We start from the raw sequence: 56,186 nt of genomic DNA, 5'->3' as shown, positions 1-56,186 counted from the left end.
CTGCCGATCCAGTCGGCGGTGGGGCGGTGGCCCGTGGTGAGGAGGGCCGTCGTGTCGCGCGTCACCTCCTCGTCGGTGAGGGCGCGCGGGTCGGCGAGGAGGCGGGAGACGAGGTCGGGGCCGCGGCCGTCGCCGGAGCCTGGCGGTGGCGCGGTGGCGCGGCGGCGGGTGACGAGCGCGGCCACGGCCGCCGTCAGGTCGGCGCGGGCCGTGCTGCCTTCGTCGCCCTCGCCGCCCTCGTCGGGTGGCGCGCCGAGCGCGGCGGCGACCAGGTGCGCCTCTGCGTCGGGGAAGCCACAGAGCCCGGTCAGGACGCGGGCGGTCAGCGGCTCCGCGAAGTCGGCGGTCAGGTCGGCGCGGCCCCGGGCGCAGAAGGTGTCCACCAGGGCGTCGGCGGCGCGTTCCGCGGCGCGGCGCAGGCCGAGCGGCTCGGTGGCCTCCAGGGCGTCCCCGAGCGCGCCCGCGCGGCGCTCGTGGGCGTCGCCGTCGAGCGCGGCGAGGGACGGCGGCCCGCCGTGCCCCGCCGTCCCCGGGTCGCGCGCGAAGATCTCGGGATGGCCCGCGACGTGGTGCGCCTCGCGGTAGCCGATGACCAGCCAGGCGGGCCGCCCGCCGGTCAGCGTCACCGGCACGACCGGCCCGTGCCGGTCGCGCAGGCGCCGGTACAGGGCGGCGGGATCGCCCGCGAACCGCGTGCCGTCCAGGGGCACGGCGCCGGGGGTGGCGTGGGGTGGGGTGTCGGGCGTCATACGGCGGTCTCCCGGCCGGACAGGTGGTGCACGAGGGTGAGGAGGACGGCCTTGCACGAGGCGCGGGACCTGGCGTCGCAGTCCATGAGCGGCACGTCCTCCCGCAGGTCGAGCGCCTCGCGTATCCGGGCGTGGCTGTGGCGCGGCCCGCCGAAGTCGTTGTGCGCGACGACGAACGGCGTGCCCTGCGCCTCCAGCCGGTCGATGGCGTACCAGGAGTCGGCGAGCCGCCGCGTGTCCACCAGGACGACCGCGCCCAGCGCGCCCGTGAACAGCCGGTCCCACAGGAAGCGGAAGCGCTCCTGCCCCGGCGCGCCGAAGAGGTAGAGGACGGTCCGCTCGTCCAGCGCGATCCGCCCGAAGTCGAACGCGACGGTCGTCCCGCCCTTGCCGCGCACGCCGGTGAGGTCGTCCACGTCCTGCCCGGCGCGCGTCATGATCTCCTCCGTGTCCAGCGGCCTGATGTCGCTGACGGAGCGGACGAGCGTCGTCTTGCCCGCGCCGAGGCCACCGGCGACCAGGATCTTCAGGCCGGTGTCCACGGAGGGCCCCAGGGGTGGGGGGCCGGGGAGCGGGTCAGAGATTACGGAGTCCAACGAGTACCTGCTCCAGGAGTCGGGGGTCGGCCTGCCCGGCGGACGAGGCCCGGGCGCGGCGGACGGACACGCCGCCGGAGACGAGCAGTTCGCCGAGCATCATCCGCACGAGCGTGACGGGCAGGCCCAGTTCTGCCGCGAGCTCGACCACGGCGGCCGGGCGGCGGCAGCGGCGCAGGATGCGCGCGTGCTCCGACTGCATGCCGGGGACCGGTTCCGCCTCGCTGACGACGAGGGTGACCAGGTCGAACGAGGCGGCGGCGGCGCGGGCGGCGCGCCCGCGCGTCCCGACGAGGGTGTACAGACGCGCGGGGTCGTCGTCGTCCCGGCCCGCCGGGCTCATGCTCTGTCGCCGCCCGGGCCCGTGGCCGGGTCCGCGCCCTCGCGGGGCGCGGCGCTCAGGTACTCGCCGAGCTGCTCGACCAGCTCCGTCATGTTGTGGCCGATCAGCCCGGCGTCCGCGTCGTCGTCGGCGACGAGCGCGAGGTGTGCCCCCGAGCCCGCCTCGACGATGAACAGCAGGCCGCCGTAGAACTCGGTCATCGACTGCCTGACGCCGCCGGTGCCGTCGCCGAACTCGATGGACGCGCCGTGCGCCAGGGACTGCATCCCCGCCGCGATCGCGGCCAGTTGGTCGGCCGAGTCCTCGGACAGCTCGGGCGTACGGCTCAGCTTCAGCCCGTCGCGTGACAGCACGAGGGCGTGGCGTGCGCCGGGGGTGCGGCTGACGAGGCCGGTCAGCAGCCAGGCGAGGCGGTCGTCGGCGGTGCCGGGGCCGTGGTCCGTCCGTGCCTGGGGGGCACCCGGGGAAAGGGCGGTCATGGGGTGTCGTCCTCCAGGGGCGGGGTGGTGCGGTCGGTGTCCTGCGTTCCGCCCTGGACGGCGCGCCGGAACGCGCCGAAGCGTGCCGCCGATTCGGCGGGGGAGTGCGGCCGGGCGGCGCCGTTCCCGCTGCTGTGGGTGCTGCCTTCGCCGTCGTCCGTGCGGTGGGCCGCCGCGCGGGCCGCGCGGTCGCCGGTGAGCGTGCCGCCCCGGCGGCGCTGCGGCAGGCCGCCTGGGCCTGTCGCGGGCCGTTCGGCCGGTGCCGCCTCCGGGCCCGGGGCCGGGGGGAGTTCTGCGGGCTTCGGCGCGGCGGCGAGGCGGCGGGTGCGGACCGTCCTGCCCGTCTCCAACGCGGCGGCGCCCTGCGGACCTTCCGGCCGGTGCGCGGTGATCAGTTCCTGCGGCACGAGGAGCAGCGCGCCGGTCCCGCCGCGCGCCGAGGGGCGGAACGAGACGGACAGCCCGTGCTTGCTCGCCAGCACGCCGACGACGGCGAGGCCGAGCCGCGTGCCGGAGAGCGTCGTCAGGTCGATGGCGTCGCTGGCGACGGCCCGTTCGGCGCGCCGCAGGGCCGCCTCGCTCATGACGAGGCCGCTGTCCTCGACGGTGACGACGACCCCGGTCGGCACCTGCTCGGTGTAGACGTGGACCTCGGCGGTGGGCGGCGAGAAGTTGGCCGCGTTGTCGAGCAGTTCGGCGAGGGCGTGCATGACGGCCTCGGCGGCGTGCCCGGCGACGGCGACGTCGAGCGCCGAGTGCAGCCGCACGCGCTGGTAGCCGCCGATGCGGCCCATCGCGCCGCGCAGCACGCTCTCCATGCCGATGGGTTTCGGCCAGCGCCGGCCCGAGCGCGCCCCGGTGAGGACGGCGATGCTGTCGGCGAGCCGCCCGGCCTGGGCCGTGCGGTGGTCGAGGAGCAGCAGGTCCTCCAGCACGGCGTCCTCGGTGTGCCGGTGCTCCATCTCGCGCAGGCTGGCGAGCGTGCTGGTGGCGAGGGCCTGCATCCGCCCTGCGGCGTTGGCGCAGGCGGCGGTCGCCGCGGCCTTGCTCGCCTCGCTGCGCCCGATCTCGGTGGCGAGGACGCGCATGACCTGCCGTGACGCCTCGTCGGCCGGTTCCGGGAAGGACGCGAGGACGGTCTCGGGCGACGCGCCGCCGCGCAGCCTGGCCACCATCTCGGGCACGGTCCCGCCGACGAACGCCTCCGCCTCGCGGTCGGCCTCCACGAGCGCGCGGCGCAGGGCCCGGTGGGCGCCGCCCGCGCGGACGGCCAGGGTGACGGCGGTGACCAGCGCCGCCCCGGCGACGCCCGCGCCGACGGCGAGCGGGGCCCTGAAGGATGCGGGGGCCGCGAGGACGGCGGCGAACCAGCCGCCCGCGGCGACAGCGGTGGAGAGCGCGAGGGCGAGGAGGGTGTGCCTGAGGGGAGGACGCGCCGTCCAGCGGCGCGCCGGGGGGATGTGCGCTGTCATGAACGAATCCCTGGGGCCGGGAGACGGGTGGTGCAAGTGGCCCACACTATAGGCGGCTTGGGGTCACAACAGGGCAACTCTTCTTTCGGAAAATGAACGTTTTCCTCCGCCCCTCGTCGTTCGCGATCGGACACGCCGCGCGGCGCGCCGCTCCGCAGGGTGCACGCTGGGGGCATGGAGCCGATTCTGCACACAACGGAGCTGGCGGCGGCGCTGCGTTCGGCCGTGCGCGGCACGGTCGATTTCGGCACGGCGGCGCGCGCCCTGACGACGATGGACGCCTCGAACTACCGGCGCGTGCCGGTCGGCGTCGTCGCCCCGCGTGACGCGGACGACGTGGCCGCCGCGCTGGCCGTCTGCCGGGAGCACGGCGCGCCCGTCGTCCCGCGCGGCGGCGGCACGAGCATCGCCGGACAGGCCACGGGCACCGGCGTCGTCCTCGACTTCACGCGCCACATGAACCGCGTCCTGCACGTCGATCCCGACGCGCGCACGGCGGTGGTGCAGCCCGGTGCGGTCTGCGACACGCTGCGCGCCGCCGCCGCACCGCACGGCCTCACGTTCGGCCCCGACCCGTCCACCCACAGCCGCTGCACGCTCGGCGGCATGATCGGCAACAACGCCTGCGGCTCCCACTCCGTCGCCTGGGGCACGACGGCCGACAACGTGCGCGCCCTCGACGTCCTCACGTACCGGGGCGCGCCCGCCCGCCTCGAACGCGGCGGCGCGGGCGTGCCCGAGGGGCTGCGGCGCGGCGTGGACGAGCTGGTCTCCGCGCGGCTGGCGCTGCTGCGCACCGGCTATCCCGACCTGCCGCGCCGCATCTCCGGCTACGCCTTGGACGAGTTGCTGCCGGAGAAAGGACGGGACTGGGCGCGCGCCTTCACCGGCAGCGAGGGCACGCTCGGTGTCCTCACGGAGGCGACGGTCCGGCTGGTCGAGGCGCCACGGGCGCGGGCGCTCGCCGTCCTCGGCTTCCCCGACGAGTCGGCCGCCGCCGAGGCCGCCCCCGGGCTGCTCGCCCACGGGCCGCTGACCGTCGAGGGCATGGCGGCCGACCTCGTGCCGTCCCCCGCCGCGCGGGCCGCGCTGCCGCCCGGCGGGGCGTGGCTGTTCGTCGAGGCGGGCGGCGACAGCCCGGCCGAGGCGGAGCAGCGGGCCCGCGCGCTCGGCCGCGCGGCCGGGGACGCGACCACCGGGCTGCGCGTCGTCACCGCTCACGCGGAGCAACGGCTGCTGTGGCGCGTGCGCGAGGACGCGTCGGGCACGGCGACGCGCATGCCGGACGGCGGGGAGGCGTGGCCCGGCTGGGAGGACTGCGCGGTGCCGCCGCAGCGACTCGGCGCGTACCTGCGGGAGTTCCGCGGGCTGCTGCGCGACCACGGCCTGCGGGGCGCGCCGTACGGGCACTTCGGGGACGGCTGCGTTCACATTCGCATCGACTTCGACCTCCTCACGGCGGACGGCATCGCGCGGTTCCGCGAGTTCGGCGGCGAGCTGGCCGATCTCGTCGTCGCGCACGGCGGATCGCTGTCAGGCGAGCACGGCGACGGCCTCGCGCGCGCCGCGCTGCTGCCCCGGATGTACGGGGCCGAACTGGTCGGCGTCTTCGGCGACTTCAAGGACCTGTGGGACCCGGACGGCGCCCTCAACCCCGGCGTCCTGGCGCGCCCTGCGGCGATCGACGCGCACCTGCGGTTCGCCGGGATGCCGCGGCGTCCTGAACCCGTCGCGTTCGCCTACCCGCAGGACGGCGGCGACTTCTCCGCGGCGGTGCGCCGCTGCGTCGGCGTCGCCAAGTGCCGCGAGACGACGCCGGGTTCCGGCGTGATGTGCCCCTCGTACCGGGCCACGGGCGAGGAGACGCACTCGACGCGCGGCCGGGCCCGGCTGCTGCACGAGATGCTGATCGGCGAGGTCGTGACCGACGGGTGGCGCTCCGACGAGGTCCGCGAGGCGCTGGACCTGTGCCTGTCCTGCAAGGGCTGCCGCAGCGACTGCCCGGTCGGCGTGGACATGGCCACGTACAAGGCCGAGTTCCTGCACCACCACTACGCCGGGCGCCGCAGGCCCGCCGCCCACTACGCGCTGGGCAGGCTGCCCGAGTGGCTGCGGCTCGTCGCCGCGCTGCGCGCCGCGCCCGCCGCGAACGCCGCCGCGCGCGTCCGTCCGCTGGCGGCCCTGGCCAAACGCCTGGCGGGCGTCGCACCCGAGCGGGCCGTCCCGCCGCTCGCCGCGCGGCCGTTCACCCGGCGGTGGCGCGGCGCCCCGGGGCGCGCCGCGACCGGGCGGCCCGTCGTGCTCTTCCCCGACACCTTCACCAACCACCTGTCGCCCGAGGCGGGCGACGCGGCGGCCGACGTGCTGACGGACGCCGGGCTGCGCCCCGTCGTCCCGCCGCGCACGGTCTGCTGCGGCCTCACGTACGTCACGACGGGGCAGCTCGACCGCGCCCGCGCCGTCATGCGCCGCACCCTCGACCACCTCGCGCCCGCGCTCGACGCCGGGCTTCCCGTGACCGTCCTGGAGCCGCCCTGCGCCGCCGCGCTGCGCACCGACCTGCCCGAGCTGCTGCCGGACGACCCCCGGGCCAGGCGGCTCGCGGACGGCGTGCGGACGTTCGCCGAGACGCTGGAGGAGTACGCCCCCGACTGGCAGCCGCCGCATGTCGGGCGGCCCGTCGTGGGCCAGACCCACTGCCACCAGCACGCCGTCCTCGGCGACGCCGCCGACCGGCGGCTGCGGGAACGCGCGGGCCTCACCGGCGACCTGGCGGCGGGCTGCTGCGGCCTCGCGGGCAACTTCGGCTTCGAGCGCGGCCACCACGCCGTGTCCGTCGCCTGCGCCGAGGAGACGCTGCTGCCCGCCGTACGGTCGGCGCCGCCGGGGGCTGTGCTGCTCGCGGACGGCTACTCGTGCCGCACCCAGCTCGACCAGCTCGGCGGCGGCCGGGCGCGGCACCTGGCCGAGGTGCTGGCCGCCGCGCTGCGGACGGCGGGCGACGCCCCGGGGTGAGCCCCACGCGGCGGTACGGGACGGCACGGCGGTGAACTCCCGCCGTGCCGTTTGCCGTTCAGCCAGCTGAACGAGGACCCGGCCGGGCGGCCGTGCCCGGACCCTTGACGCTCCTGGGGCGCACTCCTACAGTTGCGTTCCGTCCGTTCAAGATAATGTTCCCCGTTCAGATAGATGAATGGGCGGGGGCGAGTGAGTGCCGTCAGACGATGTGGATGAACCGCCCTATGCGCATACGTGACCTCACCATCACCCCCGTCGCCTTCCGCGACCCGCCGCTCCTCAACGCCTCGGGCGTGCACGAGCCGTGGGCCCTGCGGGCGATCGTCGAGATCGTCACCGACGAGGGCGTCACCGGGCTCGGCGAGACCTACGGCGACCTGGCCCAGCTCGAACGGCTCCACGCCGTCGCCCCCCTGCTCACCGGCATCGACGTCCACGCGCACCACGCCCTGTACGCCGCCGTCGCCGCGGGCCTCGGCGGCGACGTCGTCTCCGACCGCCACGGCCTCATCGGCGCCTCCACCCCCCGCAAGACCGTGGACTCCGTCTTCTCCCCCTTCGAGGTCGCCTGCCTCGACATCCGCGGCAAGGCCGCCGGACTGCGCGTCGCCGACCTCCTCGGCGGGCCCGTACGCGACGCCGTCCCCTACAGCGCCTACCTCTTCTACAAGTGGGCCGCCCACCCCGGCGCCACCCCCGACCGCTTCGGCGCGGCCCTCGACCCCGCCGGGATCGTCGCCCAGGCCCGGCTGTTCATCGAGGAGTACGGCTTCGGCTCGATCAAGCTGAAGGGCGGCGTCCTGCCGCCCGACCAGGAGATCGACGCCGTCCTCGCCCTGCACGACGCCTTCCCCGGCGTCCCCCTGCGCCTCGACCCCAACGCCGCCTGGACGCCCGAGACCTCGGTCCGCGTCGGCACGGCGCTCGCCGGTGTCCTCGAATACCTGGAGGACCCCACCCCCGGCATCGAGGGCATGGCACAGGTCGCCCCCCAGGTGCCCATGCCGCTCGCCACCAACATGTGCGTCGTCACGCACGAACACCTGCCGCCCGCCGTGGCCCAGGGCGCCATCGGCGTCCTCCTGACCGACCACCACTACTGGGGCGGCCTGCTGCGCTCCTCCCATGTCGCCTCGCTGTGCGACACGTTCGGCATCGAACTGTCCATGCACTCCAACACCCACCTGGGCATCAGCCTCGCCGCCATGACCCAACTCGCCGCCGCCACACCGGGGCTCACGCACGCCTGCGACACCCACACCCCGTGGCAGGACGGCCAGGACGTCGTCGCCCCCGGCGCCCTGCGCTTCGTGGACGGCGCCGTCCCCCTGCCGGAAGGGCCGGGCCTCGGCGTCGAGTTGGACCGCGACGCCCTCGCCAGGATGCACCGGCAGTACCTCGACTGCGGCGTCCGCCACCGCGACGACACCGCGTACATGCGGACCTTCGCCCCCGACTTCGTTCCCAAGCGAGCCCATTGGTAAGTCCCTTCCCTTCTCAAGGAGCCGCGGATGTCCGCGTTGGACTGGATCGTGGTCGCCGGTTACTTCCTCGTGGTCGTAGCCATCGGCTGGTGGTCGAAGAACCGCATTCACAGCGTCGCCGACTTCTTCACGGCGCGCGGACAGATCCCGTGGTGGCTGTCCGGCATCTCGCACCACATGTCCGGCTACAGCGCGGTGATGTTCGTGGCGTTCGCCGCCGTCGCCTACAACGACGGCGTCACCGTCTACTTCTGGTGGCCGCTGACGATCGGCCTCGGCGTCGGCGTCGGCGCGTTCCTCTTCGCGGCCCGCTGGAACCGGCTGCGCGCCAAGCACGGCGTCGCCTCCCCGCTCGAATACCTCACGCAGCGCTACAACCTGCCGACCCAGCAGGTCCTCGCCTACAGCGGCGCGGCCCTCAAGGTCGTGGACATCGCCGCCAAGTGGGTCGCCATCTCGGTGCTGCTCCAGGGCTTCGCGGACATCCCCCTGGAGACCGGCATCCTCTTCACCGGCGTCGCCACCATGGCGTACATGACGGTCGGCGGGCTGTGGGCGGACGTCCTCACCGACATGGGCCAGTTCGTCATCCAGGCGGTCGCGGGCGTCGCCATGCTGGTCGCGGTCATGATCGAGCTGGGCTTCGACTTCCCCTTCACCATGTGGGGCGACCTGCCCGACGGGCACGGCGACCCGGTCAACGGCTCGGTCACCACCTGGCTCATCCTCGCGTTCCTGCTGGTCAAGACCTTCGAGTACAACGGCGGCATGTGGAACCTGGCGCAGCGCTACATGGCCGCGCCCTCCGGCTCCGAGGCGAAGCGCGCGGCGGCGCTGTCCAGCGCGCTGTGGCTCGTGTGGCCGCTGATCCTCTTCCTGCCGATGATCGCCGCGCCCCTGATCGTGCCCGGGCTCGGCAACGGCGAGGAGTCGTACATCGCGCTCGCCCAGGAACTGCTGCCCGCCGGGCTCATCGGGCTGATGCTCGCGGGCTTCTTCTCCCACACCATGGCCATGGTCGCGTCCGACTCGAACGTCATCACCGCCGTCATCACGCGCGACATCGCGCCGGTGCTGGTGCCGCGCGTACGGCGTATGACGGACGCGGCGCAGCTGCTGTTCGCGCGGATCACGACCGTGCTGTTCGTGTCCGTCAGCATGACCCTGGCCATCGCGACGGGCGGCGAGGGATTCGTCCTCGAAACCACCGTCGAACTCGTCGCGGCGACGATGGGACCGATCTCCATCCCCCTGATGCTCGGGCTGCTGCCCTGGTTCCGCCGGATCGGGCCCACGGCGGCCATCACGTCCTGGGCCGGTGGGCTGCTCGTCTGGTACCTGGTGCGCTACGTCGCCGAGGACTCGACGCAGGCGGCGATCGTCGGGCTGCCGCTGCTCACCTCGCTCGTCCTCTACCTCGGCGTGGGGCTGCTGCGGCCCGAGCGGACCGCGGAGCGCGACGCGCTGCTCGACTCGCTGAACACCGACCCGGTCGAGGACGCGGGCGGCGCGGCGACCGTCCCGCCGCAGGGGCGGACGCCGGGCGTCACCGCGGGCTGAGCGCCGCCGCCCGCCGCCCCACGTCCACCCGTCCGCCCCCGCCGTCCACGCGGGGGCGGACGGGCCCCGCACTCACGCCTCGGGCCGCCTGGCCACGAACACGAACTCCTTTCCGGGGCGGTCCGGCGCGTCCCGCACCTCACGGACGGCGAACCCGTGGGCGGCCAGCTCGGCCTCCACCTCGTCCCGCTCGCGGAAACGCAGCGTCGAGTCGGACGTCAGCCTCCGGCCGTCGGCGAAGACGTACGTCCAGCGGAACGTCACCAGCGGCCAGGCCACCTCGGTCAGCTCGGCCCAGGTCTCGACGGCGCCGACGCCCGGCACGTCCGTGACCTTGTGCGTCGCCCCGCGGTTCCAGCCCTCCCAGGCGCGCCGCGCCGGGTCCCGCGTCTCGAACACCAGGTGCCCCCCTGGCCGCAGCGCGGCGTGGGCCCCGGCCAGCGTCCCGTGCCACGCCCCGGGATCCACGATCGCCTGGGCGACGTTGCCCGTCATCGTCGCCAGATCGGCGCGCAGCGGGGGCAGCGCGGTGGCGTCGCCGTGCAGCCAGGTGACCCGCTCCGCGCCCGGCTTGGCACGCGCCACGTCGAGCGACGCCCCGGCCGGGTCCACGCCGACCACCTCCACGCCGCGCCCGGCCAGCAGGAGCGCGAAGACCCCCGTGCCGCAGCCGATGTCCAGCACGCGCCGCGCGCCGAGTTCGTCCACGAGGCGCAGATAGGCGTCGAGATCGAGGCGGTCGGACTCGACCGGGTCGTAGAGCGGGGCAAGCCGGGGATCGTTGAACAGCTCGTCAGCCATGCGGGCGACCGTACGCGGCACGGGTCGCGGGCCCCACCGGGTTTCCCGCGCGGCCGATCAGCCGCGCGGACGCAGCCCCGAGAGCGCGGTCTCCACTATGGCGTCGGCGTACTCGACGGTGAGCGGCCCGCTGCGCTGGAGCCAGCGGTTGGTGACCGGGCCCCAGATGATGTCCACCACGAGGTCGAGATCGGCGGTCTCCGTGAGCTGACCGGCGCGCTGCGCGCTGCGCAGACGCCGCTTCTTCAGCTCCTTCATGGGCTCGCCCAGCCGCTCGGTGTAGGCGGCGGACAGCTCCGGGTCGTGCGCGATCTCGGTGGTGAGCGCGCGCATCGGCTCGTCGTAGGCCGGGTCGTTCAGCTCGGTGACCGTCGCGCGCAGGACCTGCTTCAGGTCCGCCTCCAGGTCGCCGGTGTCGGGCAGTTCGGCGCTCTGCGCCTCGGCGTCCTCGGACAGCATGAGGAACGCGTCGAACAGCACCGCGCCCTTCGACGGCCACCAGCGGTAGATCGTCTGTTTGCCGACACCGGCCCGTGCGGCGATGCCCTCGATGCTGAGCTTCGTGTAGCCGACCTCGCCGACCAGTTCGAAGGCGGCGGTGAGGATCGCGCGGCGGGCGGTCTCGCTGCGGCGTGCCGTGTTGGGGCGCTGCGTCATGACCCCAGCCTACCCATTCGCGAGACGAGACGCACCGTCTTGACGGTCCGCCGCCCCGCTTGCTACATTCATTCCAGTGAGCGAGACGGGCCGTCTCGTCTCGCCAGGGGCGGCGCCCAGCCGCTCAGCCGCCATGACGACGGGAGACCAGCATGACCACCACCGCCACAGTTGCCACCGCCGCCACCACCGATGCCGCCGCCCCGCGTGTCTGGTTCGTCACCGGCGCCGGACGCGGCCTCGGCCGCGCCTTCACGGCCGCCGCCCTCGGCCGGGGCGACCGTGTCGCCGCCGCCGTCCGCACCACGGGAACCCTGGACGACCTCGCCGCCGAACACGGCGACCGGCTGCTCGTCCTCCCCCTCGACGTGACGGACCGCCAAGCCGTCACCGCCACGGTCCGCCGGGCCGCAGCCCACTTCGGACGCCTCGACATCGTCGTCAACAACGCGGGCACCATGGCCCTCGGCATGGTCGAGGAGTTCACCGAGGAGGCCGCCCGCGCCCAGTTCGACGTCAACTTCTTCGGGGCCCTGTGGGTCTCCCAGGCCGTGCTGCCGGTCCTGCGGGCTCAGGGGTCGGGACACATCGTCCAGATATCGAGCATCGGCGCCCTGGGCGGCCACCCCAGCACCGGCCTGTACAGCGCGAGCAAGTTCGCGCTGGAGGGCATGAGCGAGGCGCTCGCCCAGGAGGCCGCCGAGTTCGGTGTCCGGCTGACCCTCGTCGAGCCCGGCGGGTACTGGACCGACCTCTATCTGAGCATGACGTCCGCCGACCCGCTCCCGGCCTACGACCCGCTGCGTGCGCGGCTGGCCGAGCACGCGGGGGAGAGCACGGACAGTCTTCCGCACCTCGCGGCGGAGGCGGTGCTGAAGCTCGTGGACAGCGACGACCCGCCGCTGCGTCTCCTGCTCGGCAGCGCCGTGTACGACCACGCGATGGACACCACGCGCCGCCGCAGGGAGACATGGGAGGCCTGGGAGGAGATATCCCGCGCCGCCGAGCACCCCGTCCCGATGCCCGAGGGCTACGGCCAGGAGGCCCGCGCCTGACCGTCCTGGGCTCCCGGCACGGGGGACGGAGTCCCGGTGGCCCCGTCGCGGCACGGGCTCACCGGGAGACGCCGGAGCGGACACCGCCGCCTCCTGACGCGCCGCGCGTCGGGCGGTACCGTCGGGGGCATGACCGAACGCAAGCCGCCCGGCGTTCCCTTCGAGTCGTGGATCGACAAGCAGATCCGTGAGGCCGAGCAGCGCGGCGACTTCGCGAATCTCCCCGGCCGCGGCAAGCCGCTGCCCGATGCGCGCGAGCCCTACGACGAGCTGTGGTGGGTGCGCCGGAAGGCGGCGGCCGAGGGCCTGTCCCACCTGCCGCCCAGTCTCGCGCTGCGCAAGGAGGCGGAGGACGCGCACGCGGCGGCGCTCGCCGCGCCCACCGAGGCCGCCGCCCGCCGCCTCCTCGACGGCATCAACGAGAAACTGCGCGCCGCCGCGCGCCGTCCGCCCGAGGGCCCGCCGCTGCGGCGGCCACCGTTCGACGTCGATGACGTGCTGGCCGAGCGGCGCGCCGCCAGGTCCGACCCGTCGGCCGGGGGCGACGGCTGACGCCGCCGCGCCCCCGCGCCGGTCAGTCCGGCAGCCGCACCGTGCCCTCGCCCACGATCACCGTGTGCCCGCCGACCGAGACCGAGGCCAGCGCGCCGTCCCGCGTACGGGCCGAGGCGTGCAGGTCGCTCGGCCGCCCCATGGCCACGCCCTGGTCGATCCGCAGCCCGTACTCCTGGGCCCGGCAGCCGTGCCGCTGCGCGAGCGTCGCGGCCAGCCCCGCCGCTGCCGACCCGGTCGCCGGGTCCTCGCCGCCCTCCAGCATGTCGGGGAACGAACGGGCGTACAGCCGCCCGCCGTCCGTGAGGTGCCCGGCGAAGACGTAGATGCTGGCCGCCCAGCCGTCGGCCGGGCCCGCCTGCCACGCGGCCCGGTCGAACACCGTCCGGTCCACGGACGCCCGGTCCGCGAGCCTGACGAAGCAGAACGGCAGCCCGACGCCGCCGTACCACGTCTCCACGACGTCCTCCGGCGGCACCGAGAGCGCCGCCGCCACGGCCGTCACCGAGGGGTAGTGGTCGGGCGTCTCGTAGGGCGAGGCCAGCGTGAGGCGGCTGAACGTGCCCGCCACCTCGACCGTGACGAGCCCGACGCCCTCCTCCAGCACCAGCCTGTCCCGCACCGCGCCCCGCGCCGCCAGCACGGCGGCCGTGCCGACCGTGGGGTGCCCGGCGAACGGCAGCTCGGAGCCGGGCGTGAAGATCCGCAGGCGCCGCGTGTGCGCCGGGTCGTCCGGCGGCAGGACGAACGCGCTCTCCGAGAAGTTGAACTCCCGCGCCAGCGCCTGCATCTCGTCGTCGGACAGCCCCCGCGCGTCCGGCAGGACGGCCAACTGGTTGCCGCCGAAGGCGTGTTCCGTGAACACGTCGGCGAGCACGAAGGTGTACTCCCGCATCAGCCCTCGACCTCCCGCACCCCGCGCGGCGCCGGGCCCACGTAGCGGGCCGACGGCCTGATCAGCCGCCCGGTGCGTTTCTCCTCCAGGATGTGCGCCGACCAGCCCGCCGTCCTGGCGCAGGTGAACATCGCCGAGAACATGCTCGCCGGTACCTCGGCGAAGTCGAGCACGATCGCCGCCCAGAACTCGACGTTCGTCGCCAGCACCCGGTCCGGCCTGCGGGCGGCCAGCTCCGCCAGCGCCGCACGCTCCAGCGCCTCGGCCACCTCGAAGCGCGGCGCCCCCAGCTCACGCGCCGTGCGGCGCAGCACCCGCGCCCGCGGGTCCTCGGCACGGTAGACGCGGTGCCCGAAGCCCATCAGCCGCTCGCCGCCGTCCAGCGCCCGGCGCACGAACGCCGCCGCGTCGCCGGTCCGCTCGACCTCCTCGATCATCCCGAGGACGCGCGCGGGCGCCCCGCCGTGCAGCGGCCCCGACATCGCGCCGACGGCCCCGGAGAGCGCCGCCGCCACGTCGGCCCCCGTCGAGGCGATCACCCGGGCGGCGAACGTGGACGCGTTCATCCCGTGCTCGGCCGCCGACGTCCAGTACGCGTCGAGCGCCGCGACGTGCCGGGGGTCGGGCTCGCCGCGCCACCGGCGCAGGAACCGCTCGGCGATGCCGTCCGCCGCGTCGATCTCCCGCTGCGGCACGACCGGCAGGTCGGCGCCGCGCGCCGACTGCGCGACGAAGCTCAGCGCCATCACGGCCGCCCGCGCCAGGTCGTCGCGTGCCTGAGCGGCGTCGATGTCCAGCAGGGGCCGCAGCCCCCACACCGGCGACAGCATCGCCAGCGCCGCCTGGACGTCCACCCGCACGTCCCCCGAGCGCACCGGGATGGGGAACGGCTCGGCGGGCGGCAGCCCCGGCGAGAAGGCGCCGTCCACCAGGAGCCCCCAGACGCGGCCGAACGGCACCCGCCCGACCAGGTCCTCGATGTCCACGCCCCGGTAGCGGAGCGCGCCGCCCTCACGGTCCGGCTCGGCGATCTCCGTCTCGAACGCGACGACTCCTTCGAGCCCGGGAACGACGTCCGGCATGAAACTGCTCCTCGTGACGGGACGCGTGCGGTACGCGCCTTTGGTGCGGGTAAGTCAGGCGGTCACCTTAACTCCGGGTGTCCGGCGGGCGCAGGGCGCGGGACGGAAGGCGCGCGGCGTACCCGGCGGTCCGCCCGGTACTGCAAGATATGGGCCGTGTCCCACGATGCCGGGCTCCCCGCCCCCGACCGGTCAGCCCCCGACGACCCGCCCGACGGGCCGGTGCCCGACCCGTCCGTCATGCGGGCGAGGTACCGGGCCACGGGCCTGGCCGAGACGGACCTCGCGGCCGATCCCCACGAGCAGTTCGGCCGCTGGTTCGCGCAGGCGGCGGACGGCGGCCTCGCCGAGCCGAACGCGATGGTCCTCTCGACGGCGGACGCGGACGGCCGCCCCAGCGCGCGCACCGTCCTGCTCAAGCACTTCGACGCGGCCGGGTTCGTCTTCTTCACGCACTACGACTCCAGGAAGGGCCGCGAGATCGCGGCCAACGCCGCCGTGTCCCTGCTGTTCCCCTGGCATCCGATCGCCCGCCAGGTGATCGTCACGGGGCGGGCCGGGCGTACGGGGCGGGACGAGACGGCCGCCTACTTCCGCACCAGGCCGCACGGTTCGCAGCTCGGCGCCTGGGCGAGCGAGCAGTCCACACGCGTGGCCTCGCGGGCCGATCTGGACCGGCTCTACGCCGAGCTGGCGCGCCGCTACCCGGAGGGCGAGGACGTGCCCGCGCCGCCGCGGTGGGGCGGCTACCGGGTGGTGGCCGAGACGGTGGAGTTCTGGCAGGGCCGGGACAACCGGCTGCACGACCGGCTGCGCTACGTGCGCCGGGACGACGGGGCGGGCTGGGCGGTCGAGCGGCTGAGCCCGTAGCCGCCGGGGAGCGGGGGGCTTCTGCCCGCACACGCAGACGATCCGCGGGCCTGTGGTCCCCGGAGGCGCGGTGCGCCGCCGGGGAGCCGGCCGGACTTACCGGCGGCCCGCGGATCGGGTGACTGCTGGGAACTGGCCGGCTGTGCCGGCGCCACGTTTCGTGGAGCGTCGGCCGTTAGGCCGCAGCCACCTCACGCGTCCGGTTGTCATACATCTGACGAACCACCTCCCTTCTCGTGTGCGCCCACCGTAGGCGCGCCCCTCCCGGACGGGCAAGGGAATTACGTCCCGCCTTCCCCACGGCGGCAGAGACCCGCCCCGAGGCGCCCGTCACGCGCCGACGACGCAGAAACTGTTGCCCTCCGTGTCGGCCAGGACGACCCAGCCCTCCTCCTCGAACCGCCGCACCTCCGTGGCCCCCGGCCCCCGAATGCGGACGACCTCCCCGGCGAGGTCCTCCAGCGAGGCGGTGTCCTCGCCCGACGTCGCGACCCGGTACCCGGTGACCTCCCGCCAGAACGCGAGCGCACCGGGCAGGTCGAGGCTGTCGATGCGGCTCCACCGGCGCGGCCTGCCCCCCGCCGGGACCGCCGCCGGAGCCGCGGAACGCGACCGGGCCGAGGCGGTGCGCGAGGGCCTGCGCGCGCTGATCGCCGACAACAACGCCGAACCCGTGTCCAGCCCGCACCCCGACGGCCTCGCCCCCGAGACAGGGAACCGCCTCGCCCGGCTCGCCCGCGACCTCCCCCCTCGTCCTCGACGTCACCGCACGCCCGCCCCGCCTGACGCCCCGGGGCGCGCCGTCCGTGGACGCCGCGCTGGCCGCGCTGCTCGCCGTCGCCGTCGTCGCCGACGCCGTGGCGGACGGGACGTGGGCCCGGCTCAAGACCTGCCGTGAACCGAGCTGCCGCTGGGCGTTCTACGACCACTCCCGCAACCGGCGCAGGACCTGGTGCTCCATGGACATCTGCGGCAACCGCGTCAAGGCCCGCGCCTCCCACCGCCGCAGGACCGCCGCACGGCCCTGACCACGCGCCGGGCGACGAGGGGGACAACGGGGGGACAACGGAAAGCGCCGAACGCTGTGTGACGGCCGTCACGATGGAGTTGAATGGGCCCGCGCGCCCGCGACCGGCGCCCACTCTCCTGTGCTGGGGGTATACAGGTGACCACTCCATCCGGCGTTTCCCATGCCCAGCAGGGCTTCGGCCCGCCCGGCGACGCCTCGTCCGCCGCACACGGCGCCGCGCCCCTCCTGCCCGCGCTGCTCGACGGACTCGACTCCGCCCTGTTCGCCCTCGACATCACGGGCCGCGTCACGCACTGGAACCGCCAGGCGGAACGGCTCCTCGGCTGGTCGCGCGACCAGGCCGTCGGCCGCGCCGGACTCGGCGGCTGGGCCGTCCGCGCGTGCGACGAGGCCGACGTGCACGGCCGCCTCGCCGCCGCCGCGCGCCAGCCGGGCGTCCGGATAGCGCAGGAGCTTCCCCTCCTGCGGCAGGACGGCGCCCGGCTGCTCGTCCACGGCGCCGCCGTCGCCTGGACCGACGCCGACGGGCGGCCCGCCGGGGTCTACTGCGCCTTCGGCGAGGCGCGCGCCCGGCTCGCGGGACAGCGCGACCTCGCCCTCGCCGCCGCGCTGCTGGGCGCGTCACCCTGGGCCGTCCTGGTGCTCGACCCCGACCTGCGGACCGTCTCCGTGAACGCCCGCGCCTGCGCCACCCTGAACCTCCCGGCGGCCGAGCTGCTCGGCGAACCCCTCGCCGAGTCCTTCCGCGGCGGGCTCGACGAGCTGGAGAGCGCCCTGGAGCACACCCTCGCCGGGCAGGCCCCCGACGGCCCGGTGGACCTGTGGCTCACCCCGCGCGACGCCGCCGAGGACGCGTTCGCCGACCCCGTGCACGCCGCGGCCACCGGCCTCGGCGGGCCGTCGCGCCGCTGCCTCCAGAGCGGCTTCCTCCGGCTGACCGGCCGGGAGGGCGACGGGGCCGCGCCGCTGGGCGTCGCCTGGCTCTTCGAGGACGTGACGCGCCCCCGCCTCGCGGCCCAGGAGGCGGCGCGCCGCCGCTTCCGCGACAGCCAGCTCGCCCGCGCCACGCGCGCGGCGGCCGAGTGCGAGGACCCGATGGAGGCCGCCGCGCTCCACCTGCACTTCGCGCTGACGGGCTTCGCCGAACACGCGCTGCTCGACGTGCGGGTGCCCGCCACTGGCGTGCTCGTGCGGACCGCCGAGTCCCCCGGCGCCTTCGGCGCGCCCGCCTCGGCGACGCGCGGCGTGCCCGTGCGGTACCGCGCCGGGCACCCGGCGCCGCAGGCGTTGGAGACGGGCGTGCCGGTGCGGGCGACCGGCGGCGTGGGGCGGTCCGGCTGGGCGGCCGACCACCGCTGGCCGAAGGACGCCGAGCACGCCCTGTGCGTCGTCCTGCGCAGCGGCGGCCGGAGCCTGGGGGTCCTCACGTTCCTGCGCGGCGCGGCGCGGCGACCGTTCGACCGGGACGACGTGGCGTTCGGCGAGGACGTCGCCCTGCGCGTGGCCGCGGCCGTTGACCTCGCCCTGCGGACGCCCAGGACGTGAGCGCGCCGCCGCTCCCGTGCGGGACCGGCGGCGCGGCGGGCGCGGTCAGCGGCGCCAGAGGATCTGGTCGGAGCGCTCCGCGAACACCTGCTCGTTCCACTCGGGTCCGCCGTCGATGTTGGCCGACCGCAGCAGCGGCGGCTCCATGCCGGTCGCCGCGATCCGGCCCGCCGCCTCGGCGACGACGGCCTGGAGCAGGGCACAGGTGACGACGGTGGAGGCGGGGGCGAAGGGCGCGCCGATGTCCTCGCGGGTCAGCGTCGCGTCCCCGATCGGGATGCCGGTGTCGAGCACGAGGTCGCAGTTGTCCTTGAGGAAGGTGCCCGACGGGTGGCGCGGCGTCGTGTGCTCTGCGTAGCCGACCGCCGTCACGCCGAGGACGGTGAGACCGCGCTCCCGCGCGTGCCGCGCCATCTCGATCGGCAGGACGTTGCGCCCGGACAGCGAGATGATCACGAGCAGGTCGCCCGGGCGGGACGGGCTGTTGTGCAGGACGGCCGCGGCCAGGCCCGTGACGTGTTCGAGGGCGCTGCCGAGTGTGGCCGGGTTGCCGTCCACCCCCGTGGCGCCCGGGACGCCGAGGAGGTTGACGACGGCGAGGCCGCCGGCGCGGTAGACGAGGTCCTGCGCGGGCAGGGCCGAGTGGCCCGTGCCGCTGACGAAGATCCGTCCGCCCGCGGTCACGGTCCTGGCGATAAGGTCGGCGGCCTGGTCGATGCGGTCCTTCTCCTGCTCGCGGACGCGGCTCAGCAGACCGATGGCGGCGTCGAAGAACTGGTCGGCGAGCGTTCCGGCGCTGTCGCTCATGAGTGGTGGGTCCCCTTCCGCCCATCCGCTGGTGGCACCGGTCCACCTGTGGCGGACCGGCGGGCTCACCGTAAAGGTCTGGACCAGCGGGAAACAAGATCCCCGTGGCGGCGCGCACGGGCCGGAGGCGTTCCGTGACGGGGCCGGTTGTCGGTGGTGTGCGTCAGAATTGGTCCAGGGCCACCGCACGAGATATCGAGGGGCGCTTTATGTCCGGACTTATCGACACCACCGAGATGTATCTCCGCACCATTCTGGAGCTGGAGGAGGAAGGGGTGGTTCCGATGCGGGCCCGCATCGCCGAGCGGCTCGAACAGAGCGGCCCGACGGTGAGCCAGACGGTGGCCCGCATGGAGCGCGACGGGCTGTTGACCGTCGCGGGGGACCGCCATCTGGAGCTGACCGGTGAGGGGCGCAGGCTCGCCCAGCGCGTCATGCGCAAGCACCGGCTCGCCGAGTGTCTGCTCGTGGACGTCATCGGGCTGGAGTGGGAGCACGTCCATGCCGAGGCGTGCCGCTGGGAGCATGTGATGAGCGAGGCCGTCGAGCGGCGCGTCCTCGAACTGCTGAACCACCCGACCGAGTCCCCGTACGGCAATCCCATCCCCGGCCTCGCCGAGCTGGGGGAGAAGGGGGTCGCCGACCCGTTCCTCGCCGAGGGCATGGTCGCGCTCTCCGATCTGGACGCGGCGGGCGGGAAGACGGTCGTCGTCCGGCGGATCGGGGAGCCGATCCAGACGGACGCGCAGGTCATGCAGACGCTGCGGCGAGCGGGCGTGCGTCCCGGGGCGTCGGTGAGCGTGTCCGCCGGTGCCGGGGGGGCCGTCCAGGTCGGCAGCGGCGGCGAGGCCGCCGAGCTGGAGCCGTCCGTGGCGATGCACGTGTTCGTCGCCAAGGGCTGAGCGCGGTCCCGGGGAGCCGCCGAGGCCCGCGGGGGGACCGCCGACGGGCGAGGCCGCCCCGGGGCCCCGAGCTCTCCGGGGTGGCCTCTTCCCTGCTGCATGTCTCCCCGGCGCCACGCCGATCAATCCTGCGCACCCCTCACCCGAACGGGGCTTCTTTTCCCGGGCGGCCCCGGCGGGCGCCCCACCCTGCCCGCAACTGTTCACCCGATAATCCGCTTGTAGCCTCCACGAGTTGGCCCAGAAGATGGATCTTCTGGGGTGATTCCGTGGACACAGGGGGGTTCGGGATGGTGAGGGGATGGCGCGGACGCGCCTTGCCCGGCATTGCGGGGGCGGTCGCGCTGACAGGGCTGCTCACCGGGTGCGCCGGTGGCACGATCGGGCTGCCCGACGAGGCCGTCACGGCGGCGGCCGAGGAGTCGGCCGCCGACCGGGACGCGGACCGCGACACCACCGGGAGCCCGGTGGAGGACGGGCCGGAGGAGCCAGCCGGGGAGCCGGAGGCGTCCGACCTGGTCGAGCGGAGCATCGACGCCCTGAACGGCGCGTCCTCGATGCGGATAGCCATGGACCTGACGACCCCGGGCGCCGGGCACGGCCAGGTGGACGTCCACCTCGACGACGAGGCGAACTGCACCGGCACGTTCACCTCCAGCGAGCAGGGCACGGCAGACGTCATCCGCCGGGGCGACGACACCTGGACCCGCTTCGACCGCTCCGGCTGGCAGTACCTGGCGGCGGGCACCGGGACCCCCCTCGACGCGGAGACGATCGACCTCCTCCTCGGCTACTACCTGTACATGCCGGCGGACGCTCAGGAGTCCGGCATGCCGGCCACCTGCGACTTCGGCCCGCTGCTCGGCCTCATGGAAGGTCTGAGCGAGAGCCCGATGCGGCTCGGTGGGACGACCACCCACGACGGGGTCCCCGCGCGGACGGTGGAGTTGCTGGAGGAGGACGGCACGGTGCTCGTCGCCGCCGGCCCCGAGCCGTACCTCCTCCATGTGGAGACGGCGGACGGGGAGATGACCTTCAGCGACTTCGGCATCCCCGTGGACGCGGTGCCGCCGCCTGACGACCTGGTCCTCGACCTCACCGACCTCAGCTCGGGCCAGATCCCCGCCTGAACGCGCCGCCTCAGGCGCCCTCGGCGGTGGGACGGTGGTGGACGTACTCCACCACCGTCCCGTCAGGGTGCCGCGCGGTGAAGCCCGCCCCGGTGGGCACCTCCTGGAGCGGCAGGACCACCGCCGCCCCCTCGGCGACCAGCCGGTCGTGGTACGGCCGCACGTCGTCCACCAGCAGCGTGCCGGTGGTCGCGCGGTACGGCCGCAGCTCCTCCTCCGTGCCCGCGATCAGCAGGAACGCCCCGACCGTCGCCAGCCGCAGCGCGCCGAACGTGAACCGGGCGTCGGCGCTCCGCCCCTGGAGCCGCTCGTAGAAGCCGATCCCCGCCTCGATCGCCTCCGGGGCGAGGAACACCCGGACCAGCACCCGGGGCTCGGTCAGCCCCGACGAGTCGTTCTCCCGGCGCCACATGGCGGGCGCCTGCCGCTTCCCCTGCGTCATGTCCTGTGTCATGCGCCCACACTCGCCGCCGCGCGCCGCGCGCGGCAGGCAGGCGTTCCTGGGGGTGAGCGGCGCTCATAGGATCGCAGGCGTGGACGAAGCCCTGCGCCGTGAACTGGGCGCCCATCTGCGGGCGGCCCGCGAGCAGGTGACGCCCGAGGACGTCGGCCTCGGCCGTGGCCCGCGCCGCCGCGCGCCCGGCCTGCGCCGCGAGGAGGTCGCGGCCCTCGCCGGTGTCAGTGTCGCCTGGTACACCTGGCTGGAACAGGGACGCGTCCGCACCACCCGCCAGGTCATCGACGCGCTCTGCCGCACGCTGCGGATGGACGACGACGCCCGCCGTCACGCGCTGGCCCTGGCCGGGTTCCTGCCCGGGGCACCGCTCGCCCCCGGCGAGCACGCCCGTCCAGGGCCCGGCACCCGTGCCCTCCTCGCGGGCTGGGACGGCACGCCCGCGCTGGCCCTCGACGAACGGCTCGACGTCCTCGCGTCCAACGCCGCCCACCGCGCCCTGTGGGGCGATCCTGAACACCTCCCCGCCGAGCGGCGCAACCTGCTGCTCCACCTCGCCGCGGGCCCGCCAGGACCCCGCCGGATCGCGGACCCGGAGCCCCTGCTGCGCGGCCTCTACCAGCACTTCCGCACCGCGACCGCGCACGTCCCCGACGACCCGCGGGCGGCGGAGATCGTCCGGCTCCTGCACCGCGAACGCCCCGACGCCGCCCACTGGTGGGACTGCCGGACGGTCGCCGAGTTCCGGCCCGTCACGGTGACGGCGGGGCCCGAGCGGCTGACGTTCACCCTGCTGCGCCCGGTCGGCGACCCCGGCGTCCTGCTGCTCACGCAGACCCCCGCCGGGGCATAGGCCGGGGCCGTGGCCGACGGGTCAGCGGGCGCCGAGCCAGTCCAGCGACCGGCCGCCCTCGCCCACCGGTGCGCCCACCAGCGCGAGGAACGCGTCCTGGAGCGACGCCGCGTCCCCCCGTACCTCCGCGAGTGTCCCCCGGGCCCTGACCCGGCCGTCCGCCAGGACCGCCACCCAGTCGCACAGCGACTCCACCAGCTCCATCACATGACTGGAGAACACCACGGTCGCCCCCGACGCGGTGCAGCGCTCCAGCACACCCCGGATCGTCTGCGCCGACACCGGGTCCACGCCCTCGAACGGCTCGTCGAGCACGAGCACCCGTGGATCGTGCAGCAGCGCCGCCGCCAGCCCGATCTTCTTCCGCATCCCCGTCGAGTAGTCGGAGATCAGCCGGTTCTGCGCGGGCGACAGCGCGAGGACGTCCAGCAGCTCGTCCCCCCGCCGCTCCGCCTCGGCGGCAGGCAGGCCCCGCAGGCGCCCGAGGTACGTCAGCGTCTCCCGGCCCGTCAGCCGCTCGAACAGGCGCAGGCCCTCAGGCAGCACCCCGATCCTGGCCTTGGCCGCGGCCGGGTCGCGCCAGACGTCGAGCCCGGCGACCTCCACGCTGCCCTCGTCAGGCCGCAGCAGCCCGGTGATCATCGACAGCGTGGTCGTCTTGCCCGCGCCGTTCGGCCCGACGAGCCCGACGAACCGCCCGGCGGGCAGGTCCAGGTCGATCCCGGCGACGGCCACCCGTGGGCCGAAGCGCTTCACCAGCCCGCGGACCCGTACCGCCGCCGCCTGCCCGTCCCGTATGCCGTCCGCCGTACCGTCCATGCCGCCCACTTTAGGGCGGGCCCTGCGCGGCGCGTGGTCACCGGTCAGCGCTCGTCCTGCCCGCAGGCGTACGCGAGCGCGGGCACCAGGTCCGCCGCCTCGGGCAGCCAGCGGTTCGCCGTCGTGGGATGCCGCACCCACTGGACGGACCCGCCGCGCGTGCCCATCCGCGTCGGCGCCGCCACCACGTAGTCGCCCTCGCCCCGCGCCCCCATCGCCCCCGCCACGGGGGCCCAGCCCGTCCGCCGCAGCAGCCCCGGCAACTGCGCCGCGCCGCCCGGCCGTACGAAGAACTGCATCCGCCCCGACGGCGTCACCGACACCGGGCCGAGCGTCACCGCCGTACGCTCCATCCGCGCCAGCGCCAGGCAACCGGCCGCCTCCGGCACCTCCACCACGTCCAGCACGCGCCCCGTCGGCAACAGCAGCGCCGCGCGCGGCTCCTCGGTCCACAGCCGCCGGGCCGCCGTCGCGCTGCCCGTGGCCTGCGCGGTCCAGTCCGGGCGGGTGGGGTGCGCGCCAGGCGCGCCGCACCGGGGTACGGCGCACGAGCAGCGCAGCACCCCGCCGCCGTCTTCGAGCCAGGTGCCGGGGAAGACGTCCCAGTGGCACTCCGCCGTGTAGCGCACCGCGCTCTCCACGAGTGAAGCGGCGCGCTGGAGAGGGATCTTGGCGAGGGGCGGGGCGACGACGGGGACCTGTGTGACTCCGATGCTGTTCTCCACGCCCCACTCAACTCGACTGCTCCACACGGGTTACGGCCCGGCGCGCACCGGTGTGTGCGCCGGGGGTCCCGCACGCGGGGCGCACCGGTGCACCAACGGGGCATACGGGATGGAGCCAGGAGCTGACGGGCAGTGATGACGGGGGATCTTCCCGGGCACATCAGCGAGGAGCAGCCGACATGACCGCGAGACCACTGATCGCCCGCCAGCCGAACGAGCGGCTGCTGTCCCTCATCAGGGAGGCGGCGTGCTCCAACGCGGGGCTGGCCCGCCGCGTGAACATGTGCGCGGCCGAGCGCGGACTCGACTTCCGCTACGACAAGACGTCCGTCGCCCGCTGGATCCGCGGGCAGCAGCCGCGTGGGCGCGCGCCCGAGATCATCGCCGAGGCGCTGGGCCGCAAGCTGGGCCGTACGGTGACCGCCGACGACATCGGCATGGGCGCGTCGCGTCAGCTGACCGCCGCGGTCGGCCTGCACTTCGCGGCCGGGCTCGCCGAGGGGGTGGAGCAGGCCGTCGAGCTGTGGCGTTCCGACGTCGCCAGACGTGAGGCGGGGGAGACGGGCGTCACGGGACCGTACGGGCCCGGCGGCGCGCAGGTGGCGCCCGCCGCGCTCGTGGAGCCGAGCCGCGACTGGCTGATCACCCCGGCCGACGCCGACGTGGCCCGTGCCTCGGGGCAGCGCGTCGGCAGCGCGGACGTCGCGGCGCTGACCGCCACGACGGCCGCGCTCGTCGATCTCGACCGGCGCTGGGGCTCGGGACACGTCAGGCCGGTGGTGGTGCACTACCTGGACACGGTCGTCGCCGGGCTCCTCGGCGGCTCGTACCGCGACGCGGTGGGCCGTGAACTCTTCGGCGCCGCGGCCCGGCTCACCGAGCTGGCGGGCTACATGGCGATCGACACGGGGCTGCCGGGGCTCGCGCAGCGCTACTACATCCAGGCGCTGCGCCTCGCGCAGGCGGCGGGCGACCGCGGCTTCGGCGGGTACGTCCTGGCCGCGGGGATGAGCCATCTCGCCGCGGAACTGGGCAATCCACGCGAGGTCATCCAGCTCGCGCGCGCCGCCCAGGAGGGCGCGCGCGGCCGGGTCACCCCCCGGGCCGAGTCGCTGTTCCTGGCGGCCGAGGCCCGCGGCTACGCGCAGCTCGGCGACAACGAGTCGTGTCGGCGCACGGCGGGCGCCGCCGTCGCCGCGCTGGAGCGGGCGGACGCGGAGGCGGGCCCGGGCGACGACCCGCCCTGGGCCGCGCACTTCGACGCCGGATACCTCGCCGACGAGCTGGCGCACTGCCACCGCGACCTCGGCCAGGGCCGCGCCGCGCAGCAGCGGGCGGCCGAGGCGCTGGCCGTCCATCCGCACGGGCGGGCGCGCCGCCGGGCCATAGGACTGCTGATCATGGCCACCGGCCAGTTGCAGGAAGGTGATCTGGAACACGCCTGCCACACCGCCGACGAGGCGGGCACGCTGCTCGACGGCCTGCGCTCGCGGCGGGGTGCCACGTACTTCGCGGACTTCAGGGCACGTCTGGAGCCGCACCGGGGGCAGTCGAGGGTCCGCGAGTTCACGGCCCGCTGGCAGCTGCCCTGACCCTGCCGGGACTTGGCGCCGGGGCGGGCGGCGCGCGGCCGTCCGCGCCGAGCCGGTACCGTGACGACCCGGTGTACGGCCAGGAGCGAGCGAGGAGCCCGGGTGACTACCCACAACGGAGCGGACGACGAGCCCCGCGAGGGAGTAATACTGCCGTCCGGGGGTGGTGACGCCTGGCCGCCGCAGGGCGGTGGGCCTGGACCGGCGCAGGCTCCGCCGTCCTCCGGCAGCCCGTGGGGACAGCCCTGGGGGCCGGAGGCGCAGGGCGGCCAGCAGCACCAGCAACAGCCGCCCGCGGGGCAGCCCGCCCTGCCGGGACCGGCCACGCCGCCGCGTCCGCCCGTGCCGCCGGACTCGGCCGACGCGGCGGACACGCAGCTCATCCCGCCGATTCCCGCAGGTCCCGTCGCCCCGGCGGCCCCCGCCGTGCCGGGTGTCCCCGGTGAGCGCGACACCGAGACGACCACGCAGATCCGCGCCATCCCGCACCGCGCCGCGCGCGGCCCGCAGGGCGGCCAGCAGCCGCCGGGGCAGGGCGGCGACGAGGGCGCCACGCAGATGATCCCGCCGGTGCGTGACGACGCCGCGCCGACGCAGATGATCCCGCCGGTCCGCGACGACGCGGCCCCCACGCAGATGATCCCGCCCGTCGCCGCGGGCGACCCCGAGGCGACCACGCAGCTGCGCGCCGTACGGCCGGGGCGCGGGCCCGCCGCCGCGCACCCGCAGCGTCCGCAGGGGCAGCAGTACCCGCAGGGCCCGCAGGCGAACAACGGCGCCTGGTCCCCGCAGCAGCCCGGCCCCCAGGGCCCGCCGCCCGGCGGCGCCTTCGACAACCTCTTCCGCTCCGCCTCCCAGCCCCCCGGGCCCCCCGGCCCCGGCGGGCCGCAGTACCCCTACGACGACGACCCGCAGCCGCGCCGTTCCCCCAAGGTGCTCTTCGCTGTCGCCGCGATCGTCGCGCTCGCCGTGATCGGCCTCGCGGCGGGGGCCCTGCTCGGCGGGGGCGGCGACGACGGCGGTGACCAGGCCGCGACCACGGGCGAGCAGTCGGCCGAGGCGTCGTCCGACCCCTCGTCCGACCCGTCGGCAGAGACCGGCGGCGAGGAGGGGCAGGACGCGGAGGACGGCGGGAACGGCGACGAGGAGACGAGCGAGGCGCCCGACGACGAGGCCGCCCGCGCCCAGGCCACCGCCCTCTCCGACCTCCTCGCGCAGAGCAACAGCAGCCGCGACGCCGTCATCCGGTCCGTCGAGAACATCCGCGGCTGCCGCGAGCTGGAGGCCGCCACCGCCGACCTGCGCGCCGCCCGCGACCAGCGCAACAACCTCGTCACCCAGCTCCAGGCCCTCGACATCGGCGCGCTGGAGAGCCACGCCGAGCTGGGCCAGGCCCTCACCGAGGCGTGGCAGGCGTCCGCCGAGGCCGACGAGCACTACGCGGTCTGGGCCGAGGAGGCGAGGACGAACCCGCAGGTCTGCCAGGGCGGCACCGCCCAGCACACCGACCGCGCCTCCCAGGGCGACGCCGCCAGCGGCCGGGCGACCGAGGCCAAGCAGCGCGCCGCCGACCTGTGGAACCCGCAGGCCGCCGGATTCGGCCTCCCCGAGCGGGAGCCGAGCGCACTGTGAGCGACAGCCCTCTACGATCGGGTCCCGTGCACACGCAAAGTCAGGAGAAGTCTTCCCGCCACGCCCGCCGTTCGTCCACCATGGCAGGCATGCCACTCAACGACATGCCCTGGTGGCGCTGGCGGGCCAATGTGCGCTCGGCGCTGCACATGCTCTCCGACCCCGTCTTCCACCAGGAGCGCTGGGTGCCCGCCACCCCCGGCTACGGCGACGTCACCGACGCCGTCTACCGGCTGGTCGAGGACACCTGGCTCGACAACTGGTCGGCCGAGAAGTACATCGGCACCGTCTTCCGGGACACGCAGGAGGCGGCGCTCGTGGACGTCGCCGTGCTGCGGGTGCTGCGCATCATGCACCAGGTCGGCGCCGACGCCCCCGCCACCGCCTATCTGCGCCACCACGGCTGGCCCGAGGCCGTCCGCGCGGCGCGGGAGGCGCACGTACGGCTCGCCACCGCCGACGGGGACGACCCGGAGGCGAGGCCGCGCTCGCTGGACGAACTGGCCGCCGCCCTGCGCTCCGCGTGAGCGCGGGTGCGGGGCGCGTCGCGACTGTGCCAGGGTAGGGGCCATGAGTCCCTCGACCGCCGGACCGGCCGAACGCTCCGGCCAGTACGTCCTCACGCTGTCGTGCCCCGACAAACCGGGCATCGTCCACGGCGTCTCCAGCTTCCTGTTCATGACCGGCTGCAACATCGAGGACAGCCAGCAGTTCGGCGACCGGGACACCGGGCTCTTCTTCATGCGCGTCCTCTTCTCGGCGACGGAACCGGTCACCCTGGAGAAGCTGCGGGCCAGCTTCGCGGCGGTCGGTGACTCGTTCCGCATGGACTGGCAGCTGCACGCGGCGACCGAGCGGATGCGCGTGCTGATCATGGTCAGCCGCTTCGGGCACTGCCTGAACGACCTGCTGTTCCGCTCCCGCCTCGGCGCGCTGCCCGTCGAGGTCGTCGGTGTCGTCTCCAACCACACCGACTTCGCCGAGCTGTCCGCGTCCTACGACATCCCGTTCCACCACCTGCCGGTCACGCCCGACACGAAGGCGGAGGCCGAGGCGAGGCTGCTCGACATCGTGGACGCCGACGAGGTCGAACTCGTCGTCCTCGCCCGCTACATGCAGGTCATCTCCGACGACCTCTGCAAGCGGCTGCCCGGCCGGATCATCAACATCCACCACTCCTTCCTGCCCAGCTTCAAGGGCGCCCGGCCCTACCACCAGGCGCACGCCAGGGGCGTCAAGCTCATCGGCGCGACCGCGCACTACGTCACGGCCGAGCTGGACGAGGGCCCGATCATCGAGCAGGAGGTCGAGCGCGTCGGGCACGGCCTCACGCCGCAGCAGCTCGTCGCGGTCGGCCGGGACGTCGAGTGCCAGGCGCTCGCGCGCGCCGTGAAGTGGCACAGCGAACGCCGGGTCCTGCTGAACGGGACGCGCACCGTCGTCTTCGCCTGACGCCGCCCGCGGCCTCGGGTCAGAGGCGGGACAGCCCGGCCGCGGCGGACAGCACGTCCCGTATCACCAGCCGGTCGCCGTGCTCGCCCGAGGGCGCCTCGTCGGGCGGGACGCGTCCCGCCGCGAGCTGGCAGAACACCACGTCCTCCAGCGCCACCCTGGCCACCGGCGTCCCGTCCCACGCGCCGGACACGGCGGCGTCCGGCGCGTCCACGGGAATGAACCAGTCGCCGCCGCCCGCGCCTTCGACCTCCAGGTGCAGCGCGCGCCCCGGCTCCCCGGCCGGGGCCAGCCGCGTCGGCGACTGCGCCAGGCCCGACCTGCGGCGCCGGGCGACGCTCCCTGGCAGCCGCCGCGCGACCAGGTCCACGAACTGCCGCAGATGCGGGCCGTGCGGCGGGGCGTACGGGTAGTCCACGGCGTCGGCGATGTCGCGCGCGTGCGTCCAGCAGGCGAACGCGCACTCGCGGTACGCGTCGGGCAGCGGCCCGTCGTCCCCCTCGCCTTCCCGGTCGGCCGCCACGCGGACGAGCGCCCTCACCAGCTCACGCCACGGGCCGCGCGCCCCGGCGCCCGTGTCCGCGCCGCGTGGGGCGGGCGGGTCGGGCAGGCCCGTCAGCCGCGCGAGCGACGCGTCCAGCATGAACAGATGGCCGAGGACGCCGCCCGCCGTCGTGGCCGTGCCGGGCCGTCCGCCGTCCTCGCCGCAGCGCAGGACGATCCGGGTGTCCCACTCGTGCTCCGCCATGTCGTCGAGCAGCGCGTCCAGTCGCGCCGCCTCGGCGTCCAGCGGCGCGGCCCACTCCGGCACCGGCCGCGTCGCGGGCCGCCGTGCCAGGCAGCCCGCGAGCACGCGCTCCCGCAGGCCCGGCTCCATGTCCAGGCCGCGCGGGGGCTCCAGCAGTGTCGCGGCGCCGCCGAGCCGCGCCGCCTCCGCCGCGCACGGGGCGCACGTCCCGAGGTGCGTCTCGACGCGCTCGTACTCCGCCGGGGTGCAGGCGGCCAGTGCCCAGGCGCCGAGGAGGGTCATCAGCTCCTGATGGCCGTCGGGCGCCGCCTCGGCGGACGCGTCGCCGCGGGGAAGTGAGGACATCGGTTCGCTCGCCTTCCGCTGCCGGGGGGTCGGGACGCACGGGTGTCCTGTGCGTCCGGCCTGACCGCCGGGGCGCGCCGTCACCGGTCCGTCCCGTCCGCCGCGTCCGGGTCGTAGCGCGACGCGGAGGACAGCAGCTGGAGGCCCAGGCGCAGCCTGCGGTGGGTCTCTGCCTCCGTGATGCCGAGGCGCCGCGCCGTCTCCCGGCAGTCGTGGCGGCCGAAGCGGGTCAGCCGCAGCGCGTCGTGGAGCGGCGCGGGCATGGAGCCGACGATGTAGTCGGCGCGGGCGGCCGTCGAGGCGGCGCGGACGCGGGCGGCCGTCTCGTCGGGCGTGCCGGGCCCGGCGCCCTCGCGCAGCGCGGCGACGGCGAGCCGGTGCGTCTCGGCGGCGATCCACGTGCGCAGCGGGCCGCGCGCGGGGTCGAAGGCGGACGGCCGTTCCCACAGGCGGGCGAACACCTCGCCCGTCACGTCGCCCGCGGCGCGCTCGTCGCCGTCGAGGATGCGCTGCGCGATGCCGTGGGCGAGGGTCGCGAAGCGGTCGTACAGCTCGGACAGGGCGGCGGCGTCGCCGTGTTCGAGGCGGCGGCGTATGTCGCGGTCCCACTGTGGTGGCGTCAGATGCGCCATCCGGCTCTCCACTTCCGTCCGCCCGATGGGTGGTGCAGGCCCCGTGCGTGTGTCAAATGTAGTGCGGGTGCCCCCTGATGCGCGCCCGCTCGCGAGGATCCGGGCGGGGGAGTGGGGTGTGGGCGGGGCGCGGCGGTTTCCGTCATCGCGTGTGCGGACGGGGTGGCCGGATGGCCGGATCGTTGCACGGACGGTACGGCGGCGTACGCGTGGTCCCACGAGAAGTGGGCAGGCCGCACATAGAGTGGGCCCGGCACGGGCCCCCGGTCCGTGACCGTGGCATAGCACAGAAGGGCCCGACGCTCGTGACGTTGACCGTGCAGGGGGAGCAACGGGGGGAGTGGACCGTGCTGCGGGTCGCGGGCGAGCTGGACCTCGCGACCTCGCCGCTCGTGCGCCAGCACGTGCACGAGGCGGTGGCCGAGGGGCGCAGGCTGCTGGTCCTCGACCTGTCCGACGTGCTGTTCTGTGATTCGAGCGGCGTCGGCGTCCTGGTCGCCGCGCGGCGGCTGATGCGTTCCTGCAGCGGTGAGCTGCGCCTGATCCTGCCCGCGCGGGGCGCGGAGGACGGCAGCCACGTCAACCGCGTGCTGGCCGCGCTGGGTGTGCGCCGCCTCTTCGACTGCTACCCGGACCTCGCCTCGGCGGCGGCGGGCGCGCGCCTCACCGCCTGACGCCCCGCGCCGTACGCCGTGCCGTTCGAGCGGCGTGGCAACCGTTCGCACACAGGCGCGGGTCCTTACTCCTTTGCGCCGGAATATGCCGGAAGCGCTTGTTGTCCGAGTCTGCTGTCAATCATGCTGTGCGGAGCCGGGGTTACGCCTCGGTGAGTGGCGATATGTCCGCCGGTTCGGATGGTGTGAACGGTGCAGGAGCTGGAAGAGCAGTTGGAGGTCGCCCCCGAGCCCTCGGAGGTGGGCCGTGCCCGGCGCTGGGTGCGTGCGCAACTGGGCCGGGGACAGCCCTGCCCGGCCTGCCCCGACGACGCCCGTACGGACACCCTGGTGCTGCTGGTGTCCGAGCTGGTCACCAACGCGGTGGTCCACACCGGGCGGCCCGCCGTGCTGCGGCTCGCGGTGCGTGAACCGGAGTCCGTACGGCTCGAAGTGGTGGACGACAGCGCCCGCGCGCCCCGTCCGCGCCGGGCGCAGGGCGAGGACACCGGCGGGCGCGGTCTTGAGCTGGTCGAGGTGCTGGCGGACCGCTGGGGCTGGCAGCCCGAGGGTGCGGGCAAGCGGGTGTGGTGCGAACTCGACTGCCCGCACGCGGCGGAAACCGGCCAGGTATTGACGAGTCGTGGTGGCTTGATGACTCTGAGAAGTGTTCCGCCCGGGGCTGTGGAGGCCGGTCCGGGCGGGGCGGGGTGATGCGTCGCGAGGGGACGCCGAGGGCCGCCGGGCGACCGGGGGTGTCTCGGCGAGTGCGGATCGCCCCCGCGGGTCCCTTCCCATCGCCGGAAGGGGCCCGTCAGCCCTTGCTGCGTGCGGCCGCGGCGACGGCGGCGGCGATCTTCGGTGCGTCCCTGGCGAGTTCGCGCAGCATGCCGCTGAGGGGGCTCGTGTAGCCGGTGAAGTACAGCCCTGGCGCGGCCGGATGGGTCCTGCGGCCGTGCACCAGCGGCAGGCCGCGGCCGTCCAGCAGCCCCAGGTGGGCGACGAGCGGTTCGAGGCCGCGCCGGTAGCCGGTGGCGGCGACGACGACCTCGGGCGTGATCACTGTGCCGTCCGCCAGCCGCACGTCGGCCCCCGCGAACTCCTCGACCGCGCCGACCGGTTCGACCTTCCGCCGCCGCACGGCGCGGATGAGCCCCGCGTCCAGCACCGGGATGGCGCCCTCCCGCACCCGCGAGTAGATCCCGGTCCGCGCGCGCGGCAGCCCGTAGCGCGTCAGGTCGGGCAGCGTGTGCTCGACCGGCCGCGCGAGCCGGTCCACCAGCCGGACCGGGAGGCGGCGGCACAGCACGGCGCTCGCCTGCGAGGGCCAGCCGAGCGTCGAGCGGCGCAGGATGTGCGGCGGCGTGCGCACCGCCAGCCGTACCCGTCCTGCCCCGCCCTCGGCCAGGTCGGCCGCTATCTCCGCGCCGGTGTTGCCCACGCCGACGACGAGCACGTCCCGCCCGGCGAACGGGCTCGGCTCGCGGTAGCGCGAGGCGTGCAGCAGTTCGCCGGTGAACGACGCGCGGCCCGGCCAGTCCGGCAGCCACGGCGTGTGGTTGTAGCCGGTGGCGACGACGACGGCGCTCGCCCGCAGCCTGCGTCCGCCGGTCGCCTCAAGGAGCCAGTCGCCGTCCCGGTCCGGCACGGGGTCCCTGGCTATGCGGAACACCTCGACGCCGGTCGCGAGGTCGAGCTTGTGGTGGCGCGCGTAGACCTCCAGGTAGCGCACGAAGTCGTCGCGCCGCACCCAGCGCCCGGCGGAACGGGGGATGGACAGGCCGGGGAGCGAGGACCAGCGGCGCGTGGTGTGCAGGCGGAGGCGGTCGTAGTGCCCGCGCCAGGAGGCGCCGACGTCACCCGACTTCTCCACGAGGACGGTCCGCACGCCCCGTTGGGCCAGCGCGGCGGCGGTGGCCAGCCCGCCGGGGCCGGCTCCGATGACATGGACGGGGGCGGACGGCGTCGGCATGTGCCCGAGCATACGCAGCCCGCGCAAGGGCGCCGCCCCGTGCCCACCGGGGAAGTGGTGGGCACGGGGCGGCGGTTGGTGGTTGCGCGGCGACGGCGGGGCGCCGTCCCGGGGACAGGGACCGGGCGGCGGTGCCCGGCGCGCTACTTGGCGGGCCGGCGCCCGGTGACCCCGAGGTGCACCAGCGAGGTGAGCGCCGGCTTCAGATCGACCTGCTTGGCACCGAGTGCCTGGAGACTCTTCGGCTGCGCGGAGACCGCCGCGAGCATCGTGACGAGGGCGCCCGCGAGCGCCGCCGGTGAGGTGTCCGTGTCACCGCCGCGGCTGCGGCTGCGCAGCTCCTCGATGGTGTCGGCGAGGGGCTTCACGACGGCGCCCTGGACGCGTGTCCTGATCCGCACGAAGCGCCGGTCGCCCTCGGCGGCCCCGAGATCGATCACCCGGAGGATGGCGTCGTGTTTGCGCCAGAAGGCGAGGAAGCCATCGACCAGCTCCTCGGCCGTCTGACGCCCCGCGCGGCCGGCCCAGGAGCGTCCGGTGACCAGCTCGGAGAGTGCCGCGCTCTCCTGTGCGGTGGTCTCGGCGAGTTCCAGGACGGCTGCTTCGACATCCGGGAAATACTGGTAGAAAGTGGCCGGTGACGTGCCCGCTTTGCGTGCTACGTCGATGACTTTCACGTCGCGGTAGGGCGAGGAGCCCAGCATTTTGCCGAGGCAGTCGAGCAGTTTCTGCCGTGTGGCCTGACCCCGTCGGCCGGCGACCCGGCCGTCAACGGTCGTTACCTGTCCTGTCATGCCAGTCAGCTTATCTACGCGTGATCTCGGCGCGATTTGATCGCATCCGAATGGGGAATCCTTACCGACCGGGCCGGACATCTGCCGACACTCCGCCCAAGCCGGACCCCGGGTTCGCCACGGTCGCTCCCGGCAGGAAGAATCGTCCCGGAGCCCGCAGCTTTCCGGTGGCGGATGAGATGCTGCACGGGGCGGGGAAGCAGCGCCCTTACGGGGAGGTGCAGGAACAGTGGAGCAGCTGACGCAGCACGATCCACGGCGGATCGGGCAGTTCGAGGTGCTCGGCCGACTGGGCGCCGGGGGGATGGGGCTCGTCTACCTGGCCAGGTCCGCCTCCGGCCGCCGCGTCGCGATCAAGACGGTGCGCAGCGAGCTCGCCGAGGACCAGCTGTTCCGTGTGCGCTTCACGCGTGAGGTCGAGGCCGCGCGGGCGGTCAGCGGCTTCTACACCGCCGCCGTCGTGGACGCCGACCCGGGCGCGGCCGTCCCCTGGCTGGCCACCGCGTACGTCCCCGCGCCGTCCCTGGAGGAGATCGTCGCCGAGTGCGGGCCGCTGCCCGCGCAGGCCGTGCGCTGGCTCGCCGCCGGGATCGCCGAGGCGCTCCAGTCCATCCACGGCGCCGGGCTCGTGCACCGTGACCTGAAGCCGTCGAACGTGCTGGTGGTCGAGGACGGGCCGCGCGTCATCGACTTCGGCATCGCGTCGGGCGTCTCGAACACGCGGCTGACCATGACCAATGTCGCGGTCGGCACGCCCGCGTACATGTCGCCGGAACAGGCGCGCGACTCGCGCAGTGTCAGCGGCGCCAGCGACGTCTTCTCCCTGGCCTCCACCATGGTCTTCGCGGCCACCGGGCATCCGCCGTACCGGGGGGCGAACCCGGTGGAGACCGTCTTCATGCTCCTGCGCGAGCGCCCCGACCTGACGGGCCTGCCGGACGAGCTGCGTCCGCTCATCGAGTCGCTGATGGAGCACAAGGCGGACGACCGGCCCACCCCGGCGGAACTCCAGGCCGACCTGGCCCCGCACCTCTTCGCGGCGAGCGACGACAGCGGGACGGCGTCGGCGTGGCTGCCGCAGGGCGCCGTGGAGATGATCGAGCGGCGCCGGGGCGGTGTGCCGTCGCGGCCTCCGGAGCAGGACAGGCGCAAGGCGCCGCCGCCGGTGCCGCCGCAGGCGCCGGGGCCGCGTCCGCCCGCCCCGCCGTTGCCGCCGCCGTCGTCCCCGCCGTACTCGGCCGCCGTCTCCCGTCCGCCGGGGCCCGCATCGTCACCTTCACCGTCCCCCGCGCACGCGTCGGCGCCGCGGCCCGGCGCGGACGTCCTGCCGCCGCCGACCGGGGACCCGGTGCGGCTGCCGGGCGTGCGCATGCCGATCGGCCCCGGGCCGCACCGGGGCGAGCCGTCCGGTCCTGGCGACCACCTGGTGCCGCACTCGCCCGACTGGGCCAGGCCGCCGACCGGCGCGCCGGGGGCGGCAGTGTCCCACCCGAGCACCGCGCATCAGGGGCAGACCACGCCGCCACGGCGGGTGGCGCCCGCCCGCTGGCGGCCCTGGCGCTTCCGGATGAACCACGAGCTGTGGGGCTCGCCGACCGTGCGCGGCGGGCTGCTCTACGTCACGTCGCACGAGGTGCACGCGCTGGACGTCGCGAGCGGGCGCAGGCAGTTCAAGAGCAGGGAGCCCGCCTGGGCGCTGGCCGTCACCGGCGGGCGGGTGCTGGCGTCGGACGGTTCCGCGCTCTACGCGCTGGACGCGACCGACGGGTCGGGCCGCTGGCGTATCCCGGCCGAGGGCTGGATCTACGGGCTGCGCGCCGATCGCGGGACGCTCGTCACGGCCACCCGGGGCGGCGGCGTCCAGGCGTGGGAGTCGGCGAACGGCGAGCGGCTGTGGGAGCTGTCCGGCGTGCAGACCGACTTCGAGTCGCCCGACACGGCGCCTGTCGTGCACGGCGGGACGGTGTACGTGTGGGGCGAGGGCCTGCTGTACGCGCTGGAGGCGCGGACGGGCGCCGAGCAGTGGCGGTATCCGGTCGGGGACGTGGCGGCGACCGGGGGTGTGCCGGTCCGGGTCGCGCCGTCGGAGGACGGCGCCGTGCACGTGAGTGCCGGGTCGCGGGTGCTGGCGCTGGACGCGGCGACGGGTGCGGAGCGGTGGCGGTTCGACGCCCCGGCGGCGATCCTGAGCCCGCCCGCGTACGAGTCGGCGCGCAGCCGTGCGGCCGGTGTCTACTTCGCCGACTACCTGGGCACGGTCTACGCGCTCGACGTCGCGACGGGGGACGACCGGTGGCGTATCGCGACCGAGGGCAGACAGACCACGGAGCCGGTCGTCGTCGCGGACGGGCTGGTGCATCTGGGCAGCGGCGCGGCGATGTACACGCTGGACGCGGTGAGCGGGACGCCGCGCTGGCGGTTCGCGGCGGGGGAGTCGATCGTGGGCTCGCCGGTGGTCCGTGACGGGCGGCTGCACTTCGGGTCGGCCGACCACTGTCTGTACACGCTGGACGCGGTGAGCGGGCGGCTCAGCTGGAAGCTGGAGACCGGGGGCGAGATCACCGGGACCCCGGCGGCGTCGGACGGCATGGTCTTCGCGTGCAGCAAGGACCACTGCGTCTACGCGCTCGACGCGGCGCGGGGCACCCGCCAGTCCTGAGCGCGGGGGCGGCGTGGCCGCCGATTCTTCACTCGAACGGGCGAATAACGCTCTGTGCTCTTCCCTGCCTCGGCGTGGTCACTTAGGGTGACGGTGTCGTGACGTGTTCGGGAGGAGGGGAGCGCGATGAGAGACGTGTTCTCGCGGGGGTCTCCGGGGAGCCGGTGTCCGCCCGCCGTGACCGTGGGCACGGCCGTGGCCGTGGCCCGGCGGGGACGTCCTGCCCGGTGCGGTGACGGGAAGCGGGCGGCGTACCGGCCGGCGGGGCCGGTACGCCGCCCCCGGGAGGGCGCTCTTGCGGGAGAGGGGTCAGGCCGCGTCGCGTCCGCGGTGCTCCTCGCCCGGCCCTTCGTCCCGGTCCGTCCGCGCGTCGTGCTCGTCCTGCGCGTCACGGTCGCGCTGTTCGCCCGTGCGCTCGGGGCCGTAGCGCTCCTCGTAGCCCTCGTGATACCCGCCGTGGCCGCGCTCGGCCCCGTCGGCGGGGCGGTCGTCGGGGGCGTTGCCCGGGGTGCTGTCGGACTCGTCCGGCGGGTGCTGCCACGCGCCGGGCCGCACGGTGTCCTCCGGCCGGGCGGCGCGTGCCTCGGGCGCGGGCGCGGGCCCGGATGTCCTGCGGTGCCGGGCCTGGTGCCTTCCCTGCCCGGCCGCGAGCTGCCGCGCGGCCCTCCTGCCCGGCATGAGGGCCGAGGCGAGCCAGAGCACGGCGCCGCTGATCAGCGCGAGCACGGCGGGGAACTTCAGGTTGCCGTCCCCCACGGTGAGGGTGTCGCTCACCTGGTACTGGCGCACCATCCACAGGATGGTGAAGCCCAGCACGATCAGTCCGGCGAGCGCCACCAGCCACCGGGACATCAGCAGCACCCCCAGCAGCGTGACCGCCGCGGCGACGAGCATCACCAGGAAGAGCCCGGTGAGCAGGTTCGCGTTCGCACGGGTGATCCCGTCGCTCGTGAACAGGTGCGTCAGCTTGTACAGCCGCCCGTCGCGTGAGCCGTACCAGTGGAAGAAGACACTGATGATGGCCGCCGCTGCGGCCAGAACGGCGAGCACGGTCCCGAGTGTGTTCCGCCACATGGCGAGCCTCCTCGACCTCTCGTCCTCCGATCGACGCTACGTGCGTCCGGCCTGGTCCGCACCCCGAACGGACGGCACCCGAGGCCCTGGCACTACCCTCAGCCGTCATGATCCCCATGACGCCGGAGCGCGCGATATCCCCGCTCACGGCCGTGACGACCGTCGCCGCGCTGGAGACCCTGCGGGTCGCGGGAACGGTGACGGGCACGTCCATGACCGGCGTGCTGCTCCTGGTCTGCGTGGCCGCCCTGGGCGGGCCGCTGGTCTGGTGGCTCGGTTCGCGCGCGGCGCTGCCGCTGGGGCTGGCGGCGGCGGCCGTGGCGCGGCTGGTGGTCCAGGTGCCGGGCGCGCGCACGTCGTTCGTGGCCGCCGTCGCGGCCGGGGTGGCGCTCGCCGGGCTGGTGCTGGTGGCGCGCCGGTCCTCGCTGGGATCCGTGGCGCGCGCCGTGGCCCTCGGCGTCGGCGCGGATGTCGCCCTGCGGCTGCCGCTGTCCGGCCTCGACCCGGTCTGGCGCGGCGGACCGGCCGGATGGACGGTCGCCCTGCTGACCGTCGCGGCCCTCGGCGCGGGCGCCGCCCACCTGCGGCGGCACCCCGTGCCGGTGCCCGCCGAGCCGGTGGGCGACGCGGGGCTCGCCCTGCTGGGCCCGGCGCTGGCCCTGTACGGGCCGCTCCTCGGCTCGCCCGCGCTGCTCGCGGCGCGCGCCGGTGTCCCCTGGGACACGGCGGGACTGTGGATCGCGGCGGGCACCGGCCTCGCGGTCCTGGCCCTGACGCGCCCGCTGCCCGCTGGCGAGCGGTGGGTCTCGCCCGCGGTGGCCACGGGCGGGGTCGCCGTCGTCCTGCTGGTGCCGTCCTGGCCCGCCGGGCCCGGCGTCCTCCTCGCCGTCGCCGCGCTGCCGCTGGTGCTGCGCCGGGCGCTGCGGCTGCCGCTGCCGTCAGCCGTCCCGGTGCCGCTCGGCGGGACGGCGCTGGCAGGGGCAGGTGCCGCGCTGGGGTACGCGCTGGTCGCGCTGCCGTCCGGCCTCGGCGCGCCGCACATCGCCCTGGCGCTCCTCGCCGTCGCGTGCCTCGGCGCGGCGGCCGTCGTCCTCGCCAGGTCCGAGCCCACGGCCCCCGCCGCGCTCCCGGGGGCGTTCCGCTCCGTGGTCCTCGCCGCGCTGTTCCTGGCGCTGCCGCCCCTGGCGGGCGCGCTGCGCGCGGCTCCCGAGCCGCTGCCGACCGACACGGCGGGCGGCATGTACCGCCTCATGACGTGGAACGTGCATCACGCCGTGGACCGTGACGGGCGGCTGGACCCGGAGGCGGTCCTCGACGTCGTCCGGGACTCGGGGGCGCACGTCGTCGTCCTCCAGGAGGTGCCGCGCGGCCTGGCCACGGCCGGTGGACTCGACCTGCGGACCTGGCTGGAACGCCGCCTCGACCTCAGCACGGTGTGGGCACCGGCCGCCGACCGGACGACCGGCAACCTCCTGCTGACCGGCCTGCCCGTCCTGGACGCGGTCACCGGTGAACTGCCGGGCGGCGACCGGTCGGCGGCCACCGTGGACCTGCGCCTGACCGATGGCGAGACGGCCCGCGTCGTCACCGCCCACACCGGGCCCGACCTGCCCCAACACGAGGCGCTGCTCCGCGCGGTGGACGGCGACCCGCACGCCGTCCTGGCCGGTGACCTGAACGCCGAGCCCGGCTCTCCCGGGATCGACGCCTACCTGGCCGCCGGGCTGCACAGCGCCCAGGACGGCGCGGAGGACCTCGCCGACCGCGACACCGCCGTCTCACCGCCGCGCCGGGTGGACTGGATCCTCGGCGGACAGGACGTCACCTTCGGGGACGTGCGGCTGACGGACACCGACGCGTCCGACCACCTGCCGCTGACGGCCACGGTCTACCTGGACTGACCGGCGGGGCGGTGGGGCGGTGGGGTGGTGGGGCGGTGACCGAAAAGTTGGCGAGACCAATCATTCAACGATAGCGTTGGCCTCACCAATCATTTCCGCCCGGAAGGTGCCACCCCATGTCAGGCATCCGCGACACCTCCGCCACCGCCCCGGCGCACGACCCGCTCGCCGACCGTCTGGAGCTGACCGAGCTGACCAACCGCCTCGGCCCCTGGCTGGACGACAAGGCGTTCGACGAGATCGCGTCCCTCTACACGGCCGACGTCGTCGGGGAGTTCCCCGGCGGCACGGTCGAGGGGGCGGCGGCGCTCGCGGCCCAGGCCCGCCGCACCCACCCCGCCGACGTCGTCACCCACCACCTCACCGCGAACGTGGTGATCGCCCTCGACGGCGACGAGGCCACCGTCCGGGCCAACCAGACCGCCACGTTCAACGTGCCGGGCGCGCCCCTTGAGCCCGCGTTCGCGGTCGGCGAGCGGTACGACCTGCGCGCGGTCCGCACCCCCGACGGCTGGCGCTTCGCCCGGGTGCGCGTGCACCAGGCGTGGCGCTCCTGAGCCGGTCAGGGCGCGGGCGCCCATCGGGAAAGAGGTCCCGGGCAAGCCGGTGCCACCGGCCGCGGCGCCGCCTCACGGAGACCGGCCGTCCCCCGCGTCCGCCCTTCCGGGCGCCCGGCGCCCGCGTCCGTGCCCGCGCGGAACGGCAAGACGGGCCCTAAAGGCTGTCCCGTAGCTCTTGCAGCCGCTTACCTGTGTCCAGTTCGCCCCGATTGGTCAGGTCATGGCCGGGGCCGCGAGTCGCACCAGAACCGGACAAGCCGACCCATCCGCCGTAGCCCGCTGGCCTGTGCGTCGAGTTACGGGACAGCCTTCAGCCGAGCCCGCCGGTCACCCGGAGGTTCTGCCCCGTGACCCATCGCCCGTCCGGCCCCGCGAGGAACGCGACGACGTCCGCGATGTCCGCCGGTTCCCCGAGCCGCCCCAGCGGTGTCAGGCCGGGCACCCGTTCGAGGGCCGCCGCCGGGTTCGCCGACCGCAGCAGATCGGTGTCGGTGGCGCCCGGCGAGACGGTGTTCACCGTGATCCCGCGCCCTCCCAGCTCCAGCGCCGCGACGCCCGTCAACTGCTCAAGAGCCCCCTTGCCCGCGACGTACGGGCCGATGCCGGGCGCCGGGCGCGCGGTGTTGAGGGTCGAGATGGTGACGATCCGTCCGCCCGCGCGCATGGTCCGCGCGGCATGCCGCAACGTGACGAACGCCGCCTTGAGGTTGACGGCGAGCATGGCGTCGAAGGCGTCCTCCTCCGTGTCCGCCAGCGGCGTGGGCGAGAAGGAGGCGGCGGCGTTGTTGACGAGGATGTCCAGGCCGCCGAGGAGGCCGTCGGCCCGTTCCATGAGCCGCGCGGCGGCGCGCGGGTCCGTGAAGTCGGCCGGGACCGCGTGCGCCGTCCCGCCCGCCGCCGCGACGGCGTCCGTGACCTCGGCCGCCCGGTCAGCGGCCCGCGCGTAGCTGAACACGACCTCGGCGCCGTCCCGTGCGAGCCGTTCGACGACCGCCCGCCCGATCCCGCGCGAACCGCCGGTCACGACGGCCGCCTTGCCCTTCAGCGGATGCGACATGGCCCGAGCCTCCCAGGGCGGGCGGCGCGCGGAAAAGCCCTTCTGCCGACAGCAGGGCCCGCCGTACCGTCGCGGCATGAGCGACACCCGCACGCGCCGCCTCGTCGTCGGCGACACCGTCTGGTGGTGGAGCGTCCGGCACCGGCACGCCCCGCCGCACTGCGGCGACGTCCTCTCCCTGCGCCGGGACGGGACGCGCGGCACCCTCCGCCTCGTCTTCCGGCAGGGGCCCGGCCGGTTCGGCGCCGACGCCCTGACGCCCAGCGGCACGGTGGGCGACGGGCGGACGTGGCTCAACCTCCACCTGCCCCGCGTCGTCCGCCGCTTCCTCGACGCCGCCGTCGCCGACGGCCTGATCCCGACGGTCCCCGGCCCGGTGGAACGCGACGGCTGGCCGCTCTTCGACACGCTCGCCGCCGCGCCGCCCGACGTCCCGCCTCCACCCGCCCACCCCTGACCGATCATTCTTCAGATCGACTTTGCCTTTGCGACGCCTCCAGGTCACCCGGGGAACCGGCCCCGGCGCCACCATCGCCACCTGACCGATTCCCTCAACGGCACGGTGGTGGACGGACATTGCCCGGATTCGAGTACACGCGCGAGGAGATCGTCGCGCGGGCAGGGCGTGACCCCTGGGAACGGCAGGCGCGCTTCTCCGCCGAGATCGACCCCGAGGAGATGGCCAGGACGGCCGCCGCCTACCAGCGGGCCTCCGGCGAGGCCGACGACGCGGTGGATCTCGGCCAGGAGGCGTCCCGCCTCGCCGCGGAGGCGGGCGATCTCGACGGCGCCTCGCTGGTGGACGACGCGGGGCGCATCCGGATGACGACCGGCCATCTCGACATCCCCGGCATGGAGGCGGCCGTCCACGGCGTCCAGCGGGCGATGAACCTGGCCGTGGACGCCGAGCAGGTCGTGCGCGCCATGATCTGGGACCCGGGGCTCGAACTCTCCCGCGCCCAGCACGGCGCCGCCGCCGAGATCGAGCGGCAGGGCTGGCAGGCGGAGCTGGAACGCGTCGCCCCGGCGACCGGCACGGAGACGATCACCCTCTCCTACCGCGGCGAGATGCAGGAGGTGGTCCCCGCGCTGAACGGCGCCGGGCTCGCCGTCTACGGGTTGCCGCCGTCGCTGATCGATCGCATCAGGGAACGTCACCTCGCCGACGCCGTCGAGAGCGCGCTCTCCTACGACGACGCCATCGCCGACGAGATCGAGAGCTACCGCCACCGGCTGTCCACGTACGCGGCGGAACTCGGCAGTGACGCGCCCGGCCTGGCCGGAGGGCCGCTCGGCATCTTCACCACGCCCGAGATGGCCGCCTACGCCGCGTCAGGGCTGAAGGAGGAGCTGTCCCGCGAGCATCCGCGCTCCGACGTCCTCGACCGCTGGACCCGCGTCCTCGACGGGATCGCGCGCGGTGTCTGGGGCACCACGCACTACAACCCCCTCGCGGACAGCTGGGACCCCGTGCGGCCCATGACGGACGCCGAGGCCGCCTACCTGCGGGAGTTCTACTCGCACCTGACCGCCGAGGAACTGAGCGACCTGGGGCGGCGGCTGTTCGAGGACGAGTGGGTCCACCAGGAGGACGGGCCGCACGTGACCGGCATCGGCGGCATGTCCGCGGGCACCGCGCTCACCAACGGCATCCAGCTCCTGATGAACCCGGAGATCGGCGGCCTGGACCTGACGACCCCCGCCGGGCGGGCCGCGACGCCCGACTTCGTCAAGGAGCACGTCCTGAACGAGGACATCCAGTACTGGAACCCGGCCTGGTCGGACGAGGAGCTGGAGAACGCCGAGGCGCACCTCCACTTCGGCTCGCTGCTCGGCACGGCGACCGTCCCCACCGGCACCGCGTACGCGGACAGGCTGGAGATCGCCTCCTCCACGCTCCAGGACTCGCACCACACCTCGGGCTCGTACTACCGCGACTGGTACGAGAGCTTCGACGACCCGCCGAACCCGGCGACCTTCGAACCGGTCACCTTCGGCCTGGTGCCGGGCAACGACGGGTTCGGCTGGGCCGCGTCCCGTGACCCAGGGCACCGGAACGACGTCATCAACTCCCTGCAGCCCTGATCCCGGGCAGGGCGCGGCGCGGCTTCCGGGGCGGGATTGTCAGACCCTCCCGTTACGCTCGGCCTCCAGCAGCCGACCCGGCGCGGGACGGCGGCTCGCCCGGACCGTCCGGAAGCCGACCCGGAAAGTGGGTACGGTGTACCCGGATGTCCGGCGGACCCGTCGTCCCCGCCGGAACCGCACCCTGCCTAGGAGTACCGTCATGCCCGACGATCCCCGCGCGCCCCGGACCGCCGAGGCGGACAGCCACTCACTCATCCAGGTGCGCGGCGCCCGCGAGAACAACCTGCGCGACATCTCGCTCGACATACCCAAGCGCCGCCTGACCGTCTTCACCGGCGTCTCGGGCTCGGGCAAGTCGTCCCTCGTCTTCGGGACGATCGCCGCCGAGTCCCAGCGGCTGATCAACGAGACCTACACCGCGTTCATCCAGTCGTTCATGCCCAGCCAGTCCCGGCCCGACGTCGATGCGCTGCACGGCCTCAGCGCCGCGATCATCGTGGACCAGGAGCGGATGACGGCCAACTCCCGCTCCACCGTCGGCACCGTCACCGACGCGTTCACCATGCTCAGGATCGTGTTCAGCCGCCTCAGCACCCCGCACGTCGGCACGGCGACGCACTTCAGCTTCAACAGCCCCGAGGGCATGTGCCCGCGCTGCGAGGGCACAGGACACGTCACCGACATCGACCTCGACCAGCTCTTCGACCGCGACCTGTCCCTGAACGACGGCGCCATCACCGTCCCCAACTTCGGCGTGGGCACCTGGTACTGGCAGGTCATGGCGGGGTCCGGCTTCTTCGACCCCGACCGCAGGCTCCGCGACTTCACGGAGCGGGAGTGGGACGACTTCCTCAACAAGCCCGCCACCAAGATCTCCACGGGCACGCACAACACCAGCTACGAGGGCCTGCTCGTCAAGGTGCGCCGGATCTTCCTCGCCAAGGACCGCGACGCCCTCCAGCCCCACATCCGCGCCTTCGTGGACCGCGCCGTCGTCTTCGCCACCTGCCCCGAGTGCGACGGCAGCCGCCTGTCCGAGGCGGCCCGCACCGCCACGGTCGCCGGCCGCACCCTCCCCGAGTGCGCCGCCCTCCAGATCAGCGACCTCGCCGAGGTCGTCCGCGACCTCGACGACCCGTCCGTCGCGCCCCTGCTCGCCTCGCTGCGCGGCCTGCTCGACTCCCTCACCGACATCGGTCTCGGCTACCTCAGCCTGGACCGGCCGTCCGGCACCCTGTCCGGCGGCGAGGCGCAGCGCGTGAAGATGGTCCGCCACCTCGGCTCCAGCCTCACCGACGTCACCTATGTCTTCGACGAGCCGACGACCGGCCTGCACCCGCACGACATCCAGCGCATGAACCGCCTCCTGCTGAGCCTGCGCGACAAGGGCAACACCGTCCTCGTCGTCGAGCACAAGCCGGAGGTCATCGCGATCGCCGACCACGTCGTGGACCTCGGCCCCGGCGCCGGTACGGCGGGCGGCGAGCTGTGCTACACCGGGGACGTGGCGGGGCTGCGCGCGTCCGACACGCTCACCGGCCGCCATCTCGGGCACCGCGCGCGGCTGAAGGACTCGGTCCGCAGCCCCAAGGGCGCGCTCACCGTGAAGGGCGCCGACCTGCACAACCTGCGCGACGTCACGGTGGACTTCCCGCTCGGGGTCCTGACGGTGGTGACCGGCGTCGCCGGGTCGGGGAAGAGTTCCCTGGTGCACGGCTACCTGGCGAAGCACGACGGCGTGGTCGTCGCGGACCAGACCCCGATCCGGGGCTCGCGCCGCTCCAACCCGGCCACGTACACCGGGCTGCTCGGCCCGATCAGGACCGCGTTCGCCAAGGCCAACGGCGTGCGGCCCGCGCTGTTCAGCGCGAACTCGGAGGGCGCCTGCCCGCGCTGCAACGGCATCGGGCTCGTCTACACCGACCTCGCGATGATGGCGGGCGTCGCGTCCGTGTGCGAGCAGTGCGAGGGGAAGCGGTTCACGCCCGAGGTCCTCGCCTACACGCTGCGCGAGCGGAACATCAGCGAGGTCCTGGACATGGCGGTCACCGAGGCCGCGGACTTCTTCCCCGGCGGGCAGGCCCGTGCCATCCTCGGCCGCCTGGTGGACGTCGGCCTCGGGTACGTGCGGCTCGGCCAGCCGCTCACGACCCTCTCGGGCGGTGAGCGCCAGCGGCTCAAGCTGGCCATCCACATGGCGCAGGACTCGTCCGTCTATGTCCTCGACGAGCCCACGACCGGTCTGCACATGGCCGATGTCGATCAGCTTCTGGCGCTTCTCGACCGGTTGGTGGACGGCGGCAACACCGTCGTGGTCATCGAGCACCACCAGGCGGTCATGGCGCGCGCGGACCATCTGATCGACATCGGTCCTGGCGGCGGCCACGACGGCGGCCAGGTCGTCTTCACCGGCTCACCGGCCGAACTCGTCGCGCAGGGCGAGACGCTGACGGCCCAGCACCTGCGCGCCTACGTGGGCGGCTGACGGCGCGGGCGGCTGGGGAGGGCGGGCCACCTGCGACCCGCCCTCCAGGTGCCCCGCCCCGCGCTCGCCGCGACGACGGCTCGCGGGTCGAAGGGGTACCGGACCGGGGGAAGGGTGACCGGTACCGGGGCACACCCAGGGCCACGGCGGTGGCCCGCCGGCGGGCAGCGTGTGCCCACCGTACGGTTCCGTATGTTACGTGCGGCGCGGTCGGTCGGCAAAACGCCGTGCCGGGCGATCCGCGCGGAGGACGGGGCGCGGAGAACGGGGCGCGGAGAACGGGGCGAGGACGCGGGCGGCGCACGCGACGCGACCGGCCCGGACGGCCCCCCTCCTGCCGTCCGAACCGGTCGCCGTCGGGCCGGGCGACTCCCCTCCGTGCCGCCCGGCTCCTGTGCCGGGGTGTCCGGCGGCTCCCCCGCAGCCGCCGGGCACCTCCCGAGGACCCGATCGCGCACCCCTGTGCGATCGGACTCCTAGAGAATGGCACCCACCCATAAACAGGTGATAAACGCAGTCGGCGGGCCCCCCGGGGACCCGCTGCCGGTGGCCGCGCCGGTGGTGGACCGGCATGGCCGGAGACGCGTACGGCGGGCCCCGGAGGACCCGCCGTCTTCGCGCCGCGTGCCCGGCATCAGTCGCCCTGGCCGCCCGTGACATGGCTGTCGGTGGGTTTGACCTGCCCACCGGTGACGTGGCTGTCGGTGGGGCGGGGCGTGCCTTTGGTGACGTGGCTGTCAGCCACCGCCGATGCCGCGCCCGCACCCGTCAGCACCACGGCGACGGCACCGGCGGCCAGGATCTTCCGTAAACGGGACATGGCTGGATCTCCTCACACAGCAGGCGTCAGATGGTTTCGTTCTGTTGACCTATTGCTCACACCATGCCCAGCCCGGGCGCATGCGGAACCGGCCACGTCGGCGGACGAACGCCTGGCGCGGCCGGTTCCCTGCGCGGGGTGGGTCGGTGGCCCGGACCTCAGTCGCCGGTGCCGCCCGTGATGTGGCTGTCGGCGGGCGCGGGCGCGTCCGGCTCGCCGGTGATGTGGCTGTCGGTGGGCTTCGGCGCCTTGGGCTCGCCCGTGATGTGGCTGTCGGCGGGCTTGGGCGCCTTCGGGCCCGGAGCCGCGGTGATGTGGCTGTCCAGCGGCCTCGGGCCGCCCGGCGCCTTCGGCTCGCCGGTGATGTGGCTGTCGGCGGGCTTCGGCGCCTTCGGTGCCTTGGGCTCGCTGGTGATGTGACTGTCCAGCGGCTTCACGTCGGTCATGTGAACTCCCGTAATTTTCAAGCGGACGGTGTGGGACAGAGCCGCCCGGTGACTCCCCCGTGGTCTGCGGGAGGGCCCTGCCTGTCAACCGCCGGTTCCCCGTGGGGCGGTTGTGCGCACGACGGTCGCACCCCGCGATAAACGATTGATGAATGCCTGGGAATCGACGGTTTGAAGCCTCAGACGGTCGTGGCACCCAGAAGGTTCCGGACACGCGCGACCTCGGGGCGGCCGAGGGTCGTGTACGTGGCGAGCGCCGCCTCCCAGCAGGCACGCGCCCTGCCCGGCTGCCCGGCGGAGTCGAGCGCACGGCCGAGAAGCACCAGCGCGTCGGCCTCCCGGCGGGCGCCGCCCACCTCCCGCAGCTCGGCGAGCGCCTGCTCCGCCAGCGTGGCCGCCTGCCCGACCGGGCCGGTCTCCAGATGCAGATCGGCCAGGCGGAAATAGGTCATGCCGACCCACAGCCGCTGCCGCGCCTCCTGGAATCCGGCCAGCGCCGCGAAGAACTCCTCACGCGCCGCCTCCCCCCGGCCGTGACCGGCCAGCGCGATCCCCAGCGCGTAACGGCCGTTGGCCAGGCGCAGCTTCGAACCGACCGCCCGGTAGAGCCCCAGCGCCTGTTCCGCCAGCTCGACCGCCTTGTCCGGCGCGCCGAGCACCAGCTGCACGCGCGACAGGTTGCTCAGCGCGCTGGCCTCGCCCGAGCGGTTCCCCTGCCGCCTGAACGCCTCAAGCGCCTGTTCGAGGTAGTCCCGCGAGTCCTGGAACCGGTCCTGGTAGAACGCGCTGATGCCCCGCTCGTTCAGCCCGTGCGAGATGGCCACCTGGTCCCCGGCCGCCACGCCGAGGAGCATCGCGTGCTTCGCGTGCTCCTCCGCCTCCTCGCTGCGCCCCGACGTGCTGTACGCGTGGGTGAGCGCGACACGGATACGGGCCTCGGCCAGCGGCTCGTCCAGCGGGGACGTCGCCGTCAGCACGGTCTCGGCCGCCCGCACGAACTGCTGCGCGTAGGCGCCGGATTCGGCCAGGTCACGCGCCATCACCAGCAGGTCCGCTATCCGCCGCGCGTGCGCCCCGTCGCCCCTGGCCTGCCGCGCGCTCGCCAGGAGCGTGTCCGCCTCGCCGAACAGCCAGTCGAGGGCCGGGCGCACGCCGTCGAAGCGCAGGCCGGGGCGGTCCGTCCTGTGCATGTGATCGACCGTCGCGTCCCCCGGGCGCTCCAGCGCGTAGACCGCCGAGGCCGTCGCCAGGTAGAAGTCCAGCAGCCGCGAGACGGCCGCCGTGCGTTCCGCCGGGGGCTGCTCGTCCCGCTCGGCGCAGGCGCGCGCGAACAGCCGGACCAGGTCGTGGAAGCGGTAGCGCCCTGGCGCCGCCGACTCCAGCAGCGAGGTGTCCACCAGACCTTCGAGCAGTTCCTCGGCGACGTCCACCTCGCGGTCGAGCAGCGCCGCCGCCGCGTGCAGCGAGATGTCGGGGCCGGAGGCCAGGCCCAGCAGCCGGAACGCCCGCGCCTGCGAGGGCTCCAGCTGCCCGTAGCCCAGCTCGAACGTCGCCTTGACCGCCTGGTCACCGGCCTGCAGCTCGTCCAGCCGCCGCCGTTCGTCGCTCAGCTTGCGCGCGAGCACGGAGACGGTCCACGTCCGGCGCGCCGCCAGCCGGGAGGCCGCGATGCGGATGGCCAGCGGCAGGAAACCGCAGGCCGCCACCACGTCCATGGACGCCTCGCGCTCCGCGCTGACCCGCTCGTGCCCGACGATGCGGGTGAAGAGCGTCAGCGCCTCCTCGGGGCTCATGACGTCGAGGTCCACCAGGTGCGCGCCCGCGAGATCGACCATCCGCACGCGGCTGGTGATGAGCGTGGCGCAGCTCGGGGTGCCGGGCAGCAGGTGCCTGACCTGTGCGGCGTCCCGCGCGTTGTCGAGGAGCGTGAGCATGCGGCGGCCGTCCAGCAGGGAACGGTAGAGGGCCGCGCGCTCCGCGATGCCGTCCGGTATGGAGCTGTCCGGGGTCCCGAGGGCCCGCAGGAACGCGCCGAGCACCGTCTGCGGATCGGCCGGGGCGGCCCCGGCGCCCTGGAGGTCCACGTACAGCTGCCCGTCGGGGAACTGGTCGCGCGCCGCGTGCGCGACCTGGACGGCGAGCGTCGTCTTGCCCACGCCGCCGATGCCCGCGACCGCCGAGACGGCCATGACCTGGCCGCCCGCCGTGGCCAGCTGGACGCCGAGTTCGGCGACGAATCCGGCGCGGCCGGTGAAGTCCGGCACGGCGGCCGGGAGTTGCGCCGGGCGCACCAGGACGGGGACGGACGAGGGCGCGGGCGCGGCGGCGTTCAGCGACGCGTCCGCGTTGAGGATCCGCTGCTGGAGGTCGGACAGCTCGGCACGCGGTTCGACGCCCAGCTCGTCGATCAGCAGCCGCCGCGCGTCCGCGTAGACGGCCAGCGCCTCCGCCTGCCGCCCGCTGCGGTACAGCGCGAGCATCAGCAGCTCCCGCAGCCGCTCGCGCAGCGGATGCGTCGTCGTCAACGCGGTGAGTTCGGACACGGATTCGGCGTGGAACCCCGCCTGCAGGCCGATGTCGAGCCGCTGTTCGACGATGCCGAGGCGCTGCTCGGCGAGGCGGGCGCGCTGGAGTTCGGCCTCGGGCCCGGGCACGCCGCCGAGGGCCTCGCCGTCCCACAGTTCCAGGGCCTGGCCGTACAGTTCGTGGGCGCGCGGGAGGTCGCCCGTCGCCGCGTGCTTCTCGGCCGTGGCCGTCAGCGTCGCGGCCGTGTCGAGGTCCAGCTCGTCGTCCGACGCCAGCCGCAGCGCGTAGCCGCCGTACTCACTGACCAGCACGGACTGCCGCACCCCGAACGACTTCCGCAGGCGGGAGGCGTACGTGCGCAGCGCCGCGAGCGCCTGCTGCGGCGACTCCTCGCCCCACAGCGCGTTCACGAGGTCCTGCGCGGTCGCCGCCCTTCCCCTGCGGAGCAGCAGGGCGGCGAGCAGGGCCCGTTGCTGAGGAGATCCGGTCGGCAGTGGCTTGTCCCCGTACCGGGCGCGCACCGGCCCGAGCACGGCGAAGCGCAGCGCAGGAGCGTGCCGCCCCGTGGTCCCTTCAGCATCGACCATGGCGTCCTCTGCTTCTCAACCTCATTAACGTATGGGGCGAACGTGGAAGTCTATCGGCCTCAACCTGCTTCCAGGAAGACGGGATTGGTCATCCCGGCCATGGCCCCGGTCGGCTCGCCCCCGTGCCGGACCTCGGCCCGTACGTGGGCCGAGGCCGAGACCGTTGTGTGCCACATCACCGTACCGCTACCTGAGGTGGGCAGTCGGGCACCGAGAATTACACCCTGGTCGGTAACGAGCCTCGCCGTGCCGCCGGGAACGCCGCGCACGTCGAGCGTCACGGTCACCGGCGCGTCCGGCGGCGCGGCGAGCCGTTCGCCGATCCCGGCGCTTTGGCCGTCCCGTCCGGCGGTGGCCGTGAGGGCGAGGGTCACGGCGGACGACTCGGCGAGGTAGCTGCGCCCGGCCGCCAGACCGGCCAGGATCGCGCGGCGGCCCAGTTCGTCGGCGAGCACGACGGTCTGCGGCAGGCCGACGGCCTGCGGTTCCCGGTGGCTGTCGCTGTTGCCCATCGCGGGCGGCCAGCGGCCGTCGCCCCTGGCGTGCAGGAGGCCGCTCCAGGTGGCGAGGGCGGCCTCGTCGTCCGGCGTCCAGGGCCCGTTCCACACCTCCACGGCGTCCACGTCCGCGAAGCCGAAGCGCCAGGCGCAGCCGACGCATTCGGCGTGCGGATGGGACGGCACGACGATCCCGCCCGCCGCGCGGATGCCCCGCGCGGTGGGGGCGTACGCCGTCTCGCGCGCGCGGTGGCGGAAGTCGATGAACGTGCCGGGCTCGACGCCGAGGGCCAGGCAGTGGCCGGTGCGCGTCGTCACCTCGACGCCGCACATCACGAGCAGGTCGTCGCCCCACAGGCCCTCCCACGCGCCGTGCGCCGAGGGGGTGTTGTGCTCGGTGGTGGTGAGGAAGTCGAGCCCGGCGGCGCGTGCGGCGGCGGCGATCCCGGCGGGGGTGCGGCGCCCGTCCGAGTGGACGGTGTGCAGGTGGCAGTCGCCCCGGTACCAGGCACGGCCGCGCCCGGCGACGCGCTCCGGCGGGTGGACGGGCGGCGGCGCGGCCGGTTCCGGCGGGCCGTGCTCCAGCGTGACGGTCAGCTCGTACGCGATGCCCTGCGGGGAGACGGTGTAGGGGCCGAGGGCGACGTGCCACGTGCCGGGGTTGACGGGCCCCGGCAGGTAGCCGGGGGTGGCCCCCGAGGCGCCGACCGTGAAGGTGTCCCTGGCGCCGCCCGACCAGCCCCTGAACCCCTCGGCGCCGGTGCCGCGCTCGTCGAACAGGCCGATGTCGAGTCCGTTGCCGTACGCGCCGGGCGGCACCTCCGGCCGGTCGTACCGGTAGGCGACCGTCAGGCGGCGCACCCCGGCGGGCACCTCCACCGGCACGTACACGAAGTCGGGAGCCCCGGGCGGCAGATGCCCGCGTACGGTCCGCGTCGCCCCGCCCGATCCCGCCGCATGCGCGAAGTTCACACCCGTGAGGCTAGCCGTCCTGTGGCTCAGGACACCATGTCCGGATGTCACAGTCCGCTTCTATGCTCGGAGGATGAATACCAGTCCGTCTGTCCCCACCGCCAACGCGATGCGCCGCGCCCTGCGGCGGGCCGAGGACGGCGTCAGCCTGGACGTGTCCGAGGCGGCCGTCCTGCTCCAGGCGCGCGGCGCCGACCTCGACCGGCTCGCCACGGCGGCGGCCCGGGTGCGGGACGCGGGCCTCGAAGCGGCCGGGCGGCCCGGGGTGATCACCTACTCGAAGAAGGTGTTCATCCCCCTGACGCGCCTGTGCCGCGACCGCTGTCACTACTGCACGTTCGTCACCGTCCCCGGCAAGCTCCGCCGCGCGGGCCACGGCATGTTCCTCTCGCCCGACGAGGTCGTCGAGATCGCGCGGCAGGGCGCCGCGATGGGCTGCAAGGAAGCGCTGTTCACCCTCGGCGACAAGCCGGAGGACCGCTGGCCCGAGGCCCGCGAGTGGCTGGACGCCGCCGGGTACGACGACACGCTCGCGTACGTCCGCGCGATGGCCGTGCGCGTGCTGGAGGAGACGGGCCTCCTGCCCCACCTCAACCCCGGCGTCCTGTCCTGGCTCGACCTCCAGCGCCTCAAGCCGGTCGCCCCGTCCATGGGCATGATGCTGGAGACCACCGCGACCCGCCTGTGGTCCGAGCCGGGCGGCCCGCACCACGGCTCGCCCGACAAGGAGCCCGCCGTCAGGCTGCGCGTCCTGGAGGACGCCGGGCGCTCCAACGTGCCGTTCACCACAGGGCTGCTCATCGGCATCGGCGAGACGTACGAGGAGCGCGCCGAGTCCGTCTTCGCGATCCGCGCCACCGCCCGTACGTACCGGGGCATCCAGGAAGTCATCGTCCAGAACTTCCGCGCCAAGCCCGACACCGCGATGCGCGCCATGCCGGACGCCGAACTGTCCGAGCTGGCCGCGGCCGTCGCCGTGACGCGCCTGCTGCTCGGCCCGGCCGCCCGCATCCAGGCGCCGCCGAACCTGGTGGACGAGGAGTACGCCCTCATCGTCCGCGCCGGGATCGACGACTGGGGCGGCGTCTCGCCGCTCACGCCCGACCACGTCAACCCGGAGCGGCCCTGGCCGCAGATCGACGACCTTGCGGCCCGTACCGCAGCCGCCGGGTTCGAGCTGCGCGAACGCCTCACGATCTACCCGGAGTTCATCCAGCGCGGCGAGCCCTGGCTCGACCCGCGGCTCCTGCCGCACGTCACCGCGCTCGCCGACCCGGTCACCGGCCTCGCCCGCGAGGGCGCCATGCCGCGCGGCCTGCCCTGGCAGGAGCCGGACGAGCCGCTGACCGCCACCGGCCGCACCGACCTGCACCGCACCATCGACTCGCAGGGCCGCACCGCCGACCGGCGCGACGACTTCGACGACGTGTACGGCGACTGGGCCGCCCTCGCCGAACTCGCCGTCCCGGGCAAGACCCCCCAGCGCATCGACACCGACGTCCGCGCCGCCCTCGCCGTCGCCGCCGACGACCCGACGCGCCTCACCGACGACCAGGCCCTCGCCCTCCTGCACGCGGAGGGCCCCGCGCTCGACGCCCTGTGCCGCGTCGCCGACGACCTGCGCCGCTCCGTCGTCGGCGACACCGTCACCTACATCGTCACGCGCAACATCAACTTCACCAACGTCTGCTACACCGGCTGCCGCTTCTGCGCCTTCGCGCAGCGCCGCACCGACGCCGACGCGTACACCCTCTCCCTCGACCAGGTCGCCGACCGCGCCGAGCAGGCGTGGGACGTCGGCGCCGTCGAGGTCTGCATGCAGGGCGGCATCCACCCCGACCTGCCCGGCACCGCCTACTTCGACATCGCCCGCGCGGTGAAGAAGCGCGTGCCCGGCATCCACGTCCACGCCTTCTCGCCCATGGAGGTCGTCAACGGCGCGACGCGCACGGGGATGTCCGTCCGCGAGTGGCTGACCGCCGCCCGCGAGGCCGGGCTCGACACCATCCCTGGCACGGCCGCCGAGATCCTGGACGACGAGGTCCGCCGCGTCCTCACCAAGGGCAAGCTGCCCGCCGAGACCTGGATCGACGTCATTAGCACGGCGCACGAGCTGGGCATCCGCTCGTCCTCCACCATGATGTACGGCCACGTGGACCAGCCCAGGCACTGGCTCACGCACCTGCGCACCCTCGCGGGCATGCAGCAGCGCAACGAGGAGAAGGGCGTCGCCGGGTTCACCGAGTTCGTCACCCTCCCGTTCGTCCACACCAACGCGCCCGTCTACCTGGCCGGTATCGCCCGCCCCGGGCCCACGGCGCGCGACAACCGGGCCGTGACCGCCATGGCCCGCCTCCTGCTCCACCCGCACATCACCAACATCCAGACGAGCTGGGTGAAGCTCGGCACCGAGGGCGCCGCCGAGATGCTGCGCTCGGGCGCCAACGACCTCGGCGGCACGCTCATGGAGGAGACCATCTCCCGCATGGCAGGGTCCTCGTACGGCTCCTACCGCTCCGTCGCCGACCTGCGGGCCATCGCCGAGGCGGCGGGCAGACCCTCGCGGCTGCGCGACACGACGTACGGCGAGGTCACGCCGGAGCGCGCCGCGCGCGCGGCCGAGGCGGACGGACAACTGCCCAAGCTCCTGCCGGTCCTCGGAGGTGGCGCGTGAGCGGCCCGACGGGTGGGCGGCTGTGGGGCCGCGCGGACCAGCAGGACTACCGCAGCCGGGTGCGCGGCTGCCTGCTCGGCGGCGCCATCGGCGACGCGCTGGGCGCGGGCATCGAGTTCGACTCGCTCGACGCCATCCGGGCGGCCCACGGGCCGTCGGGCGTGACGGACTACGTGCCCGCGTACGGACGCCTCGGCGCCGTCACGGACGACACGCAGATGACGCTGTTCACGGTGGACGGGCTCATACGCGCGCACGTCCGCCGCGACACCGGCGCCTGGCACCCGCCGACCGACCTCCACGCCGCCTACCGCCGCTGGTACCACACCCAGCGCGACTGGGGCCCGGACGAACGCCGCCAGGACAACGGCTGGCTGGCCCGCCAGGAGTGGCTGTACGCCCGCCGCGCCCCCGGCAACGCCTGCCTGCTCGGTCTCGGCGACGCCGTGATGGGCACGGTCGAGAAGCCCAAGAACCCGGATTCCAAGGGCTGCGGCACCGTGATGCGCTCCGCGCCGTTCGGGCTGCTCGTCGGCTGGGACGCGCCGCTGGCCTTCCAACTGGCCGTCGAGGGCGCGGCGCAGACGCACGGCCACCCGACCGGGCAGCTCGCCGCCGGGGCGTTCGCCGCGATCGTGCACGCGGTGGTGCTCGGCGACGACCTGGACACGGCGGTGCAGAAGGCCCTCGTCCTGCTGGCCGCGCGTCCCGACCACGAGGAGACGACGGCGGCGCTGAAGCAGGCGCTCGGCGCGGTCCGCCAGGGACTTCCCACGGCGGAGCGCGTCGAGTCGCTGGGGGAGGGCTGGGTCGCCGAGGAGGCGTTGGCCATGGGCGTGTACTGCGCGCTGGTCGCGGAGGACATGGCCCACGGCCTGCTCCTGGCGGTCAACCACGGCGGCGACTCGGACTCGACGGGCTCCATCTGCGGCAACCTGCTCGGCGCCCTCCACGGCGAGACGGCGCTGCCGCCCGCCTGGCTGGCCGGACTCGAAGGCCGCGCCACGATCCTGGAGCTGGCCGACGACTTCGCGATGGAGATGACCCAGGGCCCGGCCCTGCACACCCCCGCCGAGTCCTCCCCGGCCTGGCTGGACCGCTACCCGAGGGGTTAGTCCCGGTGCGCGTCCTTCACGTGCCCGAGGAACGCCCCCCACACCTCGGGCCGGACGCGCACCAGCCCGGCATCCACGTCCTTCGAATCCCTGACCATCACGCCGACCGGAGCACCGGCCGCCACTTCGACGCACTCACCGTCGGCCTCGCTGTAGCTGGACTTGATGAAACGGCTGTCGGACATGGGAGCCCTTTCCCCCGCCTGCCCCTGATGGCTGGTCGTGCTCAATTGTGGGCGGAGCGTCCGGCTCGGCGGAAGGGCGCGAGTCGTCGATCAGCACGGCCGCCCCGCTTGCCTCACGAAGCGGCTGAAAGCGCTCCACACCGCGGGAGTCGTGTGCACCACGACGCCCGTCGTGTCCTTCGAGTCGCGGACGGCCACGGTCGTCGGCACATTGGTCGCCACCTCGACACAGGTGCCGCCATCGGTGTTGCTGCTGTAGCTGGATTTGTGGAAGTCCAGTTCAGGCATCATCTGCTGGTCTCCTTGCGGATATCGTCCAGCAGGCTGCGGGACTCTCCCGCGTCGAGAGCCGCACCGGACATGGCCCCGAAGTAGTTCCGATAGGCGGCGCTGTCATGTCTGTTCTCCGCCACAAAGCTTGATTCGACGCCGTCCGCGTACACCACGTCGATGGACTCGGCCGGGGCGAACGAGAGGATGGTGAAGGGGCCGACAGGACAACCGGCCGCTCCGGCGCGGAAAGGAACGACCCGCAGGCTGATGTTCTCCTGCCGGGACACGTCCAGAAGATGCCCGAGCTGGCCGCGCATCGTTTCCGCACCGCCGACGAGTTGGCGTAGCGCGCCTTCCCACACCACCGCGTCGAGAGCGACCGGATGCTCACCGGTGAGCCGCTGTTGCCGCTTGAGCCGGATCTCGACCGCCGCCTCGCGCTCGGCCGGTTCCCGCCCCGGCCCGCCCTGGAGCAGGGCGCGCACGTACTCCGGAGTCTGGAGGAGGCCGGGGATCGCGCTGAGTTCGAGGTTCAGGATGCCGATGGCCACTTCCTCCATGGCCAGGTA

The 56,186-nt window shown here is 74.7% G+C and carries 52 protein-coding genes (2 of these 52 only partly in view); 25 read left to right on the top strand and 27 right to left on the bottom strand.

The window, feature by feature from the left end; genetic code table 11:
• The 5 genes in view from IF27_RS13585 to IF27_RS13565 are tightly spaced (each overlapping or abutting the next) and all read right to left on the bottom strand, a layout consistent with a single transcriptional unit that may run on beyond the window.
• Positions 1–749, bottom strand: partial view of a cytochrome P450 family protein gene (locus IF27_RS13585; protein ID WP_052849781.1) — the 5' portion only. Its footprint begins 532 nt before the window's first position; 749 of the gene's 1,281 nt are visible here — the first part of the coding sequence; it begins with the start codon at positions 747–749; its stop codon lies off the left edge, out of view.
• On the bottom strand, positions 746–1,345 hold the full coding sequence (locus tag IF27_RS13580; protein WP_420822006.1) for a GTP-binding protein: 600 nt from the start codon (positions 1,343–1,345) through the stop codon (positions 746–748). Before IF27_RS13580 ends, IF27_RS13585 begins: the two co-directional genes overlap by 4 nt.
• Positions 1,326–1,688, bottom strand: coding sequence for a DUF742 domain-containing protein (locus IF27_RS13575; RefSeq protein WP_052849780.1), 363 nt, complete (start codon positions 1,686–1,688; stop codon positions 1,326–1,328). The genes IF27_RS13580 and IF27_RS13575 overlap by 20 nt, the downstream gene beginning before the upstream one ends.
• Positions 1,685–2,167 (bottom strand): roadblock/LC7 domain-containing protein, encoded by a 483-nt coding sequence (locus IF27_RS13570; protein WP_052849779.1) that lies wholly within the window; start codon positions 2,165–2,167, stop codon positions 1,685–1,687. Before IF27_RS13570 ends, IF27_RS13575 begins: the two co-directional genes overlap by 4 nt.
• Positions 2,164–3,639, bottom strand: coding sequence for a sensor histidine kinase (locus IF27_RS13565; RefSeq protein WP_052849778.1), 1,476 nt, complete (start codon positions 3,637–3,639; stop codon positions 2,164–2,166). The genes IF27_RS13570 and IF27_RS13565 overlap by 4 nt, the downstream gene beginning before the upstream one ends.
• Before the next feature lie 174 nt (positions 3,640–3,813).
• On the opposite strand from IF27_RS13565, the gene IF27_RS13560 reads away from it, so the two are divergent.
• From IF27_RS13560 to IF27_RS13550, 3 genes are all read left to right on the top strand, one after another.
• Positions 3,814–6,654, top strand: coding sequence for an FAD-binding and (Fe-S)-binding domain-containing protein (locus tag IF27_RS13560; protein WP_052849777.1), 2,841 nt, complete (start codon positions 3,814–3,816; stop codon positions 6,652–6,654).
• Positions 6,655–6,881: 227 nt separating this feature from the next.
• On the top strand, positions 6,882–8,141 hold the full coding sequence (locus IF27_RS13555; protein ID WP_110945847.1) for a glucarate dehydratase family protein: 1,260 nt from the start codon (positions 6,882–6,884) through the stop codon (positions 8,139–8,141).
• A gap of 27 nt (positions 8,142–8,168) precedes the next feature.
• Positions 8,169–9,701, top strand: a complete 1,533-nt coding sequence (locus tag IF27_RS13550; RefSeq protein WP_052849776.1) for a sodium:solute symporter family protein — start codon at positions 8,169–8,171, stop codon at positions 9,699–9,701.
• A 72-nt stretch (positions 9,702–9,773) separates the two neighbouring features.
• Here IF27_RS13550 and IF27_RS13545 read toward each other — a convergent pair whose 3' ends face one another.
• Together IF27_RS13545 and IF27_RS13540 are read right to left on the bottom strand one after the other, a co-directional pair.
• Positions 9,774–10,502, bottom strand: a complete 729-nt coding sequence (locus IF27_RS13545; protein ID WP_052849846.1) for a class I SAM-dependent methyltransferase — start codon at positions 10,500–10,502, stop codon at positions 9,774–9,776.
• Positions 10,503–10,559: 57 nt separating this feature from the next.
• A complete protein-coding gene (locus IF27_RS13540; protein WP_052849775.1) occupies positions 10,560–11,159 on the bottom strand; it encodes a TetR/AcrR family transcriptional regulator in 600 nt (199 codons plus the stop codon).
• A 152-nt stretch (positions 11,160–11,311) separates the two neighbouring features.
• On the opposite strand from IF27_RS13540, the gene IF27_RS13535 reads away from it, so the two are divergent.
• Together IF27_RS13535 and IF27_RS13530 are read left to right on the top strand one after the other, a co-directional pair.
• On the top strand, positions 11,312–12,214 hold the full coding sequence (locus tag IF27_RS13535; RefSeq protein WP_052849774.1) for an SDR family oxidoreductase: 903 nt from the start codon (positions 11,312–11,314) through the stop codon (positions 12,212–12,214).
• A 129-nt stretch (positions 12,215–12,343) separates the two neighbouring features.
• Entirely contained in the window at positions 12,344–12,766 is a 423-nt protein-coding gene (locus IF27_RS13530) for a DnaJ family domain-containing protein (RefSeq protein WP_052849845.1), read from the top strand.
• Between the two features lie 22 nt (positions 12,767–12,788).
• Here the strand turns inward: IF27_RS13530 and IF27_RS13525 are convergent, their stop codons facing one another.
• Positions 12,789–13,661 (bottom strand): PhzF family phenazine biosynthesis protein, encoded by an 873-nt coding sequence (locus IF27_RS13525; protein ID WP_052849773.1) that lies wholly within the window; start codon positions 13,659–13,661, stop codon positions 12,789–12,791.
• Positions 13,661–14,743 carry a citrate synthase 2 gene (locus IF27_RS13520; RefSeq protein ID WP_052849772.1) on the bottom strand — a complete coding sequence of 361 codons (1,083 nt, stop codon included), beginning with the start codon at positions 14,741–14,743 and terminating at the stop codon, positions 13,661–13,663. Before IF27_RS13520 ends, IF27_RS13525 begins: the two co-directional genes overlap by 1 nt.
• Positions 14,744–14,983: 240 nt before the next feature.
• Here IF27_RS13520 and pdxH point away from each other — a divergent pair, with 240 nt between their 5' ends.
• A complete protein-coding gene (gene pdxH / locus IF27_RS13515; RefSeq protein WP_052849844.1) occupies positions 14,984–15,613 on the top strand; it encodes a pyridoxamine 5'-phosphate oxidase in 630 nt (209 codons plus the stop codon).
• 330 nt (positions 15,614–15,943) lie between these two features.
• Here pdxH and IF27_RS31565 read toward each other — a convergent pair whose 3' ends face one another.
• Positions 15,944–16,273 (bottom strand): VOC family protein, encoded by a 330-nt coding sequence (locus tag IF27_RS31565; RefSeq protein ID WP_052849771.1) that lies wholly within the window; start codon positions 16,271–16,273, stop codon positions 15,944–15,946.
• 146 nt (positions 16,274–16,419) lie between these two features.
• Here IF27_RS31565 and IF27_RS31045 point away from each other — a divergent pair, with 146 nt between their 5' ends.
• Both IF27_RS31045 and IF27_RS13500 read left to right on the top strand, forming a co-directional pair.
• A complete protein-coding gene (locus tag IF27_RS31045) occupies positions 16,420–16,641 on the top strand; it encodes a CGNR zinc finger domain-containing protein (RefSeq protein WP_052849770.1) in 222 nt (73 codons plus the stop codon).
• Positions 16,642–16,778: 137 nt separating this feature from the next.
• Positions 16,779–18,188, top strand: coding sequence for a PAS domain-containing protein (locus IF27_RS13500; protein WP_052849769.1), 1,410 nt, complete (start codon positions 16,779–16,781; stop codon positions 18,186–18,188).
• A 45-nt stretch (positions 18,189–18,233) separates the two neighbouring features.
• Here IF27_RS13500 and IF27_RS13495 read toward each other — a convergent pair whose 3' ends face one another.
• Positions 18,234–18,995 (bottom strand): SIS domain-containing protein, encoded by a 762-nt coding sequence (locus IF27_RS13495; protein WP_052849768.1) that lies wholly within the window; start codon positions 18,993–18,995, stop codon positions 18,234–18,236.
• Positions 18,996–19,204: 209 nt separating this feature from the next.
• Between IF27_RS13495 and IF27_RS13490 the strand changes: the two genes are divergently transcribed.
• Positions 19,205–19,897, top strand: a complete 693-nt coding sequence (locus tag IF27_RS13490) for an iron-dependent transcriptional repressor DtxR (protein ID WP_052849767.1) — start codon at positions 19,205–19,207, stop codon at positions 19,895–19,897.
• A 317-nt stretch (positions 19,898–20,214) separates the two neighbouring features.
• Positions 20,215–21,027, top strand: coding sequence for a hypothetical protein (locus IF27_RS13485; protein ID WP_052849766.1), 813 nt, complete (start codon positions 20,215–20,217; stop codon positions 21,025–21,027).
• 10 nt (positions 21,028–21,037) lie between these two features.
• On the opposite strand, the gene IF27_RS13480 is transcribed toward IF27_RS13485, so the two are convergent.
• A complete protein-coding gene (locus tag IF27_RS13480; RefSeq protein ID WP_223291050.1) occupies positions 21,038–21,481 on the bottom strand; it encodes a VOC family protein in 444 nt (147 codons plus the stop codon).
• 79 nt (positions 21,482–21,560) lie between these two features.
• On the opposite strand from IF27_RS13480, the gene IF27_RS13475 reads away from it, so the two are divergent.
• Positions 21,561–22,334: a helix-turn-helix domain-containing protein gene (locus IF27_RS13475; protein WP_052849764.1), complete on the top strand. Its 774-nt coding sequence runs from the start codon at positions 21,561–21,563 to the stop codon at positions 22,332–22,334.
• Between the two features lie 21 nt (positions 22,335–22,355).
• Here IF27_RS13475 and IF27_RS13470 read toward each other — a convergent pair whose 3' ends face one another.
• On the bottom strand, positions 22,356–23,153 hold the full coding sequence (locus IF27_RS13470) for an ABC transporter ATP-binding protein (RefSeq protein ID WP_052849763.1): 798 nt from the start codon (positions 23,151–23,153) through the stop codon (positions 22,356–22,358).
• Between the two features lie 44 nt (positions 23,154–23,197).
• The gene (locus IF27_RS13465) at positions 23,198–23,878 is read right to left on the bottom strand and encodes a bifunctional DNA primase/polymerase (RefSeq protein WP_052849762.1); all 681 of its coding nucleotides are present in this window, start codon (positions 23,876–23,878) and stop codon (positions 23,198–23,200) included.
• Between the two features lie 179 nt (positions 23,879–24,057).
• Between IF27_RS13465 and IF27_RS13460 the strand changes: the two genes are divergently transcribed.
• The 4 genes from IF27_RS13460 (at position 24,058) to purU (ending at position 28,554) form a co-directional block, all read left to right on the top strand.
• Positions 24,058–25,470, top strand: coding sequence for an NsdA family TPR-like regulatory protein (locus IF27_RS13460; protein WP_052849761.1), 1,413 nt, complete (start codon positions 24,058–24,060; stop codon positions 25,468–25,470).
• A 102-nt stretch (positions 25,471–25,572) separates the two neighbouring features.
• Entirely contained in the window at positions 25,573–27,102 is a 1,530-nt protein-coding gene (locus IF27_RS13455; RefSeq protein WP_223291049.1) for a hypothetical protein, read from the top strand.
• A gap of 80 nt (positions 27,103–27,182) precedes the next feature.
• Entirely contained in the window at positions 27,183–27,629 is a 447-nt protein-coding gene (locus tag IF27_RS13450) for an SCO4402 family protein (protein WP_052849759.1), read from the top strand.
• Between the two features lie 43 nt (positions 27,630–27,672).
• On the top strand, positions 27,673–28,554 hold the full coding sequence (purU, locus tag IF27_RS13445) for a formyltetrahydrofolate deformylase (RefSeq protein ID WP_052849758.1): 882 nt from the start codon (positions 27,673–27,675) through the stop codon (positions 28,552–28,554).
• A 19-nt stretch (positions 28,555–28,573) separates the two neighbouring features.
• Here the strand turns inward: purU and IF27_RS13440 are convergent, their stop codons facing one another.
• Positions 28,574–29,647, bottom strand: coding sequence for a zf-HC2 domain-containing protein (locus tag IF27_RS13440; RefSeq protein WP_052849757.1), 1,074 nt, complete (start codon positions 29,645–29,647; stop codon positions 28,574–28,576).
• 80 nt (positions 29,648–29,727) lie between these two features.
• The gene (locus IF27_RS13435) at positions 29,728–30,279 is read right to left on the bottom strand and encodes a sigma factor (RefSeq protein ID WP_052849756.1); all 552 of its coding nucleotides are present in this window, start codon (positions 30,277–30,279) and stop codon (positions 29,728–29,730) included.
• Between the two features lie 317 nt (positions 30,280–30,596).
• Here IF27_RS13435 and IF27_RS13430 point away from each other — a divergent pair, with 317 nt between their 5' ends.
• Both IF27_RS13430 and IF27_RS13425 read left to right on the top strand, forming a co-directional pair.
• On the top strand, positions 30,597–30,953 hold the full coding sequence (locus tag IF27_RS13430) for an STAS domain-containing protein (protein ID WP_420822007.1): 357 nt from the start codon (positions 30,597–30,599) through the stop codon (positions 30,951–30,953).
• A 192-nt stretch (positions 30,954–31,145) separates the two neighbouring features.
• Complete coding sequence (locus IF27_RS13425; protein WP_052849754.1) at positions 31,146–31,646, top strand: ATP-binding protein; 501 nt, start codon at positions 31,146–31,148, stop codon at positions 31,644–31,646.
• Positions 31,647–31,746: 100 nt separating this feature from the next.
• On the opposite strand, the gene IF27_RS13420 is transcribed toward IF27_RS13425, so the two are convergent.
• Together IF27_RS13420 and IF27_RS13415 are read right to left on the bottom strand one after the other, a co-directional pair.
• Positions 31,747–32,904, bottom strand: a complete 1,158-nt coding sequence (locus tag IF27_RS13420; RefSeq protein WP_052849843.1) for a flavin-containing monooxygenase — start codon at positions 32,902–32,904, stop codon at positions 31,747–31,749.
• A gap of 143 nt (positions 32,905–33,047) precedes the next feature.
• Positions 33,048–33,698: a TetR family transcriptional regulator gene (locus IF27_RS13415; RefSeq protein WP_052849753.1), complete on the bottom strand. Its 651-nt coding sequence runs from the start codon at positions 33,696–33,698 to the stop codon at positions 33,048–33,050.
• A gap of 229 nt (positions 33,699–33,927) precedes the next feature.
• Here IF27_RS13415 and afsK point away from each other — a divergent pair, with 229 nt between their 5' ends.
• Complete coding sequence (gene afsK / locus IF27_RS13410) at positions 33,928–36,357, top strand: protein serine/threonine kinase AfsK (protein WP_052849752.1); 2,430 nt, start codon at positions 33,928–33,930, stop codon at positions 36,355–36,357.
• Positions 36,358–36,666: 309 nt separating this feature from the next.
• On the opposite strand, the gene IF27_RS13405 is transcribed toward afsK, so the two are convergent.
• Positions 36,667–37,431 (bottom strand): MFS transporter, encoded by a 765-nt coding sequence (locus tag IF27_RS13405; protein ID WP_052849751.1) that lies wholly within the window; start codon positions 37,429–37,431, stop codon positions 36,667–36,669.
• A gap of 107 nt (positions 37,432–37,538) precedes the next feature.
• On the opposite strand from IF27_RS13405, the gene IF27_RS13400 reads away from it, so the two are divergent.
• Both IF27_RS13400 and IF27_RS13395 read left to right on the top strand, forming a co-directional pair.
• Positions 37,539–39,332 carry an endonuclease/exonuclease/phosphatase family protein gene (locus IF27_RS13400; protein WP_052849750.1) on the top strand — a complete coding sequence of 598 codons (1,794 nt, stop codon included), beginning with the start codon at positions 37,539–37,541 and terminating at the stop codon, positions 39,330–39,332.
• A 116-nt stretch (positions 39,333–39,448) separates the two neighbouring features.
• Entirely contained in the window at positions 39,449–39,889 is a 441-nt protein-coding gene (locus IF27_RS13395; protein WP_052849749.1) for a nuclear transport factor 2 family protein, read from the top strand.
• A gap of 313 nt (positions 39,890–40,202) precedes the next feature.
• Here IF27_RS13395 and IF27_RS13390 read toward each other — a convergent pair whose 3' ends face one another.
• The gene (locus tag IF27_RS13390) at positions 40,203–40,949 is read right to left on the bottom strand and encodes an SDR family oxidoreductase (protein ID WP_052849748.1); all 747 of its coding nucleotides are present in this window, start codon (positions 40,947–40,949) and stop codon (positions 40,203–40,205) included.
• 76 nt (positions 40,950–41,025) lie between these two features.
• Here IF27_RS13390 and IF27_RS13385 point away from each other — a divergent pair, with 76 nt between their 5' ends.
• The 3 genes from IF27_RS13385 (at position 41,026) to IF27_RS13375 (ending at position 45,522) form a co-directional block, all read left to right on the top strand.
• Positions 41,026–41,406 (top strand): hypothetical protein, encoded by a 381-nt coding sequence (locus IF27_RS13385; protein WP_052849747.1) that lies wholly within the window; start codon positions 41,026–41,028, stop codon positions 41,404–41,406.
• Positions 41,407–41,525: 119 nt separating this feature from the next.
• Positions 41,526–43,034, top strand: a complete 1,509-nt coding sequence (locus IF27_RS13380) for a putative alpha/beta hydrolase (RefSeq protein WP_052849746.1) — start codon at positions 41,526–41,528, stop codon at positions 43,032–43,034.
• 202 nt (positions 43,035–43,236) lie between these two features.
• Positions 43,237–45,522, top strand: a complete 2,286-nt coding sequence (locus IF27_RS13375) for an ATP-binding cassette domain-containing protein (RefSeq protein WP_052849745.1) — start codon at positions 43,237–43,239, stop codon at positions 45,520–45,522.
• A 634-nt stretch (positions 45,523–46,156) separates the two neighbouring features.
• Here IF27_RS13375 and IF27_RS13370 read toward each other — a convergent pair.
• From IF27_RS13370 to IF27_RS13355, 4 genes are all read right to left on the bottom strand, one after another.
• Positions 46,157–46,342 (bottom strand): hypothetical protein, encoded by a 186-nt coding sequence (locus IF27_RS13370; RefSeq protein WP_052849744.1) that lies wholly within the window; start codon positions 46,340–46,342, stop codon positions 46,157–46,159.
• 158 nt (positions 46,343–46,500) lie between these two features.
• A complete protein-coding gene (locus IF27_RS13365; RefSeq protein ID WP_052849743.1) occupies positions 46,501–46,788 on the bottom strand; it encodes a hypothetical protein in 288 nt (95 codons plus the stop codon).
• 179 nt (positions 46,789–46,967) lie between these two features.
• Positions 46,968–49,901 (bottom strand): SARP-family global regulator AfsR, encoded by a 2,934-nt coding sequence (afsR, locus tag IF27_RS13360; protein WP_052849742.1) that lies wholly within the window; start codon positions 49,899–49,901, stop codon positions 46,968–46,970.
• Between the two features lie 59 nt (positions 49,902–49,960).
• Complete coding sequence (locus tag IF27_RS13355; protein WP_052849741.1) at positions 49,961–51,421, bottom strand: CehA/McbA family metallohydrolase; 1,461 nt, start codon at positions 51,419–51,421, stop codon at positions 49,961–49,963.
• Between the two features lie 22 nt (positions 51,422–51,443).
• On the opposite strand from IF27_RS13355, the gene IF27_RS13350 reads away from it, so the two are divergent.
• A complete protein-coding gene (locus IF27_RS13350) occupies positions 51,444–54,044 on the top strand; it encodes a bifunctional FO biosynthesis protein CofGH (protein ID WP_110945843.1) in 2,601 nt (866 codons plus the stop codon).
• On the top strand, positions 54,041–55,159 hold the full coding sequence (locus IF27_RS13345; protein ID WP_052849739.1) for an ADP-ribosylglycohydrolase family protein: 1,119 nt from the start codon (positions 54,041–54,043) through the stop codon (positions 55,157–55,159). Before IF27_RS13350 ends, IF27_RS13345 begins: the two co-directional genes overlap by 4 nt.
• On the opposite strand, the gene IF27_RS13340 is transcribed toward IF27_RS13345, so the two are convergent.
• The 3 genes from IF27_RS13340 to IF27_RS13330 all read right to left on the bottom strand — a co-directional run.
• The gene (locus IF27_RS13340; RefSeq protein WP_052849738.1) at positions 55,156–55,344 is read right to left on the bottom strand and encodes a DUF397 domain-containing protein; all 189 of its coding nucleotides are present in this window, start codon (positions 55,342–55,344) and stop codon (positions 55,156–55,158) included. The two genes, IF27_RS13345 and IF27_RS13340, sit on opposite strands and share 4 nt — an antisense overlap.
• A gap of 90 nt (positions 55,345–55,434) precedes the next feature.
• Positions 55,435–55,635: a DUF397 domain-containing protein gene (locus IF27_RS13335; protein ID WP_338058206.1), complete on the bottom strand. Its 201-nt coding sequence runs from the start codon at positions 55,633–55,635 to the stop codon at positions 55,435–55,437.
• Positions 55,632–56,186: the 3' portion of a DUF5753 domain-containing protein gene (locus tag IF27_RS13330; protein WP_052849737.1), read on the bottom strand. Its footprint extends 336 nt past the window's final position; the window shows 555 of its 891 coding nt (coding positions 337–891); its start codon lies off the right edge, out of view — the gene reads right to left on this strand; its stop codon occupies positions 55,632–55,634. Before IF27_RS13330 ends, IF27_RS13335 begins: the two co-directional genes overlap by 4 nt.

The organism is Streptomyces avicenniae (genome assembly GCF_000719135.1).
Lineage (GTDB): Bacteria > Actinomycetota > Actinomycetes > Streptomycetales > Streptomycetaceae > Streptomyces > Streptomyces avicenniae.
The sequence above is the reverse complement of the archived record's forward strand: the minus strand, read 5'-3'. Positions and strand labels throughout refer to the sequence as shown.

What these genes read in the sequence shown, in the direction of transcription:
- IF27_RS13335 (WP_338058206.1), bottom strand. Translation starts at nt 55,635, where the DNA reads ATGATGCCTGAACTGGACTTCCACAAATCCAGCTACAGCAGCAACACC.
- IF27_RS13575 (WP_052849780.1), bottom strand. Translation starts at nt 1,688, where the DNA reads ATGAGCCCGGCGGGCCGGGACGACGACGACCCCGCGCGTCTGTACACC.
- IF27_RS13550 (WP_052849776.1), top strand. Translation starts at nt 8,169, where the DNA reads ATGTCCGCGTTGGACTGGATCGTGGTCGCCGGTTACTTCCTCGTGGTC.
- IF27_RS13405 (WP_052849751.1), bottom strand. Translation starts at nt 37,431, where the DNA reads ATGTGGCGGAACACACTCGGGACCGTGCTCGCCGTTCTGGCCGCAGCG.
- purU (WP_052849758.1), top strand. Translation starts at nt 27,673, where the DNA reads ATGAGTCCCTCGACCGCCGGACCGGCCGAACGCTCCGGCCAGTACGTC.
- IF27_RS13365 (WP_052849743.1), bottom strand. Translation starts at nt 46,788, where the DNA reads ATGACCGACGTGAAGCCGCTGGACAGTCACATCACCAGCGAGCCCAAG.
- IF27_RS13560 (WP_052849777.1), top strand. Translation starts at nt 3,814, where the DNA reads ATGGAGCCGATTCTGCACACAACGGAGCTGGCGGCGGCGCTGCGTTCG.
- IF27_RS13435 (WP_052849756.1), bottom strand. Translation starts at nt 30,279, where the DNA reads ATGGCGCATCTGACGCCACCACAGTGGGACCGCGACATACGCCGCCGC.
- IF27_RS13565 (WP_052849778.1), bottom strand. Translation starts at nt 3,639, where the DNA reads ATGACAGCGCACATCCCCCCGGCGCGCCGCTGGACGGCGCGTCCTCCC.
- IF27_RS13450 (WP_052849759.1), top strand. Translation starts at nt 27,183, where the DNA reads ATGGCAGGCATGCCACTCAACGACATGCCCTGGTGGCGCTGGCGGGCC.
- IF27_RS13540 (WP_052849775.1), bottom strand. Translation starts at nt 11,159, where the DNA reads ATGACGCAGCGCCCCAACACGGCACGCCGCAGCGAGACCGCCCGCCGC.
- IF27_RS13350 (WP_110945843.1), top strand. Translation starts at nt 51,444, where the DNA reads ATGAATACCAGTCCGTCTGTCCCCACCGCCAACGCGATGCGCCGCGCC.
- IF27_RS13570 (WP_052849779.1), bottom strand. Translation starts at nt 2,167, where the DNA reads ATGACCGCCCTTTCCCCGGGTGCCCCCCAGGCACGGACGGACCACGGC.
- IF27_RS13460 (WP_052849761.1), top strand. Translation starts at nt 24,058, where the DNA reads ATGACCGCGAGACCACTGATCGCCCGCCAGCCGAACGAGCGGCTGCTG.
- IF27_RS13520 (WP_052849772.1), bottom strand. Translation starts at nt 14,743, where the DNA reads ATGCCGGACGTCGTTCCCGGGCTCGAAGGAGTCGTCGCGTTCGAGACG.
- IF27_RS13395 (WP_052849749.1), top strand. Translation starts at nt 39,449, where the DNA reads ATGTCAGGCATCCGCGACACCTCCGCCACCGCCCCGGCGCACGACCCG.
- IF27_RS13340 (WP_052849738.1), bottom strand. Translation starts at nt 55,344, where the DNA reads ATGTCCGACAGCCGTTTCATCAAGTCCAGCTACAGCGAGGCCGACGGT.
- IF27_RS13400 (WP_052849750.1), top strand. Translation starts at nt 37,539, where the DNA reads ATGATCCCCATGACGCCGGAGCGCGCGATATCCCCGCTCACGGCCGTG.
- IF27_RS13470 (WP_052849763.1), bottom strand. Translation starts at nt 23,153, where the DNA reads ATGGACGGTACGGCGGACGGCATACGGGACGGGCAGGCGGCGGCGGTA.
- IF27_RS13375 (WP_052849745.1), top strand. Translation starts at nt 43,237, where the DNA reads ATGCCCGACGATCCCCGCGCGCCCCGGACCGCCGAGGCGGACAGCCAC.
- pdxH (WP_052849844.1), top strand. Translation starts at nt 14,984, where the DNA reads ATGCGGGCGAGGTACCGGGCCACGGGCCTGGCCGAGACGGACCTCGCG.
- IF27_RS13415 (WP_052849753.1), bottom strand. Translation starts at nt 33,698, where the DNA reads ATGACAGGACAGGTAACGACCGTTGACGGCCGGGTCGCCGGCCGACGG.
- IF27_RS13525 (WP_052849773.1), bottom strand. Translation starts at nt 13,661, where the DNA reads ATGCGGGAGTACACCTTCGTGCTCGCCGACGTGTTCACGGAACACGCC.
- IF27_RS13530 (WP_052849845.1), top strand. Translation starts at nt 12,344, where the DNA reads ATGACCGAACGCAAGCCGCCCGGCGTTCCCTTCGAGTCGTGGATCGAC.
- afsR (WP_052849742.1), bottom strand. Translation starts at nt 49,901, where the DNA reads ATGGTCGATGCTGAAGGGACCACGGGGCGGCACGCTCCTGCGCTGCGC.
- IF27_RS13490 (WP_052849767.1), top strand. Translation starts at nt 19,205, where the DNA reads ATGTCCGGACTTATCGACACCACCGAGATGTATCTCCGCACCATTCTG.
- IF27_RS13390 (WP_052849748.1), bottom strand. Translation starts at nt 40,949, where the DNA reads ATGTCGCATCCGCTGAAGGGCAAGGCGGCCGTCGTGACCGGCGGTTCG.
- IF27_RS13480 (WP_223291050.1), bottom strand. Translation starts at nt 21,481, where the DNA reads ATGACACAGGACATGACGCAGGGGAAGCGGCAGGCGCCCGCCATGTGG.
- IF27_RS13555 (WP_110945847.1), top strand. Translation starts at nt 6,882, where the DNA reads ATGCGCATACGTGACCTCACCATCACCCCCGTCGCCTTCCGCGACCCG.
- IF27_RS13535 (WP_052849774.1), top strand. Translation starts at nt 11,312, where the DNA reads ATGACCACCACCGCCACAGTTGCCACCGCCGCCACCACCGATGCCGCC.
- IF27_RS13370 (WP_052849744.1), bottom strand. Translation starts at nt 46,342, where the DNA reads ATGTCCCGTTTACGGAAGATCCTGGCCGCCGGTGCCGTCGCCGTGGTG.
- IF27_RS13420 (WP_052849843.1), bottom strand. Translation starts at nt 32,904, where the DNA reads ATGCCGACGCCGTCCGCCCCCGTCCATGTCATCGGAGCCGGCCCCGGC.
- IF27_RS13440 (WP_052849757.1), bottom strand. Translation starts at nt 29,647, where the DNA reads ATGTCCTCACTTCCCCGCGGCGACGCGTCCGCCGAGGCGGCGCCCGAC.
- IF27_RS13545 (WP_052849846.1), bottom strand. Translation starts at nt 10,502, where the DNA reads ATGGCTGACGAGCTGTTCAACGATCCCCGGCTTGCCCCGCTCTACGAC.
- IF27_RS13495 (WP_052849768.1), bottom strand. Translation starts at nt 18,995, where the DNA reads ATGAGCGACAGCGCCGGAACGCTCGCCGACCAGTTCTTCGACGCCGCC.
- IF27_RS13385 (WP_052849747.1), top strand. Translation starts at nt 41,026, where the DNA reads ATGAGCGACACCCGCACGCGCCGCCTCGTCGTCGGCGACACCGTCTGG.